The 57,671-nt window shown below is 71.3% G+C and carries 34 protein-coding genes (1 of these 34 running past the window's edge); 21 read left to right on the forward strand and 13 right to left on the reverse strand.

Translation table 11 applies throughout. The features are described from left to right. Window positions 1–102 precede the first annotated feature (102 nt). The 10 genes from ABZY13_RS25365 to ABZY13_RS25410 form a co-directional block, all read right to left on the reverse strand. Complete coding sequence (locus ABZY13_RS25365) at window positions 103–396, reverse strand: heavy-metal-associated domain-containing protein (protein ID WP_356634562.1); 294 nt, start codon at window positions 394–396, stop codon at window positions 103–105. A 169-nt stretch (window positions 397–565) separates the two neighbouring features. Then, window positions 566–1,111: a pyridoxamine 5'-phosphate oxidase family protein gene (locus tag ABZY13_RS25370; protein ID WP_356634564.1), complete on the reverse strand. Its 546-nt coding sequence runs from the start codon at window positions 1,109–1,111 to the stop codon at window positions 566–568. Then, window positions 1,108–1,815 (reverse strand): hypothetical protein, encoded by a 708-nt coding sequence (locus ABZY13_RS25375; RefSeq protein WP_356634566.1) that lies wholly within the window; start codon window positions 1,813–1,815, stop codon window positions 1,108–1,110. Before ABZY13_RS25375 ends, ABZY13_RS25370 begins: the two co-directional genes overlap by 4 nt. Further along, complete coding sequence (locus ABZY13_RS25380; protein WP_356634568.1) at window positions 1,805–3,616, reverse strand: acyl-CoA dehydrogenase family protein; 1,812 nt, start codon at window positions 3,614–3,616, stop codon at window positions 1,805–1,807. Before ABZY13_RS25380 ends, ABZY13_RS25375 begins: the two co-directional genes overlap by 11 nt. Next, on the reverse strand, window positions 3,613–4,671 hold the full coding sequence (locus ABZY13_RS25385) for a methyltransferase (RefSeq protein WP_356634570.1): 1,059 nt from the start codon (window positions 4,669–4,671) through the stop codon (window positions 3,613–3,615). The genes ABZY13_RS25380 and ABZY13_RS25385 overlap by 4 nt, the downstream gene beginning before the upstream one ends. Window positions 4,672–4,827: 156 nt before the next feature. Then, a complete protein-coding gene (locus ABZY13_RS25390) occupies window positions 4,828–5,580 on the reverse strand; it encodes an N-acetyltransferase (protein WP_356634572.1) in 753 nt (250 codons plus the stop codon). 102 nt (window positions 5,581–5,682) lie between these two features. Beyond that, the gene (locus ABZY13_RS25395) at window positions 5,683–6,492 is read right to left on the reverse strand and encodes a leucyl/phenylalanyl-tRNA--protein transferase (protein ID WP_356634661.1); all 810 of its coding nucleotides are present in this window, start codon (window positions 6,490–6,492) and stop codon (window positions 5,683–5,685) included. Between the two features lie 13 nt (window positions 6,493–6,505). After that, window positions 6,506–9,538 (reverse strand): amino acid adenylation domain-containing protein, encoded by a 3,033-nt coding sequence (locus tag ABZY13_RS25400; protein WP_356634574.1) that lies wholly within the window; start codon window positions 9,536–9,538, stop codon window positions 6,506–6,508. A gap of 14 nt (window positions 9,539–9,552) precedes the next feature. Next, window positions 9,553–10,791, reverse strand: a complete 1,239-nt coding sequence (locus ABZY13_RS25405; RefSeq protein ID WP_356634576.1) for a cytochrome P450 — start codon at window positions 10,789–10,791, stop codon at window positions 9,553–9,555. Window positions 10,792–10,922: 131 nt separating this feature from the next. After that, entirely contained in the window at window positions 10,923–11,045 is a 123-nt protein-coding gene (locus tag ABZY13_RS25410) for a hypothetical protein (protein ID WP_356634578.1), read from the reverse strand. A gap of 311 nt (window positions 11,046–11,356) precedes the next feature. Between ABZY13_RS25410 and ABZY13_RS25415 the strand changes: the two genes are divergently transcribed. The 11 genes from ABZY13_RS25415 (at window position 11,357) to ABZY13_RS25465 (ending at window position 36,488) form a co-directional block, all read left to right on the forward strand. Continuing rightward, window positions 11,357–12,043, forward strand: coding sequence for a response regulator transcription factor (locus ABZY13_RS25415; protein ID WP_356634580.1), 687 nt, complete (start codon window positions 11,357–11,359; stop codon window positions 12,041–12,043). Window positions 12,044–12,056: 13 nt separating this feature from the next. Beyond that, complete coding sequence (locus ABZY13_RS25420) at window positions 12,057–13,496, forward strand: HAMP domain-containing sensor histidine kinase (protein ID WP_356634582.1); 1,440 nt, start codon at window positions 12,057–12,059, stop codon at window positions 13,494–13,496. 364 nt (window positions 13,497–13,860) lie between these two features. Continuing rightward, entirely contained in the window at window positions 13,861–14,790 is a 930-nt protein-coding gene (locus ABZY13_RS25425; RefSeq protein ID WP_356634584.1) for a 2OG-Fe(II) oxygenase family protein, read from the forward strand. Continuing rightward, complete coding sequence (locus ABZY13_RS25430; RefSeq protein ID WP_356634586.1) at window positions 14,787–16,289, forward strand: lyase family protein; 1,503 nt, start codon at window positions 14,787–14,789, stop codon at window positions 16,287–16,289. The genes ABZY13_RS25425 and ABZY13_RS25430 overlap by 4 nt, the downstream gene beginning before the upstream one ends. 37 nt (window positions 16,290–16,326) lie before the next feature. Further along, the gene (locus tag ABZY13_RS25435) at window positions 16,327–17,352 is read left to right on the forward strand and encodes a kinase (protein ID WP_356634588.1); all 1,026 of its coding nucleotides are present in this window, start codon (window positions 16,327–16,329) and stop codon (window positions 17,350–17,352) included. Window positions 17,353–17,354: 2 nt separating this feature from the next. Next, on the forward strand, window positions 17,355–19,664 hold the full coding sequence (locus tag ABZY13_RS25440; RefSeq protein WP_356634590.1) for a pyridoxal-phosphate dependent enzyme: 2,310 nt from the start codon (window positions 17,355–17,357) through the stop codon (window positions 19,662–19,664). Then, window positions 19,661–23,071: an AMP-binding protein gene (locus tag ABZY13_RS25445; protein ID WP_356634592.1), complete on the forward strand. Its 3,411-nt coding sequence runs from the start codon at window positions 19,661–19,663 to the stop codon at window positions 23,069–23,071. The genes ABZY13_RS25440 and ABZY13_RS25445 overlap by 4 nt, the downstream gene beginning before the upstream one ends. 22 nt (window positions 23,072–23,093) lie before the next feature. Further along, window positions 23,094–29,867, forward strand: a complete 6,774-nt coding sequence (locus ABZY13_RS25450) for an amino acid adenylation domain-containing protein (protein WP_356634594.1) — start codon at window positions 23,094–23,096, stop codon at window positions 29,865–29,867. Window positions 29,868–29,903: 36 nt separating this feature from the next. After that, the gene (locus tag ABZY13_RS25455; RefSeq protein WP_356634596.1) at window positions 29,904–32,873 is read left to right on the forward strand and encodes an amino acid adenylation domain-containing protein; all 2,970 of its coding nucleotides are present in this window, start codon (window positions 29,904–29,906) and stop codon (window positions 32,871–32,873) included. Further along, complete coding sequence (locus tag ABZY13_RS25460; protein ID WP_356634598.1) at window positions 32,870–34,156, forward strand: MFS transporter; 1,287 nt, start codon at window positions 32,870–32,872, stop codon at window positions 34,154–34,156. Before ABZY13_RS25455 ends, ABZY13_RS25460 begins: the two co-directional genes overlap by 4 nt. Beyond that, the gene (locus ABZY13_RS25465) at window positions 34,143–36,488 is read left to right on the forward strand and encodes a penicillin acylase family protein (protein ID WP_356634600.1); all 2,346 of its coding nucleotides are present in this window, start codon (window positions 34,143–34,145) and stop codon (window positions 36,486–36,488) included. The genes ABZY13_RS25460 and ABZY13_RS25465 overlap by 14 nt, the downstream gene beginning before the upstream one ends. A gap of 430 nt (window positions 36,489–36,918) precedes the next feature. Here the strand turns inward: ABZY13_RS25465 and ABZY13_RS25470 are convergent, their stop codons facing one another. Together ABZY13_RS25470 and ABZY13_RS25475 are read right to left on the reverse strand one after the other, a co-directional pair. Continuing rightward, complete coding sequence (locus ABZY13_RS25470; protein WP_356634602.1) at window positions 36,919–38,448, reverse strand: UDP-N-acetylglucosamine 1-carboxyvinyltransferase; 1,530 nt, start codon at window positions 38,446–38,448, stop codon at window positions 36,919–36,921. Window positions 38,449–38,512: 64 nt separating this feature from the next. Continuing rightward, window positions 38,513–38,710, reverse strand: a complete 198-nt coding sequence (locus tag ABZY13_RS25475) for a DUF4236 domain-containing protein (RefSeq protein ID WP_356634604.1) — start codon at window positions 38,708–38,710, stop codon at window positions 38,513–38,515. Window positions 38,711–38,980: 270 nt separating this feature from the next. On the opposite strand from ABZY13_RS25475, the gene ABZY13_RS25480 reads away from it, so the two are divergent. Next, window positions 38,981–41,776 carry an aconitate hydratase gene (locus ABZY13_RS25480; RefSeq protein WP_356634606.1) on the forward strand — a complete coding sequence of 932 codons (2,796 nt, stop codon included), beginning with the start codon at window positions 38,981–38,983 and terminating at the stop codon, window positions 41,774–41,776. Window positions 41,777–41,859: 83 nt separating this feature from the next. Here the strand turns inward: ABZY13_RS25480 and ABZY13_RS25485 are convergent, their stop codons facing one another. Beyond that, a complete protein-coding gene (locus tag ABZY13_RS25485) occupies window positions 41,860–45,615 on the reverse strand; it encodes a GH92 family glycosyl hydrolase (protein ID WP_356634663.1) in 3,756 nt (1,251 codons plus the stop codon). 453 nt (window positions 45,616–46,068) lie between these two features. On the opposite strand from ABZY13_RS25485, the gene ngcE reads away from it, so the two are divergent. The 9 genes from ngcE to ABZY13_RS25530 all read left to right on the forward strand — a co-directional run. Continuing rightward, window positions 46,069–47,520, forward strand: a complete 1,452-nt coding sequence (gene ngcE, locus ABZY13_RS25490) for an N-acetylglucosamine/diacetylchitobiose ABC transporter substrate-binding protein (RefSeq protein ID WP_356634609.1) — start codon at window positions 46,069–46,071, stop codon at window positions 47,518–47,520. Window positions 47,521–47,666: 146 nt separating this feature from the next. Continuing rightward, window positions 47,667–48,596, forward strand: coding sequence for a sugar ABC transporter permease (locus tag ABZY13_RS25495; protein ID WP_356634611.1), 930 nt, complete (start codon window positions 47,667–47,669; stop codon window positions 48,594–48,596). A gap of 15 nt (window positions 48,597–48,611) precedes the next feature. Beyond that, complete coding sequence (locus tag ABZY13_RS25500; protein ID WP_356634613.1) at window positions 48,612–49,535, forward strand: carbohydrate ABC transporter permease; 924 nt, start codon at window positions 48,612–48,614, stop codon at window positions 49,533–49,535. Window positions 49,536–49,718: 183 nt separating this feature from the next. Beyond that, complete coding sequence (locus tag ABZY13_RS25505; RefSeq protein ID WP_356634615.1) at window positions 49,719–50,918, forward strand: ROK family transcriptional regulator; 1,200 nt, start codon at window positions 49,719–49,721, stop codon at window positions 50,916–50,918. A gap of 120 nt (window positions 50,919–51,038) precedes the next feature. Further along, entirely contained in the window at window positions 51,039–52,151 is a 1,113-nt protein-coding gene (locus ABZY13_RS25510; RefSeq protein WP_356634617.1) for a substrate-binding domain-containing protein, read from the forward strand. 187 nt (window positions 52,152–52,338) lie between these two features. Next, entirely contained in the window at window positions 52,339–53,130 is a 792-nt protein-coding gene (locus tag ABZY13_RS25515; protein ID WP_356634619.1) for an ATP-binding cassette domain-containing protein, read from the forward strand. After that, window positions 53,127–54,422 carry a sugar ABC transporter permease gene (locus tag ABZY13_RS25520; RefSeq protein ID WP_356634621.1) on the forward strand — a complete coding sequence of 432 codons (1,296 nt, stop codon included), beginning with the start codon at window positions 53,127–53,129 and terminating at the stop codon, window positions 54,420–54,422. Before ABZY13_RS25515 ends, ABZY13_RS25520 begins: the two co-directional genes overlap by 4 nt. A gap of 194 nt (window positions 54,423–54,616) precedes the next feature. Next, entirely contained in the window at window positions 54,617–56,533 is a 1,917-nt protein-coding gene (dxs, locus tag ABZY13_RS25525) for a 1-deoxy-D-xylulose-5-phosphate synthase (protein ID WP_356634623.1), read from the forward strand. A gap of 187 nt (window positions 56,534–56,720) precedes the next feature. After that, window positions 56,721–57,671, forward strand: the 5' portion of a protein-coding gene (locus tag ABZY13_RS25530; protein WP_356634625.1) for an amino acid permease. The gene runs 579 nt beyond the window's last position; 951 of the gene's 1,530 nt are visible here — the first part of the coding sequence; its start codon is at window positions 56,721–56,723; the stop codon falls past the right edge of the window.

Consider the following 57,671-nt stretch of genomic DNA (forward strand, 5'->3'; position numbering starts at 1 on the left):
GCGCCGCCCGCGCCGCGCGCCGCGCCGAGGGCGGCACCGGGCAGCTCGACTTCGCCGCGCGGGTGTGCGGGCCGGGAGCCGGCGCAACGGTCGTGGACGGTCTCAGGCCGTGCCGACGAGTTCGTATCCCGCCTCGTCGACGGCGGCGCGGACGGCCGCTTCGTCGAGCGGGGCGGCGGAGACGACCGTCACCTGGCCGGTGGCGGCGACCGCCTTCACCGAGGACACGCCGTCGATGGCGGAGATCTCCTCGGAGACCGCGCCCTCGCAGTGGCCGCACGTCATGCCGGACACCTTGTAGACGGTGGTCACCTCACCCGCCGTGGCCTCGGAGGCCGCACCGGAGCAGGAACCGTCGGTGGAGCAGCAGGAGCCGGAGCTCTTCTCGTCGGTCATGGTTCACCTCGGATGTCGATGTGTTGATACGGAAGTCCACGGCACGCCGCATGAGGTGGCCGATCACCGGTCACCGATCGCCGGGACCGGTGTACCGGCATACCCCCTGGGGGTAGGCTATATACCCCCGCCCCGTATGTTCAAGTCGGATCCCGCATCCCCGGGCCGGCTACCGCGCCTCGGCAGGGGCGAGCCGTCTCAGATCGGCCGGCGGCACCTCCATCCGGCGGTCGATCCTGTCGCGTTCCCAGTTCCGGGTGTCGATCAGCCACCACTCCTCCACCACGACGAGGTAGAGCCGGTGGGGCTCCGGAGGGCACAGCTGCGACCGCCGGAGACTGAACCGGGCGCGTTCGTCGGGGTCGGGGAACACGGCCCGGTAGAAGTCCGCGTAGTACTCGTCCAGCTCGCCCGCCGGGATCTCGCCGCACGTCCCGGTGAACTGGGCGCCGTCGACCGCCCCGATGTCCAGACCGGGAGTGCCCGGCGCCATGAACAGCGCTCCGCCGACGTGCGGATTCGACGCGACGTTCCGCCCGTGCCGGGACAGCGCCGCCGAGCCGAACACGAACCGCAGCGGGTCGGCCAGCCAGGCGTACTCCAGCGTGGCGATCCACGGCCGGCCCTCCGCGGACACCGTGGCCAGGTTCAGGTAACGCGCCTCGCGCAGAAGACGACGCGTTCTGCCGAGTGGTGTGCCGTCGGTCGTCGTCATCGGCCGTCCTTCGTCGTCCGTGAGTGATCGGCGCCTCCCCGTCCGGGCACGACGTCCTCGGCGAGGGTGCGCCAGAAGGCGAGTTCGTAGGCGTGCACCATCCACGCCGTCCGGACGGCCTCGCCGGGGTCGTCCCCCTCGGCCAGACCGGTCCGCAGCGTTCTCGCCGCCTGGTCCAGCAGTTCCGCAGGCGTGTCGGCGAAGAACCGGAAGTGCCCGACGGCCTGCTCGTCGAACCCGTACCGCTTGCTCAGCGCGTCGGCCACCCGCATGTACTGCTCACCCGACTCGGCCGCGTTGGCGAGCAGGGCGAGAGCGATACCGCTGCGGGTGCCGTGGAGGGCGGTCCGGGTCAGATGGGCGGGGTACGCCTGGGCGAGCGGCCGTGGCTCGTACACTGCCAGGTCCGCCCCGTCCATCCCGAGCGCGGACGCGAAGTCGAGCAGCAGTCGCAGGGCCTGCGACTCGCCCTGGGCCATGGTCAGGAACAGGTCGCCGGCGGGAGCCGAGGGAAAACGCGACGCGAGCAGGGCGAAGCTGCGCAGGTCGCTCTCCACCAGGTGGTACAGCTCGCCTGCCAGCGCGCGCAGATGGTCGTGCGGCACCTCACCCGCCTCCAGCAGGGCGATGAAGCGGTTCGGCACCCGCTGCTCGTCCATCCGCAGCCGTGCCGCCCTGAGGACGGCGCCGGTCTCATCGTCCATCGTGTGCTCCCTCGCACTCGGCCGGGTCGGGTGATGCGCCGCCGCCCGTGGCCGTGCGGCGGCGCAGATTCGGGCCGGTCGCCGGGCCGGGCTTCGGCTCGGCGATCCAGGGGCCCTCGATGGAGGGGTCGACGACACCCTCCTCCAGCCAGGTGAAGTCGTCGGCCAGGACCGCGCGGGCGACGGTCCGGTCGTGGTCGTCGGTGTTGGCGGCCGACCGGGCGAACAACTCCGCGACTCTGAGCCGGGCCTGCCGGCAGAACGCGTCGGCCAGCCGGACGGGCGTGTCGCCGGCGCCGGCGAGGGCGACGGCGTAGGCACAGGCCGCGCTCATCGCGTACAGCTCGGCGCCGATGTCGACGAGCCGGCCCAGGTGGCGCTGGTGCGCGGAGAGCTCCTGATCGGGACGGCGGGCGAACGCGGCGAAGTCTCCCGCGATCCTCCCGGCCGCCTCCTCGGCGAAGAGCAGGTGCCCGGCGAGGACGTCACCGCCGCCGGGGACGCCGACCCGATATTCCGGGGCCCCGTCGTGCTCCGCGCCGGCCACCGCGCGGTGGTGGGTGAGGACGGCATCCGCGATGAAGCTCCGGAGAGCCTCCGTCGACCCGTCGAAGATGCGCCCGATGCGCAGGTCGCGCAGCAGTCGCTCGACCGGTACCCCGCGTTCGCCGCGCGCCGCGGCCGACTCCGCGGTCTCGTACCCGCGGCCGCCGCGCAGCTGCAGGAGCTCGTCGGCGATCAGCCACGTGTGCTCCGAGGCGAAGAGCTTGGCCAGTTCGGCTTCGAGGGCGGTGTCGGCGCCGCGGTCGGCACGGCTCGCGGACAGCTCGACCATCGCCTCCAGGGCGAAGGCGGTGGCCGCGATGCGGGCCAGCTTTCCGGCGACCGCGTCGTGCTCGCCGATCGGCCGCCCCCACTGCACGCGGACCCCGGCCCACTCACGGGCGATCCGCAGGCTCCATTTGGCGGCGGCGGCACAGACGGCGGGCAGCGAGAGCCGCCCGGTCTCCTGCGCCGCGAGGGCGATGTCCAGGCCCTCGCCCTCGTCGCCGATGCGGTTCGCCGCCGGGACCACGACGTCGTGCAGCCGGATCACGCCGTTCTCCAGGCCGCGCAGCCCCAGGAAGGAACTGCGATGCTCCACCGACACCCCGGGGGTGTCGGCCTCGACCACGAACACCGTCATGCCCCCGGCGCGGCCCTCGGCGGGGGGCACCATGGCCATCACCACCAGCAGGTCCGCGATGGTGCCGTTGGTGGTCCACAGCTTCACGCCGCTGAGCGTGTACGAGGCGCCGGCCCGGTCGGGGACGGCGGTGGTGTGCATCCGGAACGGGTCATTGCCGATGTCGGGCTCGGTCAGGGCGAACGCGGAGATCTCCTGTGCGCACCGCGGCAGGAAGGAGCGCTTCTGCTCCTCGGTGCCGAACAGCAGGAGCGGCTGCGGCAGACCGATGGCCTGATGGGCGGCCAGCAACTCGCCGAGCGCCGAGTGCGTGCTGTTGACGATCATCAGGGCGCGGAGATAGCACCGCCCCGACAACCCGAGTCCGCCGTACTCCCGGGGGATCCTGATGGCGAACGCGCCGAGCGACCTGAGACCCTGGATCACCTGGTCGGGGATGCGGTCCTCGCGTTCGATCAGGTGGCTGTCGACCTCGGTCTCGCAGAACTCCCGCAGCGCGCGCAGAAATCGCTCGTCCGCTTCCCCGAGGCGCCTCGGATCGCCGGGAGGCGGGGTGAGGAGGTCGGGGCGGAGCCGTCCGAGGAACAGCTCCGCACCGAAGGCGGACGCCGTCACCGGGCTGCCGAGGGCGTGGCCTCGATCATGGACAGCGGCCCGGCCGCGCCGAACCGCACGGACCGCACCGTGAAGCCGGTCTCCGACAGCATCGCCCGGAACTCGGACTCGGTCCGCTCCCGGCCGCCGGCCATGACCATCATGTTCACGTCGGTGAAGTACGCGATCGACTGGTCCGCGGAGGGGGTCTCGGGCAGGACCGTCCCCACGATCAGCAAGGTCGCGGTGTCGGGGATCCGCCTCCGGCAGGAGCGCAGCAGGGCCAGCGCGTCCTCGTCGTTCCAGTCCTGGAAGACGCTCTTGACGATGTAGAGATCGCCGTCACCCGGGATGTCCTGGAAGAAGTCGCCCGGCCGCACCTCGCACCGGTCGGCGACGCCGGCCTTGCTCAGCACCGCCGGGGCGTCGGCCACCCCGTTCGGGCTGTCGAAGACGGTGCCGCGCAGGTGGGGGTGGGCGGTGAGGACGGCCGCGAGCAGCGTTCCGTCACCGCCGCCGAGGTCCACCACCTTGGTGACGCCGCAGAAGTCGTAGGCGGCGGCGACCCGTGCGGCCGCGATCCGCGACTCCTCGCCCATCGCCTCGTGGAACAGGGCGCTGAACTCGGTGTCCGCGGCCAGGGCGGTGTAGAAGTCGGAGCCCTCGGCCTCGCCGAAGGCCGGCTCGCCGGTGGCGACGGCCCGGCCCAGGCCCTGCCACGCGGTGAACCACATCGGGCTGCAGAAGACCCGGGTGAAGGAGCGCAGGGAATCGGGGTGGTCGGAGCGCAGCTGGGCCCCCACCTCGGTCAGACCGAAGCGGGCGGGCTCGGGCTCCGTGGTGACCCCGACCGCCGCGAGCAGGCGCAGCACCCGGCGCAGCGACGGCTCGTGCGCCCCCGTCTCGGCGGCCAGTTCGTCGCTGCCTCGCACCCCGTCCTTGATCAGGTCGGCTATGCCGAGATCGGCCACCACCCCGAGGGCGTGCGCGGTCATGTAGCCGCCGATCCGCTCGATCAGGGCGCCGCGCAGCCGGATGCGCTCGGTGGTGTCCTGGTCCGGTCCACTGATGCTCATGGTGTTCGTCCTTCTCATTCGGTCGGTACGGAACAGGTTGAACAGGTTGTGGAGCAGTGCGGTGAGCCACTCGGCCACGGCCGACGGCCGACGCAGGGCGGCCGACGCAGGGCGGGCGGGGGCCGGGAGCCGGCCCGGGAAGCGGAGCAGGCGTCCTCAGAGGCGGTGGCGGACCCAGACGTTGGGCTCGATGTAGACGGCGTGGTCCTGCTCCACGTCGGCCACCACCGGGGTCAGCGCGCCGGGCACCTCGACGGGGCCGTCGGCGGCGAACGGCAGCCCCGTCCACTTGCGCCATTGCGCCAGGCTTCCGGAGATGGTCATGGAGGCGGGGCAGACCTTGAGGATCTCGCCGCCGCTGCGCACGTGGACGCGCAGCCAGGGGTCCTCCGGCAGCCCGTCCGGGCGGGTCCGGGCGGCGTAGGCGGCCATGGTCAGCCGCGGAGCGGTGTGCTTGAGGCTGGGGCGGACCGGAGCGACGAGATCGCCGAAGCCCTGGCCCCGCGCATGGTCCTTCAGCGCGTCGAGGGTGCGGCCCGAGAGGTTGCGCAGCTGGAGGCCGGGCACCACGGCGATCTCCAGGGCGCACAGCGCGTTGAGCCGGTGACCGCTGTAGGTGTCGGTCATGCACTGGCGCAGCGCCTCGTCCCAGCCGGTGTCGGGCAGGCTGTCGGTTCGGCCGTCCCAGCTCAGCGGCGCGCTCGCCGCGCGGGCGACGACCGTCTCCGTCTCGTCCAGCACCACGAGCTGGTGCCCGGCGTGGCGCTCGAAGATCCAGTGGACCAGGGTCGGATCGGGGCGTATGTAGGCCGGCCAGGTCGACTCCATCGTCAGCATGGCCGTCTCCAGGTCGGGGCGTTCGGCGAGACTCGCGACGTGCAGTCCCGTTCCGGCGGTGCTCTGAACCATGGCGGGTCTCCGGTGTGTGGTCGTGTGGTCGTGTGGTCCCGGTCCTGTCGGTCCGTTCTCCATCGGTCGTCGGTCCGTCGTCGGTCCGTCGTCGGTCCGTCGTCAGTCCGTCGCCGGTCCGTCGTCGGTCCCTCGTCGGTCCGTCAGCAGTCGGACCGGCCTGCGCCCGGTGCGCAGCGGCGTCGGCCGGTGGGGGGTACGGAGGAGTTCCAGGTACCGGGCGCGGGGGACGGGCCGGGCCCCGAGCAGCCTGGCGTGGTCGCTGTCGCGCTGGACGTCGACCGCGACGCCGCCCACCTCCCCGAAGCGGCGCGTCAGCTCGGCGACGGCGGCCTTGCCGGCGCCGCTGCGCAGGGTGAACTGCGAATCGGCGCTGAAGACGGCGCCGATCCGCATGCCGAACACCCCGCCGATCAGCTCGCCCCCGTCCCAGACCTCGACGCTGTGGGCGTAGCCGCACTCGTGCAGCCGGGTCAGGCTCGCCAGCAGTTCGTCGGTCAGCCAGTGCTCGGAGCGCCCCTCGCGGCACTGGGCGGCCACCCGCTCGAAGCAGACGTCGACCGTGGTCGTCCAGTCGACGCCGCGCAACTGCCGCCGGAGGCTGCGCTGGAGATGGGCCCGGGCGACGGAGATGACCGGGCGGGGGTCGGGCGAGCACCAGGCGATGCCGTACGGATCCCGGCCGCTCGTCCGCAGCGCGATCCGTCCGGCGGCCACGTCGGACTCGTAGGTGAGTTCGTTGAGCAGCCGGTGCTCGATGGTGGTGGCGGGGAACGGGTAGAGCCCTTGCCGGTACGCGTCCAGCAGGCTGCGCGGGCTGAGATCACCGCCGAACGCGACCGGGCCCTCGGCGGGCGCGGTGGTCGGATCCAGGCGTCCCCATGCGGACCGGGGCCGCACCGGGCTTGGCATCAGCACGTGGGCCTCACAGGAAGTCGACGGTGGTCAGGTAGCCGATGTAGCGGTCGAGCATCTCGGTGTCCACCGGAGGGATCTCGATGCCGCTGTCCTCGAGCGCCGCCTCCACGTTGTCCCGGGAGAAGACGGGGAACGTGGTCTCCAGGTACATCTCCGCCACGCTCATCTCGCCGGTGGAGCAGCGGTCGATGAACAGGGGAGCGAACGGCGTCATGGGGTGGCCGGGCTGTTCGACCGCGATCTCGGCGATCCGTTCCACCCATTCGTCCCACGGGACCTCACGCACCTTGTGGCCATGGGCCCGCAGCCGTTCGGCGAGCACGGAGACGTTCGCCTTGCCCGGGTTGGTGAGGTGGTAGACCTCCCCCCGCGGCAGCCGTGACGCGGCGATGTGCGCCACGGCCGCGGCGAAGCAGTCCACCGGCGTGTAGTCCAGGGGCAGTTCGGCGACGGGGGACAGGCCGGTGTCCACGATGAACTTCTTCATCGCGCACATCTCCGTCGACGTGTTCCAGGCGCCGGTCCGCCGGTCGCCGGAGATGTCGGCGGCCCGGTAGACCGCCACCGGAAGTCCCTGGCGGGCGGCCTCCAGCAGCAGGGCCTCCGCGACCCACTTGCTCTCGACGTAGCCCACCGACAGGTGATCGGCGTGTGCCGCCGGAGTGGATTCGCTCACCTGCCGCACCCCGGCGGTCCCGAAGCCCGAGACCACCGCCATGGTGGAGGTGTAGTGGACCGGGGCATTGCGGTAGCGCGCGGCCATGCGGATGATCTCGCGCGTTCCCTCGACGTTGGCCGCCCGCATGTGCGCGTACGGATAGATGAAGTTGACGAGCCCGCCGGGGTGGTGGATGACGTCGACGATCCGGGCCAGCCCGTCGAACTCGTCCTCCGTCAGACCGAGACGGGGCTCGGCGAGATCGCCCGGGACGGCGCGGATCCGGCCCTGCGCGCGGTAGCGCTCCAGGTCGTCCTGGAAGTAGTGGGCGGCGTTCGCCTGCACACGCGCCATCGCGGCGTCCCGGTCGCCCGCCCGCACCAGGCAGTGCACGGTGGCGTCGGTGGTGGTCAGGAACTCCCGGAGCAGATAGACCCCGAGGAAACCGGTGGCCCCGGTCAGGAGGATGTGGGCCGGCTTCTCCCACGAGGCGGCTTCGACGGGGGTGCGCCGGATGGGCACGCCCAGTTCGGACTCGGCGGCGAAGTCCACGGGCCGGGCGTCCTCGGCGAGCATGCCCGCCCTCGCCGATTCGACGGCGGCGGCGAAGCTGCGCAACGTCGCGTCGTCGAGCAGCAGCCGGATCAGCGGGCGGATCTGGGTGATCAGGATGCCCAGCGACTCGCGCAGCCGGGCGAGCAGCTGGGCCGCCTTCAGGGAATCGCCGCCCAGGCCGAAGAAGTTGTCGTGCGGCTCGACGTGGTCCACGTCCAGGACCTGACGCCAGATTCCGGCGACCACCCGTTCGACCAGCCCGGCGCTCCGGTCCGGTCGGCCGTCGGCTGCCGGTGCGGCGTGAGCCGTGGAGAGGTCCGGTTCGGGCAGCGCCTGGAGATCGACCTTGCCGTTGCTCGTCATCGGCATGCCGGGCAGCTGGACGAAGGCCGAGGGGATCATGTGGCCGGGCAGCCGGCCCGCGAGGAACGCCCGCAGCTCACCGGCGGTGGGCGGGCGGCCGTCCTGCGCGGGGGCCGCGGTGAAGTAGGCGGCGATCCTCGTCTCCGCGCCCCGGGCCCACGGCACCACGGCCGTGTCCACGACCAGTTCGTGGGCCGAGAGGGCCGCCTCGATCTCGGCCGGCTCGACGCGGAACCCACGGACCTTGAGCTGCCGGTCGGCCCGCCCGGTGACCTCCAGGTCGCCCGCGGGTGTCCAGCCGCCGATGTCGCCGGTGCGGTACATCCGGGTGCCGGGCCGGTCCGCGTGGGGATCGGGCAGGAACCTGGACCGGTCCGCCGTGTCCCCGAGGTAGCCGTGCGCGACGCCGGCGCCGGATATGTAGATCTCGCCCTGCCGGCCGGGCGGCACGGGCTGGAGATCGTCGTCGAGTACGTGGACCGTGGTGCCCGGCAGCGGGCGGCCGACCGGCGCGGGGCCCTGGGCGGGCAGCGACTGAGGGGTCACCTCCATGGTGCACGAGGTGATGGTGGTCTCGGTCAGGCCGTAGGCGTTGACGAGGCGTGAGCCGGGCATCAGACGCAGCGCCGTCCGGCAGTCCTCGGCGTACACGGCGCTTCCGCCCACGATGGTCAGGCGTACCGCCAGGTCGGCCGGCGCCCGACCGAGCTCGGACAGGAAGGCCCGCCAGTAGGAAGGGGTCAGGTCCATCACGGTGACCCCGTAAGCCGCGAGGCGGTCCGCGAGGTCGCTCGGCGCCCAGAGATGGTCGGGGAGGACGAGGGTCGCACCGTTCAGCAGCGTCACCAGGATCTGCTCGACGGAGGTGTCGAACGAGACGGCCGCGAACTGCAGGACACGGTCGGCGGGACCGATCCCGTACCGCGCGTTGATCTCGTCGCACAACCGGGCGAGGGAGGCGTGGTCGACCCGCACGCCCTTGGGGACGCCGGTCGAGCCCGAGGTGTAGATGACGTAGGCGCCGTCCGTGCCGTCGACCGCGGTCCGCGCGGCAGTGGCCGGGGCGTCGTCCGCCGGCAGCTCGTCGACGGCGACGGCGGTCACCGGCAGGCCGGCGAAGAGCTCCACGGCGCCGCGGCGGGTGAGCACCGCCGCGCAGCCGGCCTCCTCGACGTACCGTGCCACGCGCCGGCCGGGCAGATCGGGCTCCACCGGCAGGTACGCCGCCCCGGCCTTCAGCGTGGCGAGGAACGAGACGATCAGGTCGATCGAACGCTCCAGGTGCACCATGACGACGGAGCCGCGTCGTACGCCCCGCCGGCTCAGCACGTGGGCCAGCCGGTCGGCCCGCCGGTCGAGGTCCCCGTAGGTGATCCGCCGCTCGCCCTGGACGACGGCGACGGCGTCGGGGCGTCCGGCCGCGACGGCGGCGAAGCGTTCGTGGACCAGAGACGTTGCGCGCATCCCCCTGCCCCCCTCTACCGCGACCGGTGGTGCAGGAGGACGGGCAGGGAGGCGACGCCGTTGCCGATGAAGGTGTGCTCGGGCTCGACCTCGTCCGGGGCGACGGCGAGTTGCATCTCGGGAAAGCGCTCGAACAGGGCCGACAGGGCGACTGTCGCCTCCAGGAGCGCCAGCCGCGAACCGGGGCAGAAGTGGGGGCCGAGCCCGAACGCGACGTGGTCCTTGTTCTCGCGGCCGACGTCGAAGACGTCCGGCTTCTCGTGGACGCCGGGGTCACGGCCGTGCGCCCCGTAGCAGATGAGGATGGCGTCGCCGGCCCGGATGACCACGCCCTCCCCGAGGTCGATGTCCTCCGTGGCCCACCGCATCGGCAGATGCATGACGGGGCAGTGCACGCGCAGCGACTCCTCGATGGCCTCGTCCCAGCGCTCGGGCGAGTCCTGCACCAGGCGCAACTGGTCCGGGTTCGCGAGCAGTTCGCGCACCGTGTGGTCGATGAGGTTGATGGTGGTGCCGCTGCCCCCGCCGATCATCAGCAGCAGGGTGGCGATCAGCTCGTCCTCGGTCAGGGGGGCGCTGCCCTCTTCCCGGGCGGCGATGAGGAAGCTGGTGAGGTCGTCGCCCGGCTCGCGGCGCCTGGCGTCGATCAGCGCGTGCATCGCGGCGACCAGGCCGTTGCTGATGGCGACGGATTCCTCCTCGCTCGCCACATCCGTCTCCCCGACGGCGCGGAACAGGCGCAGCAGCTCGGGACGCTGCTCGTCCGGGACGCCGAAGACGTCGCAGATCGTCTCGGTCGGCACCCGGTAGGAGAAGGCGGAGTGCAGGTCGACCGGCTCGTCGGCCGGAAGGGCCTCGATGTCGTCGAGGAGACGCGCGACGAGCGCTTCGATCTGGGGCCGCAGGGCGGCCACGCGACGGGGACTGAGGGCGGGCGTGATCAGCCGTCGGAGCCGGGCGTGCTCCTTGCCGTCCGCGGTGGCCATGTGGTCGATGTCCACCCACGGCGACAGCCACGCGACCGAGCCCGGCTCGTACCCGGGAACGGTGCCCTTGAGGTCCCGGGAGACGCCGGGATGCGTCAGCAGCGACTTGACGACGTCCCCGCGGCTCACCGACCAGGCGGCGACCCCCTCGGGCAGCTGCACGGGGACGGCCGGTCCCATGTCCCTGAGTCGGTCCACCTGGTCGTACATGCAGCGGCCGCCGGAACTGTCGAGGGCCACGGTGGGCGTGGTGCTGAAAGCGATCACGTCATACTCCTGTGGGATTCCGGACTTTGCTGGCTGGAGCGGACCGGGACCGCCGCGCTGCCGCGGTCCGGGGAGGGCGTTCAGGCCAGAGTTCTCCGGCCGGCCCCCACCCCGGACGGGGGAAGGCGGGGTCAGGAGATCTCGGGCGACGGGACTCCGGACGGTGGGCGGTTCGTCGAGTTGTACAGGAGCCAGAAGGCCGTGAGCAGCAGGAGGAACGCGACGGTCATCAGGAGCCAGTTCCTGAACCGCATGGTGGACCTCCTGCGGGCATTGCGGATGCCGGGGCGGTCGCGACTCCTCGTCGCTCCGTGGATCACTGAACCTCGGCACTCACGCTAGGCGGCGCATCTGCAGCGGACCGTCAAGTCCAGTGCAGGGGATCGTTCAGCTTCGGGCATGGAGTCGACCGAGGACGGGCACGGAATGGGGCCGAAGGGGCGCGGTGGGACTCCTGTGGCCTGTTTCCGTGGTCGGCGGATCAGGCCCTACTGACTATCGCGACTACGGTGGTTAGAATCCCGACCGCGGGTCTGCCGACAGCCTGTGACGGGGGGTTCACCACGTGCGCATACTTGTGGCTGAGGACGACGAGCACGTTGCGGACGCGCTGGCGGACGCGCTCCGGCAGCACGGTCACACCGTCCTGTGCAAGGCCGACGGCGTCGAGGCGGTGCGGACGGTGGAGCAGGCCGAGTTCGTCCTCCTCGACCTGGGCCTCCCCGAACTCGACGGCTACGAGGTCTGCCGACGCATCCGCAGCACGTCGACGGTCCCCATCATCGTGCTGACGGCACGGTCCGAGGAGATCGACCGGGTCATGCTCCTGCAGGCCGGCGCGGACGACTACGTCGTCAAGCCGTACGGTTTCCGTGAACTCCTGGCCCGCATCGAGGCCGTGACGCGGCGCACCACGCAGGCCGCGCCCCCCGTGCCCTCCCAGGCGGCGGCCGGCTCCGCGCTGGGAATCGGCCCGCTCAGCATCGACGTCCGGGCACGCAAGGCCTCCATGGCAGGCCGACCGCTGTCCCTGACGGCCAAGGAGTTCGACCTCCTGGCACTGCTGGCCACCGAGGGCGGCGCGGTGCTCACCAGGGAGCGGCTCATCGAGAGCGTCTGGGACGAGAACTGGTTCGGCTCGACCCGGACACTCGATGTCCACGTGGGCGCCCTGCGCAACAAGCTGGGCGACAAAGGATGGATAGAGACCGTCCGCGGTGTGGGCTTCCGGCTGACCGACCCGTGCGGCTGAGGAGGGCGGGCCAGTGCGGAGAAAACTGCTCCTCACCTACCTGACCCTCACGTCCGTCGTCCTGCTGATGCTGGAGATCCCTCTCGCCCTCGGCCACTCCCTGAACGCCTACCACCAACTGGCCTCGGCACGAGCCCGGGAAGCCCGTGTACTGGCGGTGCACGCCAGGGACGTCCTCACCGACGGGGCCGCGGCGGCCTCCTTCGAGGAGCGGCTGCGGCGCTACGCGGAAAGCCACCGGACCGAGGTCGTCGTCGTGGACGTCCGGGGCAGGGTGGCCGCGGCGTCGCACACCGACGTCGACGGCGTCGCGGCCGTGCTCCGCTCGCCGCTGGCCCAGGCGCTGCGCGGCGAGTTCCCCGGCCCGTCCCGGCTCGGGGGTCACGCCCTGCGTCCGGGCGATGCGATCATCGCGGAGCCCGTCCTCCAGGGGGACGAGGTGATCGGCGCCGTGGGGTCCGTCGCCTCGGGGACCGCGGTGGAACGGGACCTGGACCAGCACATCCTGCTGCTGCTCGGTGCGGCGGTGCTGGCGCTGACCGCGGTCGGCGTGGCCAGCGTGCCCCTGTCCCGGTGGCTGCTGCGGCCCATCCGGCAGTTCGACGACACGGTGCACTCCATTCTCGACGGGGCGTACGACGTGCGCGTGCGGTGCGAGGGAGGGCCGCCCGAAATGCGCGGACTGGCCGGGGGGTTCAACCGGATGGCCGATCATCTGGTGACCTTGCTGGAGACCCAGCGGGCGTTCGTGGCCGACGCGTCGCACCAGATGCGCAATCCGCTCACCGCGCTGCGCCTGCGGGTCGAGACGCTGGAACCGGCCGTCCGGCCGGAGTCCAGGAAGCAACTCCACCAGGCAGTGAAGGAGATCGAGCGCCTCTCCTCGCTGCTCGACCAGTTGTTGCGGCTCGCCCGGGCCGAGGGCCGGGACCAGTCCGTGGAACCGGTGAACGTGGCCGAGGTCGTCGCTGTCAGGGTGGACGCCTGGGAGCAGGCCGCGGCGCGCAAGCGTGTCACGCTGCTCGCCCCCGACCCGGACGGGACCGTCGCGGCCTGTGTGCCGGGCCATCTCGAGCAGATTCTCGACGTACTCATCGACAACGCGATCCACGCGTCCGGTGCGGGCGGATCCATCACCATCCGCCACCGGGCGGCGGGAGCGCATGCGCGGATCCAGGTGATCGACGAGGGCCCGGGCATGTCGGCGGAGGACTGCCGGCGGGCGCTCGACCGGTTCTGGCGGGGCGACAACTCCGCCAAGCGCGACGGGTCGGGGCTGGGACTGGCGATCGCCGCCACGCTCGCCAAGGCCAACGGCGGGTCGCTGCGGCTGCTGCCCGCGACCCCGCACGGCATCGAGGCCCGGGTGGAGATGCCGCTCTGCCCCCGGACGGCGCCGGCCGCCGAGAGCCGGGTACTCGTGCCCGCGTGCCCTCCGGCCACCACGGACTGAGGCCCGGCGGTGGAGGACAGGCGGTCCTGTCCGGAGGACCGTCGCCGGCTTCTTGGCACAGTGCAGACCTCCCGGCCTTGCCGGGCTCTTGCCCTCCCCTTGACGTTCTGCTGCACAGCCGTTGATCCGCGCCCCCCTACGGTCGTCACTGTTGGAAGGGCATCGCCCTCGGCGCGGGCCCGGACGGCCTGCTCTCCTGCTTCCCCGCTCCGCTCCCCGCCCCGCCCTCCGTGGCGCCGGGGGCGGACCGAGGACTGCCCGGCGCGCAACGCACGACGCAGGTACGGAAGTCGGCCGAGGCCGCAGCGGTCACGGCCGAGCAGACGAGCGCGGCACCGAACGCCGCCCGAGCGATGGAGCTGCCATGGCAGACGACTTTGTACCGGTCATCGACCTGTCGGACCGGGACACCGAAGCCGGCCGCGCGGAGATGTCCGCCGCGATCCGGCGCGCGTGCGAGACCTCGGGGTTCTTCACGATCGTCGGGCACGGCGTGCCGAAGGACCTCGTGGACCGCATGTACACCACGACGAAGGGCTTCTTCACCCTGCCGGAAGCGGAAAAGGAGCTGAGCGCGAACCAGGGCGCCGGGGTGTCCGGCCTGCGCCGCCCGGGCGGGCCGTACGAGGCGTTCGCGGCGCACGTCACCGGGGACCTGAGCGAGGAGGAGCGCGCGAGGCTCGGCGACTACCCGGCGACCTGGAAGGCGGCCAACATCTGGCCGGACGCCGCTTTCAAGGCGGTCTGGTACGAGTACATCGCCGCCATGACGGAGCTGTCGGCCGACATCATGCGGCTGTTCGCCCTGGCGCTCGATCTGGACGAGGACTTCTTCGACCGGAAGTTCGACGAGCACGTGTCGCTGCTGCTGGCGAACTACTACTACCCGGACCCGGAGCCCGACCGGCTCCGCCGCGACGCCCACACCGACTGGGGCAGTCTCACCGTGCTGTACGTGGAGGATGCGCTGGGCGGCCTGCAAGTGCTCCGGGGCGACGACGACTGGCTGGACGTCCCGGCCGTCCCGGGCAGCTTCGTGGTGAACATCGGCGATCTGATGGCCTTCTGGACCGGCGGCCGCTGGAAGTCGACGGTGCACCGGGTCGTCAATCCCGAGGCCGAGGGAGCGACGTCGCGGATCTCCATCCCGTTCTTCTACCTGCCGAACCACGACACCTCGATCGAACCGATGCGGGCGCCGGCGGCCGGGGCCACCGAGGCGGATCTCGACCGGGTGACCGTCGGGCAGTGGTTCTCGTGGAAGATGCGGACGACCTACCAGGCCGCCTCATGAGTCCGGAGCCGGGGCATTGCGCGACCCCGATCAGCGGACGCATCACCTCGCCCCCGAGCGCTCTGCTCCACGACGAGATACTCGCTCCGCAGTTCCAGTACGAGGCGGAACACCTCCTGCCCTGGTACGTCGCCATCGAAAAGGTGCTCGCCCTCGAGTACGGGCGGATGGGCATCGTCTCCCGGGCGCGCGTTAAGGAAATCGGGCGCCTGCTCTCGGGGGCCACGGCCGAACGCATCCGGGCGAGCCCGGCCGGCAACATGTCCGACATCGCGTTCGCCCTGGAGCGCTTCGTGGAGGAGCGACTCGCCGGACCCGTGCCCGCATGGCACGTCGACCGCAGTCGCAACGACCTCCAGGCGTGCGCCCAGCTGCTCTTCGGCAGGGAGCAGTTGCTCGGTACCGCGGAGCAGCTCCTGGAATACGCCCGCACCGTGCACCGCCTGGCCTCCCGCACCCTCGACATCCCCATGCCCGGCTACACCCACCTCCAGACCGCGCAGGTCATCACGCCCGGCTTCTACCTGGCGGCCCTGTGCGAGCAGGCGATCCACTCCCTGACCCGACTGCTGTCCACCTACGACGGGATCGACGTCTGCCCGCTGGGCGCCGGCGCCATGGCGGGACAGGAACTGCCCTGGGACCGGGGCCGCATGGCCGAACTCCTCGGGTTCCGCGAAGCCCGGCCGCACGCCCTCGCGGCCGTGGCCTCCCGCGACTGGTCCGTCGAGATCACCGCCGAGTTCTCCGTCCTCGGGGTCTCACTGAGTCGCTTCGCCACCGACCTCATGAGCTGGGGCAGCAGCGAGTACGGATTCATCGACCTGCCCGACGGCCTCAGCGGCATCTCCTCCGCGATGCCGCAGAAGAAGAACTTCCCGGTCCTGGAACGCATCCGGGGCAGGACCGCGCATCTCAGCGCCTTCCACCTCGACCTCGTCCTCGGTCAGCGCAACACGCCCTACTCGAATTCGGTCGAGGTGTCGAAGGAAGCCGGCGCTCACCTCCTTCACGCCTTCACCGCCGTACGGAGCGTGCTGCGCCTGCTCGGCGCCGTACTGGACAACCTGCGGTTCCGGAAGGACCGGATGCTCGAGGTGTGCGAGCGCGAGTACCTCGGTGGTTTCACCCTGGCCAACCTGCTGACGCTGGACGAGGACGTGCCCTGGCGACGGGCCCAGGTCATCGCCGGGCAGTACATCGTCGCCGCCTCCGGACGCGGTCTGTCGCCGCGCGAGACCGCGCCCGACCTGCTGCGCGAGGTCGCCCTCGCGCACGGCTTCGCACTCGCGGAGCCCGGCCGCGCCCTGGCCGTGGCCTTCGACGTGGAGGAGAGCCTGCGCCGGAAACGGTCGGCGGGGTCCGCACACCCCGACGCGGTGCGCGAGCTGCTGGCCGAGCACGCCGCTCACCTCGACGAGCAGCGCGCCCAGTGGGAGGGACGCGGTGGGCGTCTGCGTGGCGCGCTCGGAGAAATCGATCGGCAGCTGGGCATTTGACGGCGGCATGGACCGGAACGGACTCGGGGGGGAGCGGATGACCGGACCACCGGATGAACAGCAGGGGGCATCGCCGTACGGCTCCGACGGGGAAGACGGCGTCGGCCGCGGTGTCGCGAACGGAACCTTCGGGGAACTGCTGCAGGGGATGCTGCCGGACGGCGACCTGGACTTCCTCGTCACCTTCCCGATCACCCGCACCTCCACGGCGGAGTTCCGGCTCACCCCGTCCCACCGCGAGGTGGTGGTCCAGCCGCCGCACAAGACCAAGTCCCGTCTGCTCGCGGAACGCCTGCTGCTGGCCCACGGATATCGCGGCGGCGGCTCACTGAGCATCACCACCACCCTGCCCGAGGGGAAAGGGCTCGCCAGTTCCTCCGCCGATCTGGTGGCCACCGCCCGCGCCGTCGGCGAGGCGGTGGGCCTGCGGCTCACCGAGGAGCGGATCGAGTCGCTGCTGCGCGGCATCGAACCGTCGGACGGCGTGATGTACCCGGGAATCGTGGCCTTCTACCACCGGGAAGTGAGGCTGCGGGAGAGACTCGGGTTCCTCCCGCCTCTCACCATCGTCGCCCACGACGTCGGGGGAATGGTGGACACCGTCCGGTTCAATCGGACGAAGAAGCCGCGCGGCTCGGCCGAGAAACGCGAGTACGCGGCGCTCCTGGCACGACTCGCGGACGCGGTCCGGGCGGGTGACCTCCAGGCGGTCGGCGGTATTTCCACCCGCAGCGCGGAGATGAACTCCACGCTCTCGCCCAGAAAGCACTTCGGCGATCTGCTGCGCATGTGCCGGGACATCGGCGGACTCGGACTCGTGCTCGCCCACAGCGGGACGAACCTCGGCATCCTCCTCCCCGGCGACGTGGACGAGCAGGCGGAGGAAGTCGAGTACGTCCGCAAATCATGCGCCGCCTTCACCGGGAGTGTGTCCGTCTACCGCTCGTTGGGTCCCGAAAGCCGGCGATCCGACGGGCCGGAGACATCCGGACGTCCGGAAAGACCCGAAGGCTCCGTCACCACCTCCGCCACCACCTCCGTCGGCAACCACCCAGGGATCTGAACATGCTCTTCAACAGCGTGGTCGACACGATCGGACACACGCCGCTGGTGCGCCTCCGCATGGACGGCGCGCCGCGCGCCGAGGTCTACGCGAAGCTGGAACTGCAGAACCTGTTCGGCATGAAGGACCGCGTCGCCCGGAACATGATCCTGGAGGCGAAGCGCACCGGCGCCCTCCGCGACGGGGCACCCATCATCGAGAGCTCCTCCGGCACCATGGCGCTGGGCATCGGCATCGTCGGAACGGCCCTCGGCCATGACGTGCACATCGTCACCGACCCTCGTATCGACGAGGTCACCCTGGCCAAGCTGCGCGGGCTGGGATGTCAGGTGCATGTCGTAGAGGCGATGGGGGAGGCCGGGTGGCAGAGCGCACGGCTGGAACTGCTGGACCGCCTGATCGCGGACCTGCCGGGCGCCTTCTGGCCGCAGCAGTACAGCAACCCGGACAACCCGGGCGCCTACCGCCTGCTCGCCGACGAGATCCTGGAGGACCTCGGACCGATCGACGTACTCGTCGGATCGGTGGGCAGCGGGGGATCCCTGTGCGGCACCGCCCGTGCCCTGCGGGAGACCCTGCCGGACCTCACCGTGGTCGGCGTCGACGCCGTGGGCAGCGTGCTCTTCGGGCAGCCCGACATGCCGAGCCGGCTGCAGAGCGGTCTCGGCAACAGCCTGCTGCCGAAGAACCTCGACCGCCGTCTGATCGACGAGGTGCACTGGCTCAACGACGCCGAGGCGTTCGAGTCCACCCGTGCCCTCGCCCGTGAGCAGCAGATCTTCGCGGGGAACACCTCGGGGTCCGTGTACCGGGTGCTGGGCGACCTCGCCGCCCGGGCCGAGCCGGGCACCCGCATCGTCGGCATCCTCCCGGACCGCGGCGACCGGTACGCCGACACCATCTACAACGACGCGTACTGGGAGCGGAAGGGACTGCACGAGCAGGCCACGGCCCCCCGGCCCCAGGTCGTGGAACCGGGCCGGGTCGTGCACCAGTGGTCCCGCACGGCACGGGAGGGCGACGGCACGGACGGGCTGAGCCGGCACCTCGTCTTCGTGGAGTCCAACACCACCGGGACCGGCATGCTCGCGCTGGAGACGACTCGCCGGCTGGGATACGAACCCGTCCTGCTGACCAGCAGGCCCGACAGGTACGCCGGGCTCGCCGAGGCGGAGTGCGAGGTGCTGGTCTGCGACACCAACTCCCTGGCCGAACTGCGCCGCGGCATCCAGGACCGTTTCCGTCGGGAGGAGATCGCGGGCGTCACCACCACCAGTGACTTCTACGTCCCGCTGGTCGCCGAGCTGACGGCGTGGCTGGGGCTGCCGGGCAACCCCGTCGAGGCGGTGGCCGCCTGCCGCGACAAGTCGGCGCTGCGGCGGATACTGCGCTCCGCGAAGGTGCACCAGCCGCGCTTCGCCGCCGTCACCGACGTCGCCTCGGTGGCCGGGGCGGTCGACACCACCGGCCTGCCGTGCGTGGTCAAGCCGGCCGACGAATCGGGCTCCACCAACGTGCTGCTGTGCACCACCCGCCAACAGGCCGAGGACCAGGTACGGAAGATCCTCGCCGTCCGGGCCAACGCCCGGGGCCTGCCCACGGCCGGCGTCGCCCTGGTCGAGCAGTACCTGGAGGGCCCCGAGTTCAGCGTGGAGATGTTCAGCTGGAAGGGCGAGACGCGCTGCATCGGCATCACCGAGAAGAGCCTCACCGGCTCCCCGTACTTCATCGAGCACCGCCACCTCTTCCCGGCCCCGCTCCCGCCCGCCGTCGCGGGTCGGCTGGAGGACGTCGCGCGCCGCGCTGTGCAGTCCGTCGGCATCGAACTGGGCGCCACCCACACCGAGATACGGCTCACCGAGGACGGCCCCGCCGTCGTCGAGATCAACGCCCGGATGGCCGGCGGCATGATCCCGGAACTCATCCGGCTGGCCACCGGGACGGAACTCCTCGAACAGCAGCTGCGCGTCGTCCTGGGCCAGCCCCCGGAGCCCATGGCCGAGCCGGACCGCTACGCGGGCATCGAGTTCCTGCTCGCCGGCCGGGAGGGCGAACTCACCGGCGTCGGCGGCGTCGAGCAGGCGCGCGCCATCGACGGCGTGGACCGCGTCGTCGTCACCGCCCGCCCGGGAGCCCCGGTGCGCCCGCCCCGTGACGCACTCGACCGCCTGGGCTACGTCATCGCCCACGGCGACTCCCCGGCCCAGGTCGCCAGGACGTGCGCCGACGCCGTCGGCCGACTGGCCCCCGGAATCCAGGACGCGCCGTCGCAGGGCGCCCGCCGGACGGCGGACGGGGGGAGGGCACGGTGACGCAACCGACGGCCCGCCCGGGCTTCGCATCGATCCCCGCCGCCCTCTCCCACTGGGCCCGTGAGCGGCCGGACGACACCGCGTACACGTTCGTCGGGCCCGAGCTCGCCGTGGAACGGAGGGTGAGCTACCGCGAGCTGGAGCGGTCGGCGCTCGGGATCGCGGCCTGCCTGCAGCGCACGGCACGTCCGGGCGACCGGGTCCTGCTGCTCTTCCCGCCCGGCCCCGACTACCTGACGGCATTCCTCGGCTGCCTGTACGCCGGCGTGGTCGCGGTGCCCCTGTACGCACCCCGGCCGGGCGCCAGGCTCGACCGCGTCGCGGCGGTGTCCCGCAGCTGCCGCCCCACGCACGCCCTCACCACCGAGGAGATCGCCGGGAAGCTGAGCGAGACGCTCTGGCCGCAGGGCACGGCGGGCGGTCCCGTGGTGCGCACCGTCGAATCCATGCCGGCGACCGGCCACGAGCGGTTCCGGCCCGTCCGGCTCGACGGCGCGGACCTCGCCTTCCTCCAGTACACCTCCGGATCCACCGGCCTGCCCAAGGGCGTGATGGTCAGCCACGGCAACCTGGTGGAGAACGAGACGGCGATCACGCACGGTTTCGGCATCCGCCCCGACGACGTCGTCCTGAGCTGGCTGCCGATGTACCACGACATGGGGCTGATCGGCACCGCGCTGCTGCCGCTGTTCCTCGGCATCCCGTCGGTGCTGCTCAACACGTTCGCCTTCATCCACGATCCGATGATCTGGCCGCTCGCGATCGCCCGCTTCGGCGCCACCTGCTCCGGCGGGCCCAACTTCGCCTACCAGCTCCTCGTCGACCGGTACGACCCCGCGCGGCTGGCGGGAGCGGACCTCGGCTCCTGGCGGGTCGCGTTCAACGGGGCCGAACCGGTCAGCGAGCGGACGCTTCGCGGCTTCACCGCCCGGTACGCCGAGCACGGCTTCGACGCGGGCGCCGTGTACCCCTGCTACGGCCTGGCGGAGGCCACGCTCTTCGTCTCCGGATCCGAACGCGGGGCCGGGTACCGGGCAGGGCGGTTCGACCGGAGCGCCCTGGAGAAGGGGACGCTCCGGGCCGCCTCCGAAGGGGCGGCGAACACCGTGGCGATCGTCTCCTCGGGCACCGCGGCCCTCGGGACCACCGTCGTCGTCCGGGGCGAGAACGGGGAGAGCCTGCCGGACGGGGCGGTGGGGGAGATCTGCGTGCGCGGCCCGGGCGTCGCGCACGGCTACTGGGGCGACCCGGCGGCCACCGAGGAGACCTTCCGGGCCCGCGTCGCCGGGCGGCAGGGGGCGTTCCTGCGCACCGGGGACCTCGGCGCCGTCCACGACGGACAGCTCTACCCGGTGGGGCGGAGCAAGGACCTGATCATCGTCGCCGGACGCAACTTCCACCCCCATGACATCGAGAGCGTCGGTTCCCGGACCTCCCCGTACTTCCGCCCGGGCGCCGCCGCGGCCTTCCAGCCGGATGCGCAGGAGCGGGACGTCGTCCTGGTGCTGGAGGTGACCCGCGAGGGGCTGGCCGCGCTGCGCACCGACGACAGTGCGGCGCGCCTGCTGGCCGAGGGCGTGCGACGAGAGGTCGGCACGGAGTGCGACGTGCACCTCGCCGACGTGGTCCTCGTCTTTCCGGGGTCCCTGCCCAAGACGTCCAGCGGGAAGATCCGCCGGTCGGAGACCAGGCAGCGCCACCTCGACGGCGCCCTGCGGACCGTCCGGCGGTCCCGGCCCGCGCCCCCCGCCGCCGGTGCGGCCGAACCGGCGCCGCCCTCCCCGGCAAAGCGGGAGACCGGCCGGGAGGCGCTGCGCGGCACACTCGGCCGGCTCGCCGCCGGCCACCTGGGATACGAGCCGGGCCCGGAGGACCAGGAGCTGCCGCTGGCGGCGCTCGGTCTGGACTCGCTCAAACTGGTGACGCTGAAGGGCGCGGTGGAGCGTCACCTGGACCGACCCGTGGAGGCGGGCCTCTTCTACGGCGACCGCTCCCTCGCGGAGATAGCCGAAGACCTCGCCGCCACGCCGCCCCCCGCCGCCACGCCGCCCCCCGCCGCGGCTTCCACCGGGACACCGGGCGACGGCGCCGGGACGTTTCCGGCGTCCGAGGCCCAGACGCAACTCGCCTTCCACGACGAGCTGCACCCGGAGGACACCGCCAACATCCTGCCCACGGCGGTACGCATCGCCCGGCGGCTGCACCCGGACCGCCTCCGCGCGGCCGTCGCCGCCGCCGTCGCCCGGCACCCCGCCCTCCGGACCACGCTGGGCCCCCTGGGCACCGGCACCCAGATCGTGCACGACAGCGTCCCGCTCGACTTCCGGCACCGGGAGGAGGAGAGCGAGGATCCCCAAGCGGCCCGCCGCTTCCTGGAGGACGTCGCCTACCGGCGGTTCGCCCTGACGTCGGGTCCTCTGGTGCGGGCCGCCGCCGTTCTCACCCCGACCGGCACCGTGCTGATGCTCGCCTGCCACCACGCGGTGGTCGACCACTGGTCCCTGCGGATCGTGATGGCCGAGATCCTGGCCGACCTCCTGGGAGTCGACGACGCACCCGGACCCGGCGCCGAACCCGCCGTCACCACGCCGGCCGGCGCGGCCGAGTGGGCGGCCGCCCAGACGGGCGCGCTGGACTCCGACGCGGCGAAGGCCCACCTCGCCGCCCTGACCGAGCGGTGGCGCCCGCTGCGCAACCACCTGCTGTTCCCGCACGAGCGGCCGGCCCGGCGCCGGCGCAATCCGGCGGGGATCGCCGACTTCGCAGTCGACGCCGCGACCACGCGGCGCGTTCACGAGCAGGCCCGCGCGCGCGGCCGCACCCCGTTCGTCCTCTTCGCCACGGCCTACCTGCGCGCGCTGCACCGGGTCACCGGACACCGGCGGATCGTCATCGGCACGCCCCACCACGGACGCGGCGACTGGCGCTACGCGGGGACCGTGGGATACCTCGTCAACATGCTGCCGCTGCTGGGGGATTTCAGCAGCGGTGACGCCCCCGACGAACTGGCGGAGCGCACCTGGCGGGAACTGCGCACCGGCCTGGAGACCGCGCACCTTCCCCTGTCCCGCCTGATCAGGAGCCTGGCGCCGGAGCGGCACGGACAGAACCCGCTCTTCCAGGCGACGCTGACGTTCCAGCAGTCGGCCGGCGGCTGGCTCGACGAGGGATTCGCGATTCCGTGGAGCGGCTGCCGCCAGAGCTTCGGCGGCGTCGAACTCGAGGCCTTCGACATACCGCCCCGCGATGTGCCGTTCGCGCTCAGTCTCTACGGCGCCCGCCACGGCGACCGTCTGGTGTTCCGCCTCCAGTACCAGCGTGACCTCGTCACGCACGGCGTCGCGGCGCGGGTGGGCGAGGAGTTCCGGGCCGGCCTGCACGACCTGATCGGTCTTCCCCCGAAATGACACGGATTTCAGGAGGTTCGCAATGAAGCGGGACGAGTCCCAGGGCACCACTTCGTCTTCCGTGGACGGGCTGGCGGAGGCATTCGCGGCGGCCGCCGAGGCGTTCCCGGAGCGGATCGCCGTACGGGACGGGGACCGGAGCTGGACATACCGCCAGCTGGACGAGGCCGCCGGGCGACTGGCGGCAGCCGTGCGTGCGGTGGCGCCGGATCCGGGGCGACCCGTGGCGATCCTGCTCGAGCGTTCGGCCTGGATGGTGGCGGCGGCGCTGGCAGTGGTGCGCACCGGTTCCGCGTACGTTCCGCTGGACGCCGAGACGCCCCCCGCGCGTCTGGAGCTGATCGTCGAGGACGCGGAGCCCGGCGCCGTCATCACGTCACGGTCCCTCGCCGGGCGGGTACCCGACGGCGTTCCCGCCGTCCATGTGGACGATCCCGTCCCGGCGACCGCCGCGAAGGAGCCCGACGCCGTCACCGGCCGGGACACCTGCGCCTACATCATCTTCACCTCCGGCACCACGGGCCGGCCGAAGGGCGTGCAGGTCTCCCACGGCAACCTGCTGAGCCTTTTCACCTCCTGCGAGGAGGGGTACGACTTCGGCCCCGAGGACGTGTGGCCGCTGTTCCACTCCTTCGCCTTCGACCTGTCCGTCTGGGAGATGTGGGGAGCCCTGCTCCACGGCGGCACCGTCGTCGTCGTACCGGCACGGACGGCGAAGGATCCGGTGGCGCTGCGGCAGCTGTTCCGGGACGAGCGGGTCACCGTGCTGACCCAGACGCCCACCGCGTTCCAGCAGTTGTGGGCCGAGGACAGCCGGCACACGGACGTGCTGCCGCTGCGCTGGGTGATCTTCGCCGGAGAACCTCTGTACTTCTCGGATCTGCGGGGCTGGGTGGGCAAGTACGGGGACGACGCCCCCCACCTGGTGAACATGTACGGGATCACCGAGACGACGGTGCACGCCTCCTTCCGCCGGGTCCGCAGCGAGGACCTCCGGGAGAGCGCCTCGCTGATCGGCCGCCCCCTGCCCGACTACGGCTTCCTCCTGGTCGACGACGGCCTGTCCGAGGTGCCGCCCGGGGAGACCGGCGAGATCGTGGTGACCGGCCCCGGCGTCGCCCTCGGCTACCTCAATCGCCCGGAGCTGCACCGGGAGCGCTTCGTCGAGCTGCCCGGCGGCCGCGGGCGGGGATACCGCTCCGGCGACCTCGCCCGGCTGACCTCCACCGGCGAGTACGAGTACCTCGGCCGCAGGGACGACCAGATCAAGATCCGCGGATTCCGGGTCGAACTCGGCGAGATCCGCTCCGCGCTGACCGACGTCCCCGGTGTCCGCCACGCCGCCGTCACCGCCGCCACGCCGAAGGCGCCGGCGAGCCCGGTGGTGAAGGAACGGTCCGTCTGCACGGAGATCACCCGCATCCGGGACCTGATCCGGGGCGGCGACCGGCCCCGTGCCGCATCCGCGGACAGCACGCCCCGGATCACCGCCTACATCGTGCGAGGCGACGAGTTCGACCCGGAGCGGCTCTTCCGCCACCTGCGGGAACGCCTGCCGCACTACATGATCCCCGCCTTCGTCGTCCCGGTCGACGCCCTGCCGGTCAACCTCAACGGCAAGGTCGACAAGACCCGTCTGCCCGCCGCGACGGTGGCCAACAGCCTGCGCGAGCACGCCCCCGCGGCCCACGCCGGCGACGGCCTGCCCGAAGCCGGTGCGGAAGCCACCGTCCGCGCTCTCGTCGGCCTCTACGAAGAGGTCCTCGGCGTTCAGGGAGTGACCGCGGACGACTCCTTCTTCAGCGTCGGCGGCGACTCCATCCTGGCGCTCAATCTGCGGGCGAACGCCGAGAAGCGCGGCCTGTCCCTGGACCTCGCGGACATCTACGCGCTGCAGACGCCGAAGGCCCTCGCCGCCGTCGCCGAGCAGGAGCCGGCCGCCGAGGAGCCCGTCGCGCCGTTCAGCCTGCTCTCCGCGGAGGACCGGGAACGGCTCCGGGACGCCGCCGGGATCGAGGACGCCTACCCGGTCGGCACCCTGCAGGCCGGGCTGCTGTTCCACAGCGTGTACCAGCCCGGCGTCAACATGTACTGCGACGTGTTCTCGTTCCGGCTCAAGGACGCCTACGACCACGCCGCCATGGAACGGGCCATCGCCCGGCTGGTGGACCGCCACGACATCCTCCGCACCTCCTTCGACCTCACCGGCTACTGCGAACCGCTGCAGCTGGTGCACCGGACGGCCACCGTCCACCTGGGCGCCACGGACCTGACGCACCTGCCGGCCACCGAGCAGCAGGCGGCGCTGGAGGCATGGCACACCCACGAGGAACGCGTCCCCTACGACTGGGCCAGCCCGCCCCTGTCCCGGTTCCACACGCACGTCCTGGGCGAGCGGGAGTTCCTGTTCTCCATGAGCTTCCACGACGCCCTGCTCGACGGGTGGAGCGAAGCCTCGCTGATGACCGAGCTGTTGAGCGACTACTGGGCCATCAAGCACGGTGAGGACAGGCCGCCCGCCCCTCGGACGGCGCGCCGCTACGCCGACTTCATCGCCCTGGAGCAGCGGACGCTGCGCGACCCCGAGGCCCGCTCGTTCTGGGCCGCCGAACTGGACGGCGTGGAGCCCACCCTCCTGCCGAGGCTGGTCAGCGGGTCCTCGGACGTCCACGAGGGCACGATGGGCTTCCTCAGCGTGGACATCGACCCAGGGCTCTCCGACGCCCTCGACCGGGCGGCCCGGGCCTGCGGCGTCACCGTCAGGCATGTCCTGATCGCCGCCCACGCCCGGGTGGTCGCGACCCTGACCGGGCGGGACGACATCGTCCTGTCCGTGATGTCGAACGGCCGCTCCGAGGACGAGGGCGGCACCGAGGTCTACGGACTGCACCTCAACATGGTCCCGTACCGGCTGCGCAGCGGTGGCGCCCGCTGGAGCGACCTGATCCGCGCCGCCCTGGAGAAGGAGACGTCGCTGCTGCCGATGCGGCGCTATCCCCTCGCGGAGATCCAGCGGCTGGTCGGCACACGGGAGCTGACCGACATCAGCTTCAACTACACCCACTTCCACAGCTACCAGCGGCTCGCCGCGCAGACCGGCCTGGAAGTCCTGGACGCCAAGGCGTACATCCACACCAATTTCACGCTGCGCGCCGAGTTCAACAGGGACCCCTTCAGCGGACTGCTCGCACTGGACCTCGAAGGAAACATGAAGCGGGTCTCCGAGCAGCAGCTGCGGCGGATCGCGGGGCTGTACCGCAGGACGCTGGAGAGCATCGCGGCCGGGGTCAACCACGTGCCCACCCGGCGGGAGCTGCTGGGCGAGGAGGAGTGGCGGCAGCTGCTGGCCGGCTTCGGCGACCCCACGCCGCAACCCCTGTCGGCGGACGGCTGGTTCCAGGTGTTCGAGCAGGCCGTCGCCGCACACGCGGACAACACCGCCGCCCGGTGCGGCGAGGACACCCTCACCTACCTCGAACTGGCCGGGCGCGTCGGAAGACTTGCCGACCGGCTGGCCGAACTGGGCGCGGGACCCGGCACGGTGGTCGGGCTGGGCGCCGGCCGGGACCTCGACTTCCTCACCGCCGCGATGGCCGTCATGCGAACCGGCGCGGTGTACCTGCCCCTGCCGGGCGGCCCCACCACGCGCGTCGCCGCCATGCTGCGCACCAGCGAGGCCGCCCTGCTGCTCAGCGGCGGGACGTTCACCGGGACGCTGACCGCCGCGGCCGCGGAAGCCGCGGGCGAAGCCGCCCCGATTCCGGTCCTCGACCTGCGCGAGGTGCTCGCCGAGTCCGCGGGCCGCGAGCCGTACACGGGCCCGGTGCCGACCGGGCGGGACAGCGCCTACGTCACCTTCACCTCCGGATCCACCGGAGAGCCGAAGGGCGCGCTGATCCGGCACGACGGGATGCTCAACCACATCGAAGCCAAGATCGCCGCGCTCGACATCGCCGACGGCGACCTGGTGTCCCAGGACGCCGCCGCCACCTTCGACATCTCGGTGTGGCAGATGCTGGCGCCGCTCACCGTCGGCGGCACCACGGTGATCTACCCGGACGAGATCAGCCAGGACCCGCCCCGGCTGCTGCGCGCGCTCGCCGACGACGGTGTCACGATCCTGGAGGTCTCCCCGTCCGTCCTCAGCGTGATCAACGCGGAACTCGCCTACTACGGCGTGGACAACTTCCCCGGCCTCGCACTGCGCTGGGTCGTGTGCGCCGGCGAGGCGCTGACGCCCAGGACCGTGAACACCTTCCGGAGGCTGCTGCCCGAGGTGCGCTTCCTCAACATGTGGGGCGCGACCGAGATCTCCGACGACGTCACGCACTACGAGGTCGTCGAGGACGTCGACGAGCAGGTCGCCTCGGTCCAGCTCGGCCGGCCGATCCGCAACTGCGCCGTCTACGTCCTCGACGACGACCGGGAGCCGGTGCCCGTCGGCACCCCGGGAGAGCTGTACGTGGGCGGTCTGGTCGTCGGCGCCGGCTACCTCAACGACCCCGAGCGGACCCCCAAGGCGTTCGTGCCCGACCCCTTCGCCGACGACCCCCGGGTCCTCGCCTACCGCACCGGCGACCGCGCCCGCCAGCTCGCCGACGGCGGCTACGAGTTCCTCGGCCGTATCGACAGCCAGCTGAAGATCCGCGGCCAGCGCGTCGAACTCGGCGAGATCGAGGCCGCCCTGGCCGGTCTGGACGACCTCCAGGAGAGCGCCGTCATCGCCCGCACCTTCGAGGAAGGCCGCGGCAAACAGCTCGTGGCCTTCTACGTCCCGAAGGTGGCCGAGGGCACGGCCGGCGACGGCGCCCCGGTCCCGCAGGACGCGCCGGTGATCCGCCTCGACGTCCCGCCGTCCGCCGTCCGTGACCGGCTGGCCAGGGTGCTGCCCCGCTATGCCGTCCCGGACTTCCTGATCCGCCTCGACGAACTTCCCCGGAACACCAACGGGAAGGTCGACACCAAGGTGCTCGCCACCCGGGACGTGGGCAGTCTGGTCACGGCGTCGACCGAGCGGGAGGACGCACCCGCCACGCCGACCGAGGCCGCGGTGATCGACACCTGGGCGTCCGTCCTGCGGCTGGACCGCCGCCTCGGCGCGACCTCCGACTTCTTCGAGCTCGGCGGGCACTCGCTGCACGCCACCCAGGTGATGGCCCGGCTGCGCGACCGGTACCGGGTGGACCTCCCGCTGCGGACGCTCTTCGAGAACCCGACGCCCCGGGCGCTGGCTTCCCTCATCGAGCGCGGCGCCTCGCCGGACCGGCCCGCCTCCCTGGCGGCCGTCCGGATCCCCAGGCAGCCCGACGGCACGGTGGAGTTCCCGCTCGCCGGCAACCAGGCCAGCCTGTGGTTCCTCCACCAGGTCGACCCCGACGACCGCTCCTACGAGGGCGTCACCCTGCTGGCCCTGTCCGGTCGCGTCGACCTCGAAGCACTCCGGTACGCGGTGGACACCCTGGTGGACCGCCACGAGATCCTCTCCGTGCGCTTCCTCGTCCGGGACGGCGTCCCCTACCAGACGCCGGCGCCCGAGGCCCGGGTCCGACTGGAGGCCGTGGAGGTGACCGCCGACGTCGGCGGGGACTTCGAGGCCCGCAGGGCGTACGTCTGGCAGCGGGCCGCCGAGCGGCGCTTCGACCTCGAACGCGGCCCGCTGGCGGTGATCCGGCTGTACTCCTTCTCCGCCACCGAGCACATCCTGGAGTGGAGCAACCACCACGTCGTCTCCGACGGCTGGTCGATCGACGTGGCCATCAGGGAGATCACCGAGGCGTACCTGGCCCACCAGGAGGGGCGCAGGCCGCGGCTGCCGGAACTCACCGTCCAGTACGGCGACTACGCCGCCTGGCAGCAGGAGCAACTGGCGTCCTCCGCCGACCAGGAGCGGGCCTTCTGGCGCTCCTACCTGGACGGCTACCCGGGAGAACTCCCCCTCATCACCGATCACGAACGCACCGAGGACCGCGCCCGGACCCCGGGCCACGCCACCCGGACCTGGGACGAGGACGCCACCCGGCGGCTCGCCGACCTCACCCGTGAGCGCCGGACGACCCTCTTCATGCTCGTCCAGGCCGCCACCGCGGTCGTCATGGCCCGGTTCGCCCAGCAGCCGGACGTCGTGCTCGGCACCGGGGTGGCCGGCCGCGCCGTCCCCGGCACGGAACACCTGCTCGGCTTCTTCGCCAACACGCTGCCCTGCCGCTACCGGGTGGACCCCGACCACACCGCCGCCGGCCTCCTCGAATCCGTCACGGCGAGCGCGCTGACCGCGCTGGAGCACCAGCTGACACCGTTCCAGGAGATCGTCAGGTCCGTGGAGGCGCCCCGCCGGCCCGGCACGCCGCCCCTGGTCCAGGTGATCGTCACCGTGGACAACTACCCGCTGGGCCTGGGCGAGTTGCCGGGACTGACCGCGACCCTCGAACAGATGCCCGCGCAGACGAGCCTGTTCGACCTGCTCTTCCGCTTCCTGGAGGGCGACCGGCTGCGGCTCGACGTCCAGTACGACGCCACCCTCTTCACGGCGGCCACCGTGGAGCGGCTGATCGACGCCGTCGCCCGGGTCCTCGACGTCTTCCTGGAGGAGCCGGACCGGAGCCTGGGGACGGTGCCGCTGGCCACCGCCGAGGAGAGCGCGGAACTCGCCCGCATCTGGGCGGACGTCACGGGGGACACGCTGCACTTCTCCGACGCGGCGCGGACGGGCACGGTCGCCGACTCCGCCCACTGGCCGGCGTTCCTCGACCGTGTGGAGGCCCGGGGACTGCTGCCGGCGCTCCTGCTCACCCTCTGACCCGCCGGACGCGCGACGCGAGTGAAGGATGAATCGATGAACAAAGACCGTGCGGAGCAGCTCCGGCGGCGCGTCGCGCTGCGCAGTCGGCCACCCGCCCCGCGGACCCCCCTGGCGGCCGGCGCCACCCGGCCCGACTCCGTCCTGAACCGGGCCGCGCACCTGGGGGAGGCGTTCGCCGCGGTGGTGGCCGAGTTCCCGGACCGGATCGCCGTCCAGGACGGACGGCTCAGCTGGACCTACCGTCAACTGGACGAGACCGCCGACCGGCTGGCCGCGGCACTGCGTGCGGTGACATCGGACCCCGGACGTCCGGTGGGGATTCTGCTGGAGCGTTCGGTGTGGATGGTGGCGGCGGCGCTGGCCGTGCTGCGCACGGGGTCGTCCTATGCGCCGTTGGACGCGCAGACGCCCCGGGCGCGTCTGGAGCTGATCGTCGACGACGCCGAGCCCGCGGCGGTGATCACTTCCAGGGCGTTCGCCGGGCGGGTGCCCGGCGGCCTGCCCGCCGTGTTCGTGGACGATCCGCTGCCCGAGCCCACCGCGGACGCGCCGCAGACCGGGATCGACCGGGACACCCGCGCCTACATCATCTTCACCTCGGGGACCACCGGCCGTCCGAAGGGCGTGCAGGTCTCCCACGGAAACCTGCTGAGTCTCTTCGCGGCGGTCGAGGAGACGTACGCCTTCGGAGCCGAGGACGTGTGGACGCAGTTCCACTCCTTCTCGTTCGACTTCTCCGTCTGGGAGATGTGGGGCGCCCTGCTGCACGGCGGCCGGCTGGTCGTCGTACCGGCGCAGACGGCGCAGGATCCGGCGGCGCTGTGGCGGCTGCTCCGAGACGAACGGATCACCGTCCTGTGCCAGACCCCGACGGCCTTCCACCAACTCGCCGCAGAGGACAACCGCTTCGCCGACCGGCTGCCCCTGCGCTGGGTGGTCTTCGGCGGGGAGCCCCTGTACTTCTCCGACCTGGCGCCGTGGTTCGCCAAGTACGGCGACGACTCGCCCCGCCTGCTCAACGCCTACGGCATCACCGAGACGACGGTGATCTCCTCCTTCCACCGCGTGACGCAGGACCAACTCGGCGGGACCGGGTCGCTGATCGGCCGCCCCATCGCCGGCACGGAGTTCCTGCTGGTGGACGACGCCCTGTCGGCCGTGCCGCCGGGCGGGACCGGCGAGATCGTGGTGACCGGCCCAGGGGTCGGCCTCGGCTACCTCAAGCGGCCCGAGCTCGACCGCGACCGCTTCGTCGAACTGCCCGGGGGCCGTGGGCGTGGTTACCGCTCCGGCGACCTGGCCCGGCTCACCCCCTCCGGCGTGTTCGCGTACCACGGCAGGAAGGACGACCAGGTCAAGATCCGCGGCTTCCGCATCGAACTCGGGGAGATCGAGCAGGCGTTGCGCGCCCTGCCCCTTCTCGCCGAGGCCGCGGTGGTCGCCCGCGACCTGCCCGAACGCGGGACCAGCCTGGTGGCCTACGTCGTGCCCGCCGAGGGGGCGGGCCTGTCGGTGGAGTCACTGCAGGAGGCACTCGCCGCGACGCTCCCGGGCTACATGGTCCCCACGGTCTTCGTGCGCCTGGACCGGCTGCCGCTCACCCAGAACGGCAAGGCCGACCGCAAGGCCCTGCCCGACCCGGCCGATGCCTCGACCCTCACCCTCCGGGGGACCGGCCGAGGGGAGGAGCCGGCCGACGCCGTGGAGGAGCGCGTCCTGCGGATCGTCACCGGTCTGCTGCACCTCGACCGGGCGGATCCGACCGCCGGCTTCTTCGATCTGGGCGGCCACTCGCTGCTGGCCACCAGGCTGCTGGCCGGGGTGCGGACCGCGTTCGACGTGGAGGTGCCGCTGCGCGAGTTCCTCCGCGAGCCGACCGCACGCGCGCTGGCGGCCGTCGTCCGGGAGCGCCTGGCGGAGCCGTCACGCGACAGCGACCGGGCGGCGGGCATCGGCAGGGAGCCCGGCCATGACGCGACCCCCGGCCCGGCCGGCGAGTCCGGCCGGCCGCCGACCCGGCCGGGCGGGGACACCGGGGCCGCACCGGCACCGCCGGCCCACGCCGGACGGCCCACCGGGCCGGTCCACGCCGTCCACACGGCGAGGAACACCCACGGCGGCCATCCCGCCCTCCTGCGGCTCCGGCAGCACCCGGCGGGCGCCCCGCCCGTGTTCGCCCTGCCCGGAGTTCTCGGGCTGGGCGAGTCCTTCGCCCAGCTCTCCTCCCACTTCCGGGACCGCTCCTTCTCCGCGCTCTCCACCGCCCGCCTGGTACGGGCGAGCGACGGCGAGCAGACCGCCACGGCCCTCGCCGAGGAGTGCGCGCGGATCATCGCCGCCGCGGTGGACGGCGGACCCCTCCACCTCGTCGGCCACTCCTACGGTGGCTCCCTCGGCTTCTACGTCGCCGGGAGACTGCGCGAGCTCGGCGTACCGGTCGCCGGCCTGGTCCTGCTCGACGCGCTGGACCCGGCCGCGTTGGAGAAGAAGCTCTCGGGCGGCCACGACGACCAGCTCCTGGCGTTCCTCGCCACGCTCGCCGGCCTCTTCCCCGACCTCGCCCGGCACCGCGACACCGACCTGCCGGAGCTGCTGCGCACCGAGTCCACCGCGATGGTCCTCGCACGCGCGGCGCGCATCATCGGCCCCTCGGCCGTGGAGTTCTTCCAGGGCGGCCTGGAGGCGGCGTTCCGCACCTACCGGTGGATGTGCGACCGCAGCTGGCCGGAACCGCGGCCGGCCGGTCTTCCGACGCTCTTCGTCCGGGCCGGCGGGGAGGACGGCGCAGCCGGCGCGGACCACCCGTCGGAATGGGCACGGCTCCTGCCCGGCGTCCTGCGGGTGGAACGCGTCGAAGCGGACCACGAGGGCATGCTGCGCAACCCGCACGCCCGGCGCCTGGCCGAACTCCTGCAAGGATTCCTCACCGAGCACGACGTTCCCCACGAGACCGGGACGTCCGGCACACAGTCCGCACCAGGAAAGGGCGCAACACCGCGATGACCCCCACCACCGCAGCAACGCCGGTCCTCGCCCGGGTGCTCATCGTCGGCTCCGGCATCATGAGCCTCGCCAACTCGGTCACCATCCCCTTCCTCGCCGTGTTCCTCCGCAAGGAACTCGGACTCGAACCGGGCATGATCGGCTTCATCATCGGCTCGTCGGTGTTCTTCTCGATCTTCGCCGGGTTCGTCGGCGGATCGCTCTCCGACCTCCTCGGACGCACCCGGCTGCTGGTGATCTCCCTCCTGGGCGTGATCGGCTCCTTCGTCGGCCTCTACTTCAGCCACGACGTCCCGGCGGTGTTCGCCTTCAACGCGACGATGGCGCTGAGCAGCAGCTCCTTCGGACCCGTCGGGAAGGCCCTGCTCAGCGACCTGCTCCCGCCGCAACGCCGGGTGAAGGTCTTCTCGTACCAGTACATGGCCACCAACATGGGCTTCGCCGTCGGACCCGTCGTCGGCGCGGCGGTCGGACTGGCGGGCGGCCGATCGGCCTTCCTGGTCGGAGCGCTGGGCTACGGCGTCTACCTGATCGGCCTGGCGGCAGTCCTGCTGCGGAGCTCCGCGCCGTCCGTCGCGCCCGACCGGACGGCCACCGGCGAGGAAGCGGCGCAGCACCTCGGCGGCGTCCTCAGAGGGCTCGCGGACAGCGCGCGCGTCGTGGCGACCGATCCGCGCCTGCTCTTCCTCATCCTCGCCGGACTGCTGCTGGAGGCCGTGCACGGACGCGTCTCCTCGTTGCTCGCGCAGCACCTCTCCGACGGATTCGCCGACGGCACCACGATCCTGGGCTACGTGCTGACCACCAACGCGGTGACCGTGGTGGTCCTGCAACTGGCCGTCTCCCGGTTCATGGAGAAGCGCAACCCCGTGACGTCCATCACGGTCGGCGGCCTGCTGACCGTCCTCGGCATGGCCGGCTTCGCGTACTCGGGGGAGATCTGGCACTTCGTCGCCGCGATGGTGGTGTTCTCCCTCGGGGAGATCCTCATCTACCCGGCGGAGTTCGCCATCATCGACAGGATCGCGCCGGAGGAACGCCGTGGCGCCTACTTCGGCGCCCAGACCTTCGCACAACTCGGCGTGTTCATCGGGCCGTTCACCGGCGGCCTGCTGCTCGCGGCCTACGACGGCACCACCATGTTCCTCGGCGTCGGCTCGTTCGCCCTGGCCGCCGTCGTCATCTACCTGCTCGTCGGCCGGCGCGTCCCCGGGCTGGCCGCCCCCGCACCGGAACGCTCCGCACCTCGCCCGAAGGAGGAGCACGCCGATGACCTGGCGTGAACGCTGCCTGCGAGCGGCGGCACTGCCCAGCCTGCACGCCCAGCGCAGCCGCGGTCGGCTCCGGCTGCGCGGGCTGATCGAGGGCGCCGACATCCGGCGTGACGATCGCGGCGTCCCGTTCGTCGCGGCCGCCCGGGAGCGCGACCTCTACTTCGCCGTCGGCTACGTCCAGGCGACCGACCGGCTCTGGCAGATGGACGTGCTCCGGCGCCGGGCCCGAGGACGGCTGGCCGAGATCTTCGGAGCGGTCGTGGTCGACGAGGACGTCAGGGCCCGCAAGCTCGCGCTGGAGCGGGTCGCCCGCCGGTCGCAGGCGCTGCTCTCCCCGGAACACCGGGCGAACCTGGTGGCGTTCAGCGACGGAGTCGACGCGGCGGCACGGCGGATGCGGCGACGGGCCGGCCTCCCCCTGGAGTTCGGGTTGCTGCGCTACCGCCCCGAGCCCTGGACCCCCCTGGACTCGATCGTCATCGTCAAATACCTGGGCTTCGACCTCGGCCGCAATCTCGCCAACGAGGCGTTCCGCGCCAGGCTCGCCCAGGAACGCCCGGAACACGCCGCCGCCTTCAGCACGCCGAAGTATCCCGCCGACGGAGCGGTGACCATCCGCACCCTCCCCGCCGCCCCGCCGGGCGAGAGGCGTGCGACAGGGGCGGACGAGCCCTCCCCGGCCGACCTGCCGACGGCGTCACGGGCCTGGTTCGACGCGCTGCTGGGGGGCGAGCACCCACTCGGCTCCAACGCCTGGGCCGTCTCCGGCGCGCACACGGATTCCGGGCACCCGCTGCTGGCCAACGATCCGCACATCGTCCTCACCCAGCCCAGCCTCTGGTACCAGATGGGCCTGCGGCTGGACGGCCAGGAGGACGGTGCCACCGGCTACGGGGTCACCGTCCCCGGCCTGCCGGGCCTGATCGCCGGCGCCAACCGCCACCTGGCCTGGGGCATCACCAACTCCACCGTCGACACACAGGACCTGTGCACCCTCGCGCCGACCGCGGGCTCCGAGGAGGCCGAGAGGTGGACCGAGGAGAGCGTGATCACGGTGCGGGGCGCGGAGCCGGTCCCGGTACGCGCGGCCGGCGGCGCCCGCCACGTCGAACTGGACCTGCCCGGCTCGGACGGGGCCGGCCGGTACGGCCTGTTCTGGAGCGGCCTGGAGCCCTCGGCGGAGATCGAGGCGTGCCAGCGGATGTGGCGAGCGCGTGACTACCCGGAACTCCGGGACACCCTGCGGGCGTTCGGCGTGCCGGTGCTCAACGTGGTGGTGGCCTGCCAGGACGGCACCATCGCCCTGAGGACGGCGGGCAACGTCCCGGCCCGGGCGCCGGGCAGCAGCGGGGGAGTCCCGGCCGGGTACGCCGACGCCGCCCGCTCCTGGGAGGACTTCCTCGCATTCGACGACCTGCCGGAGGTGGTCGACCCGTCCGAGGGGTACATCGTGTCCGCCAACCACCGGCTGCTGCCCGCCGGGGCTCCGCTCGACGTGGGGGTGGACTGGCTGCCGCCCTACCGGGCGGAACGGATCGAGGAGCTGATCACCACGGAGGGGGTCGTCACCGCGGCGGCATGCGCCCGGTGGCAGTCCGACGTCCTGGACGGGCGCGCCCGCCGCGTGCTCCCCACCCTGCTCGACGCGCTGGACCGGGAGCCTCCGGACGAACCGCTCACCGCCGCATGCCACCGACTGCTCGCCGACTGGGACGGACACGACCACGGACACCTGGCGGCGCCCCTGGTGTTCTTCCGGTTCATGCAGGCCCTCACGGACCACTGGGTCGGCAGCCGGCTGGGGGAGGAGCTGGCCGCGGCCATGCCGGACGCGGCCCTCCAGGTCGATCACCTGGTGCTCGACCCCGACGCCAGAACGGCGCTGGGAGAGCGGGAGACGCTGCCGGCCGTGGCGCGACGCGCGCTGACCGCGACGGCGCGACGGATCGCCGGGGAGCAGGGCGAGGATCCGTCGCGCTGGCGGTACGACCGGGTCCACCGGATCACCGACCAGCATCCGATCGGCAGGGCCGTCCCCGCACTCGCCCCGCTCTTCGGCGCACCGTCGACCCCGGCCGGCGGCAGCTCCCACACGGTCGCCCTGACCTCTTCCGACCCGAGCGGCAAGGTGGTCGACGGAGCACCGTGGCGGTTCGTGGCCGAACTCTCCCCGCACGGACCGCGATTGTGGGACGTGCTCCGCCACGGCGCCTCGGGCAACCCGGCTTCCCCGCACTACGACGACCAGACCCCGGCCCACACCGAGGGACGGCACTACGGGGTGCAGCTCCCGTCCTCCCCGGACGCGACGCCGGTCCTGCTGCGCCTGCGGCCCCGGTGACCCGATCGACACCCCGGGCCCGTCCGGTGCGAGCCGGCGGGCCTCGCGTGCCGGGCGTGGGGCCGACCCGCGAACAACGCGATCGCCGCCACGGTCTCGTCGAAGAGCCTTGCGTCGAGCGCTTTCACCGAGCCCATCACCGGCCCTCCGCGCCTTGCGCCGGCCGGATTCGCAGTGGGTCATGAGCCCGCCGGAGCAGTGCCGTCACCTGTCCGCCTCCACGGTCGGCCATCGGCCGGCACGCATGCGCCGCAACGGCCGGTCCCGACGCTGACGGCCGGTAGCGCGCAAGCGGCCGCACCCTCATACGGTCCCGGCGGTCCTGCCCGGCGCCCGTGAGTTCCCCGGCAGCCATGACTCCGGACTCGTCCACATGGGATTGCGTTGCATATGCCGAGCAGGTCGGGCAGGGTGCGGCGGCATCCTCACATCAGATGTCCCGGAAGATCTCGATCTGCGCCCCGATCGAGTTCAGCCGCTCCGCCAGGTCCTCGTACCCCCGGTTGATGACGTAGACGTTGCGCAGCACCGACGTGCCCTCCGCCGCCATCATCGCCAGGAGGACGACCACCGCCGGGCGCAGGGCCGGCGGGCACATCATCTCGGCGGCGCGCCAGCGGGTCGGGCCCTCGACCAGGACGCGGTGGGGGTCCAGGAGCTGGAGCCGGCCGCCGAGACGGTTGAGGTCGGTGAGGTAGATCGCGCGGTTGTCGTAGACCCAGTCGTGGATCAGGGTCTTGCCCTGGGCGACGGCCGCGATCGCCGCGAAGAACGGGACGTTGTCGATGTTCAGGCCGGGGAACGGCATCGGGTGGATCTTGTCGATCGGCGCCTCCAGCTTGGAGGGCCGGACGGTCAGGTCCACCAGGCGGGTGCGGCCGTTGTCGGCGACGTACTCGGGCGTGCGGTCGTGGTCGAGGCCCATCTCCTCCAGGACCGCCAGCTCGATCTCCAGGAACTCGATGGGGACCCGGCGCACCGTCAGCTCCGACTCCGTGACCACCGCGGCGGCCAGCAGGCTCATCGCCTCGACCGGGTCCTCGGAGGGGGAGTAGTCCACGTCGACGTCGATGACGGGCCTGCCGTGCACGGTGAGGGTGGTGGTGCCGATGCCCTCGACCTCGACGCCGAGCGCCTCCAGGAAGAAGCACAGGTCCTGGACCATGTAGTTGGAGGAGGCGTTGCGGATGACGGTGACGCCGTCGTGGCGCGCGGCGGCCAGGAGCGCGTTCTCGGTCACCGTGTCGCCGCGCTCCGTCAGCACGATCGGGCGGTCGGGTCGCACCGAGCGGTCCACCACCGCGTGGTACTGGCCCTCCGTCGCCGCGATGTCCAGGCCGAACCGGCGCAGGGCGATCATGTGCGGCTCGATGGTCCGGGTGCCGAGGTCGCAGCCGCCGGCGTAGGGCAGCCGGAAGCGGTCCATGCGGTGCAGCAGCGGGCCGAGGAACATGATGATGGAACGGGTGCGGCGGGCCGCGTCCTCGTCGATCGCGCCCATCTCCAGGTCGGCGGGCGGCACGATCTCCAGGTCGACGCCGTCGTTGATCCAGCGGGTGCGCACGCCGACGGAGCCGAGGACCTCCAGGAGGCGGTACACCTCCTCGATGCGGGCGACCCGGCGCAGCACCGTGCGCCCCTGGTTGAGCAGCGAGGCGCACAGCAGGGCCACGCACGCGTTCTTGCTGGTCTTCACATCGATGGCCCCGGACAGCCGGCGCCCGCCGACCACCCGCAGATGCATGGGGCCCGCGTAGCCCAGCGAGACGATCTCGCTGTCCAGGGCCTCACCGATACGGGCGATCATCTCAAGGCTGATGTTCTGGTTGCCGCGTTCGATGCGATTGACGGCGCTCTGGCTGGTACCGAGCGCCTCGGCGAGCTGCGCCTGTGTCCAGCCCCGGTGCTGACGGGCGTCACGGATGAGCTTGCCGATGCGTACGAGGTAGTCGTCTGCCATGAGGCTGAGGTTATCTCAGATATGAGATGGCGCCTCCCGGGGGGTCCGTTCGGGTGACGCCGTGTCAGCGCCGCTTGGCCGAACGGGTGCTGCGCCATCCGAAGGGTCCGGGCAGGTCCATCGACGTCGTACGGCGTCCGGTGCTGCTGTGGGTGTGCCGCGGGCCGTTCTTCCCGCCGGTCGTGATGGACCAGGAGTGGCGGTTTATGTTCAGGCGCACTCCGGGCAAAATGCGAAAACTCTTACGAAACGTGAGCGGCATGGGGTCACCTTCCCGGTTCGGGTCCTTTCGCAGCCGTATACCCCCGTCCGGCGGCTCGATGGCTCCGGCCGGACGATGAGGGGAAGGGTCGGGGCATGACCGGTCGGCCCGCATGTACTAGAGTTATCTCGACATCGAGATATCTGCCGAGGCGCACCGCGGTCGCCCGCCCTGTAAGGGTTACCTAACTTAGCCTGACCTTAGCGGATGGGCCGAGAAGGCGTGGCGGCAGGATGCGGTGGAACGCGCACATGAATGAAGGAGACTGTCGTGTCGGCGAACAGCTTCGACGCCCGCAGCACGCTGCAGGTGGGCGACGAGTCGTACGAGATCTTCCGCCTGGACAAGGTGGAGGGCTCGGCCCGGCTCCCCTACAGCCTTAAGGTCCTGCTGGAGAACCTGCTCCGCACCGAGGACGGCGCGAACATCACCGCCGACCACATTCGCGCCCTCGGCGGCTGGGACTCGCAGGCGCAGCCCTCGCAGGAGATCCAGTTCACGCCGGCCCGCGTGATCATGCAGGACTTCACCGGCGTCCCCTGCGTCGTCGACCTCGCCACCATGCGCGAGGCCGTCAAGGAGCTGGGCGGCGACCCGGCGAAGATCAACCCGCTGGCCCCGGCCGAACTGGTCATCGACCACTCCGTCATCGCCGACAAGTTCGGCACGAACGAGGCCTTCGCGCAGAACGTCGAGCTCGAGTACGGCCGCAACAAGGAGCGTTACCAGTTCCTGCGCTGGGGCCAGACCGCCTTCGACGAGTTCAAGGTCGTCCCGCCCGGCACCGGCATCGTCCACCAGGTGAACATCGAGCACCTGGCCCGCACCGTCATGGTCCGGGGCGGACAGGCGTACCCCGACACCCTCGTCGGCACCGACTCGCACACCACCATGGTCAACGGCCTCGGCGTGCTCGGCTGGGGCGTCGGCGGCATCGAGGCCGAGGCCGCGATGCTCGGCCAGCCGGTCTCCATGCTCATCCCGCGCGTCGTCGGCTTCAAGCTGACCGGCGAGCTGCCCACCGGCACCACCGCCACCGACCTCGTGCTGACCATCACCGAGATGCTGCGCAAGCACGGCGTCGTCGGCAAGTTCGTCGAGTTCTACGGCGAGGGCGTCGCCGCCACCTCGCTCGCCAACCGCGCCACCATCGGCAACATGTCGCCGGAGTTCGGTTCCACCGCCGCGATCTTCCCGATCGACGACGAGACCCTGAACTACCTCAAGCTGACCGGCCGCAGCGAGCAGCAGGTCGCGCTCGTCGAGGCGTACGCCAAGGAGCAGGGCCTCTGGCTGGACCCGAAGGCCGAGCCGGACTTCTCCGAGAAGCTGGAGCTGGACCTGTCGACGGTCGTCCCGTCGATCGCCGGCCCGAAGCGCCCGCAGGACCGCATCGTCCTGGCCGAGGCCGCCCAGCAGTTCGCCAAGGACGTCCTCAACTACGTCGAGGTCCCGGCGACCCAGGCCGGCACCGCCGCCTCCCCGGTGGACGAGGCGAGCGACGAGTCCTTCCCGGCCTCCGACGCCCCGGCCTATGGCCACCAGGAGAACGGCGCGGGCGCCCCGCAGCACGCCGAGGGCACCGGTGCGGCCGTCCCGTCCAACCCGGTCACCGTCACCGCCCCCGACGGCTCGACCTACGAGATCGACCACGGCGCGGTCACCGTCGCGGCCATCACCTCCTGCACCAACACCTCCAACCCGTACGTCATGGTCGCCGCCGCCCTGGTGGCCAAGAAGGCGGTCGAGAAGGGCCTGACCCGCAAGCCGTGGGTCAAGACCACCCTCGCCCCGGGTTCGAAGGTCGTCACCGACTACTTCGACAAGGCGGGCCTGACCCCGTACCTCGACAAGGTCGGCTTCAACCTCGTCGGCTACGGCTGCACCACCTGCATCGGCAACTCCGGCCCGCTGCCGGAGGAGGTCTCCAAGGCCGTCAACGACCACGACCTCGCGGTCACCTCGGTCCTGTCCGGCAACCGGAACTTCGAGGGCCGCATCAACCCCGACGTCAAGATGAACTACCTGGCGTCCCCGCCGCTGGTCGTCGCCTACGCGATCGCCGGCTCCATGAAGGTGGACATCACCAAGGACGCCCTGGGCACCGACCAGGACGGCAACCCGGTCTACCTGAAGGACATCTGGCCCTCCGAGGCCGAGGTGAACGACGTCGTCGCGGGCGCCATCGGCGAGGACATGTTCTCCAAGTCCTACAGCGACGTCTTCGCGGGCGACGCCCAGTGGCAGGCGCTGCCGATTCCGACCGGCGACACCTTCGAGTGGGACCCGCAGTCCACCTACGTCCGCAAGCCCCCGTACTTCGAGGGCATGACCATGGAGACCACGCCGGTCGAGGACATCACCGGCGCGCGTGTCCTGGCCAAGCTGGGCGACTCGGTCACCACCGACCACATCTCCCCGGCCGGCGCCATCAAGGCCGACACCCCGGCCGGCAAGTACCTCACCGAGCACGGTGTGGAGCGCCGTGACTTCAACAGCTACGGCTCGCGCCGCGGCAACCACGAGGTCATGATCCGCGGCACGTTCGCCAACATCCGCCTGCGCAACCAGATCGCGCCGGGCACCGAGGGCGGCTACACCCGCGACTTCACCCAGGACGGCGGCCCGGTCGCCTTCATCTACGACGCCTCGCAGAACTACCAGGCCGCCGGCATCCCGCTGGTCGTCCTGGCCGGCAAGGAGTACGGCTCCGGCTCGTCCCGCGACTGGGCGGCCAAGGGCACCGCGCTCCTCGGCGTCAAGGCCGTCATCGCCGAGTCCTACGAGCGCATCCACCGCTCCAACCTCATCGGCATGGGCGTGCTCCCGCTGCAGTTCCCGGAGGGCGCCTCGGCGCAGTCCCTCGGCCTGACCGGCGAGGAGACCTTCTCCATCACCGGCGTCACCGAGCTGAACGAGGGCCGGACGCCGCGCACGGTCAAGGTCGGCACCGACACGGGCGTCGAGTTCGACGCGGTCGTCCGCATCGACACCCCCGGTGAGGCCGACTACTACCGCAACGGCGGCATCATGCAGTACGTGCTGCGCAGCCTGATCCGCAAGTAGGCGGCACGGCAGCCGGCACCGGACAATGGGCCGCACCCCCGGCGACGGGGGTGCGGCCCTCGGCGTTGCCGGCGAGACCCCGCCTACGCCAGCAGCTCCACCTCCGCGAGCCGCGCCGCGCCGCCGGCCTGCGCGAACACCAGCCGGTAGTGCGCGTACGCGCCCGGTTTCCGTATCGAGAAGGCCCGGGTCTGCCGGTCCCAGCGGAACGTGTCACCCGCCCGCTCGTCCAGCGTCCGCCACGTCGTGCCGTCCGCCGAGCCCTGGAGCGTCCAGCCCGTCGGGGCGGCCGTCCGGTCCGCCGGCGACGTCAGCGTGTACTGCACCGCCCTGGTGCGCCCTTCCACCGGCAGGTCGACCGTCGTCACCTCCGCCTCCGTCGCCGACGTGTCGTCGAAGAGGGCCCCTTCGCCCCGTACCGCGTCCTCGCGCGGCTCGGGCACCCGGTCGCCCTTGGTGATCGACACCGGCGCCGCGTCCTCGCCCGTGCCCCACGACGAGGGCCTCGGGCCCATCGCGAACTCCAGCTCGGCGCCCTTCGCCAGCAGCGCGTGGGGCAGCGAAGTCGACGTCCAGGTGCGGCCGTCGACCTTCAGGCCCTGCACGTAGACGTTCTTCGCGCTGTTCTCCGGGGCCCGCACCACCAGATCCCGCCCGTTCTCCAGGTGGACGGTCGCCTTGGTGAACAGCGGTGAGCCGACGGCGTACTCGCCGCTGCCCATCACCAGCGGGTAGAAGCCCAGCGCGGAGAACAGATACCAGGCGGACTGCTCGCCGTTGTCCTCGTCGCCGTGGTACCCCTGACCCACCGCGCTGCCGGTGTAGAGGCGGGACAGCACCTCGCGGACCTTCTCCTGCGCCTTCCACGGCTGCCCGGCCGCGTCGTACATGTAGATCGCGTGATGGGCGACCTGGTTGGAGTGGCCGTACATGCCCATCCGCACGTCCCGCGCCTCGGTCATCTCGTGGATCACGCCGCCGTAGGAGCCCACGAACTCGGGCGAGGCGGTCTCCGGCGTGGCGAAGTACTCGTCCAGCTTGTCCGCGAGGCCCGCCCGGCCGCCGTACAGGTTGGCCAGGCCCCGGCTGTCCTGCGGGGCGGTGAAGGCGTAGCCCCAGCCGTTGGTCTCCGTGTAGTCGTGGCCCCACACCCGCGGGTCGTACGCCGAGGACTCCACCCGCCACTCGCCGTCGGCGTCCCGGCCCTGGAAGAAGCCGGCCTCGGAGTCGAACAGACGGACGTACTCCCGGGCCCGGTCCAGGAAGTACTCGGACTCCTCCTCGTACCGGCGCTCGCCGGTCTCCCGGTACAGGGCGCGGCCCATCCGGGCGATGCCGTAGTCGTTGAGATACCCCTCCAGCGCCCACGACAGGCCCTCGTGCGTGTCCGTGCCGGTGTAGCCGAGGAACGGGGAGGTCGCCATGCCCTTGCGGCCCACGCCCGGCGCCGGCGGCACCACGGTCGCGTTCTTCACCGCCGCGTCGTACGCCGCCTCCGCGTCGAAGTCCACGCCCTTCACGTAGGCGTCGGCGAACGCGACGTCGCTCGACGTGCCGGTCATCAGGTCCGCGTACCCCGGCGAGGACCAGCGCGAGGTCCAGCCGCCGTCCTTGTACTGCTGCACGAACCCGTCGGCCAGCTCGCCCGCCCGCGAGGGCGTCAGCAGCGAGTACGCCGGCCACGTCGTGCGATAGGTGTCCCAGAAGCCGTTGTTGACGTACACCTTGCCGTCCACGATCTTCGCGCCGGTGCGCGTCGGCGTGTCCGGGCCCGGCATCGGCGAGAACGGCGAGGCGTACTTGTACACGCCGTCGACCTTCTCGAAACCGGAGTTGGGGTACAGGTACAGCCGGTAGAGGCCGGAGTAGAGGGTGGTGAGCTGGTCCGGGGTCGCGCCCTCGACCTCCACCTTCCCCAGCAGGCGGTCCCACTGCGCCCGCGCACGGGACTTCACCGTCTCGAAGGAGACGCCCCCGGGGATCTCCTGGCGCAGGTTGTCCCTCGCCTGGTCCACGCCGATCAGCGAGGTCGCCAGGCGCAGGGTCACCGTGCGGTCCGCGCCCGCGTCGAAGCGCAGCCAGCCCTTGACGCCCGCCGAGTCGCCGCCGGTGACCGGCCGGTCGAACTCGCCGTACACGAACAGCCGCGTCGCGCCCGTCGACAGGCCCGACTTGACGTCCGAGTAGCCCGTGACGGTGCCGGTGGCCTCGTCCAGCGTCAGGCCCGCCTGGTCGGTGACGTTGTCGAACAGGACGCTCGCGTCGTCGCCGGGGTAGGTGAAGCGCAGCACGGCCGCGTGGTCGGTCGGCGCCATCTCCGCGGTGAGCCCGTTCTCGAACCGCACGCCGTAGTAGTACGGCCGTGCCGTCTCGTTCTCGTGCCGGAAGGCCAGCTCCCGCTGCTCCCGGCCCAGTTCGGGGGTGCCCGCGGCGACGGACGGCATCACCTGGAAGGTCTGCCGGTCGCCCATCCAGGGGCTCGGCTCGTGGCTCGCGCTGAACGCCTGGATCGTCGGCAGGTTGTCGGCGTTGTTGCCGCGCGCGTAGTCGTACAGCCAGCTCAGCGAGCCCGCGTTGGTCACCGGCGTCCAGAAGTTGAAGCCGTGCGGGACGGCCGTCGCCGGGAAGGTGTTGCCGCGCGAGAAGGCGCCGCTGGAGTGGGTGCCGCGGGTGGTCACCGCGTAGTCCGACAGGTGCGCCTTCGGCTTCTCGGGCGGCGCCGGCCGCAGCGACACGTCGTCGATCCAGCCCCGGAAACGCGCCGGCCCCTTCGGGGCGTCGTACGCCACCAGGACGCGGTCGACCGTGCGCCCCGCCGCCACCGACCCGATCCGCGCGGCGACGTCGTTCCACTGGTTGACGTAGAGCACCTTGGACTCGCCCTGCCCGCGCGGCGTCAGCGGGAAGCCGTGCCGGTCCTGCGGGCGCAGGTCGCTGAGGTAGGTGCCGTCGGTGAAGGCGAGGTCGACCGCGACGTTGGTGGCGGCGTAGTCCAGGTCGCCGTCGGCCATCTGGGGGAAGATCCGGTACGCCAGCTCGGTGTCCCGCCCGACGGCCACGTCGACGTCGAAGACCTTGTTGTACGAGTACGCCCGGCCGTCGGCGGTGTGCCGGCCGGCGTAGCGCAGCGCCCGCTTCCCGGTGAAGCCGGCGCCCGCCTTCGCGGTGGGCGAGCCGCTCGGGCCCCGGTCGACCAGCGAGAGCATGTCCGGCGGGACGGGTCCCTCCTCGCCGCCCGTCGAGAACTGCACGTCGGCGAGTTGCAGGATGCCGCCGCCGTTGTTCCGCGTCACGTCGAGCCGGAAGTGACGGTACTCGCCGACCGCGTCCGGCGCGAGGTCGAACGTCCTGGTCCGCAGCCGCTCCGGGAAGGACTCGCCCGAGCGGGTGTCCAGGACCGTCCACTCCTCGCCGTCGGCCGAACCCTTCAGGGTCCAGTCCACCGGGTCGCGCTCGGCGTGGTCGTTGGCGGAGGTCAGGGCGTAGCGGACGAGGCGGACCGGCGCGTCCAGGCCGAACTCCGCCCAGCCGGACGGCTCGAACACCAGCCACTTGGTGCCCGGCTCCCCGTCGACCAGGTTCTCCTTCACCTCGCCGCCGCCGGTGTTCTCGCCGCTCGCCCGGACGTCGGTGACCCGGTCGGTCACATTGCCGGGGATGCCGCTGCTGTGGCCGCCGTCCACACCCGAGGCCCGGCCGGCGCCGTCCGGCCCGCGCTCCACGGTGTTCAGCCAGTCGGGCGCCGGTTCCCCGCTCTCGAAGGACGACGCGAACTCCGTTCCGGCCGCCTCGGGGGCGGCGGGCAGGGCGACGGCCGCGCCCTGCGATCCGGCGGCCATGACGAAGGCGGCCGCCGTGACGACCGCCGTACTCCATCCGTGCCGCTTCCCGCGCCGGTCTCTCCACCGGTGCGCGTGCCGTACCGACTGCCACATGGGCGAGCACCCTTTCCGAGCTGGACAACGTTGTCACCTTCGGTGCACAAGATCCAGTAGTGGCCCAAGTGCACCGCGGTGTCAAGGGTGTTGACTTCGGTCTGCGGGGTGGATGTCGCGCGTTTTTCCGGCATGAGGCATACGGATCGCCCATATTTCCGCGAGGTCTCAACTCGGAAAAGACCACCGGCCAACCTTGCATTCGATCTTGCTCCTTCGGCCGGAAGTGGACTATACCTGTCGGCGATTCACCCAACGCGCGATCCGCGTCATCTGCCCGACCCTGCTTGACCCCACCGCGGTGCCGGGGAGGATCCGGTTCACCGCCTGAGTCCTGAAGAAGGCGAGGACTTGAGCATGGGATCCATTTCCGCCGAGAACACCAGCAGTCCCGAAGGCGTCGGCCGGCGCGCCCTGATCAAGCGGTCCGCCGCGCTCGGGCTGGCGTCGGTGCCGGCCATGAGCCTGCTTTCCGCCTGTGCCAGCGGCGGCGGGGGGGACGACGACTCGGGCGACGACACCCGGGGGAAGACGTCGAAGGACAACCCCTTCGGCGTCAAGGAGGGCAGCAAGCTCGACGTCGTCATCTTCAAAGGCGGATACGGCGACGACTACGCCAAGGCGTGGGAGGCCGACTTCGAGAAGAAGCGCGGGGTCGTCTCCACCCACACCGGCACCCAGGAAATCACCGGGAAACTCCAGCCCCGGTTCAACGCGGGCAATCCGCCGGACATCGTCGACAACTCCGGCGCCCAGAAGATCAAGATCGACGTCCTGCACCGCAACGGCCAGCTGCTCGACCTCGCCGAGGTGCTGGACGCGCCGAGCGTGGACGACCCCTCGAAGAAGGTCCGCGACACCGTCATCCCCGGCACGCTCGACCCGGGCCTGCAGGGGGGCAAGGTCGTCGCCCTCAACTACATCTACACGGTGTGGGGCCTGTGGTACTCCGGCAAGCTCTTCCAGGAGAAGGGCTGGCAGGAGCCCAAGACCTGGGACGACTTCCTCGCCATCTGCCGGGACGCGAAGTCCCAGGGCATCGGCGGCCTGGCCCACCAGGGCAAGTACCCGTACTACATCAACGTCGCCATCATGGACCTGATCGCCAAGAAGGGCGGCCTGGACGCCATGAAGGCGATCGACAACCTGGACCCGAAGGCGTTCGTCGGGTCCGACGCCGCGCAGGCCGCCGTCGAGGCGATCTACGAGGTCGTGGAGAAGGGCTATCTGATGCCCGGCACCAACGGTCTGACCCACACCGAGTCCCAGACCCGCTGGAACCAGTACAAGGCCGCCTTCATCACCTCCGGCTCCTGGCTGGAGAACGAGCAGCTCAAGCAGACGCCCCCGGACTTCGACATGAAGTTCCTGCCGATGCCGGTGCTGCCGGACAGCGTGATGCCGTTCGAGGCGATCCGGGCCGGCTCGGGCGAGCCCTTCATCATCCCGGCCAAGGCCAAGAACCTGCCCGGGGCCAAGGAGTTCATGCGGATGATGCTCTCGCGCGAGTGGTCGACGCTGTTCGCCAAGGAGGCGAACTCGCTCACCATCCTCAAGGACGGCGTCGACCCGAGCGTCCAGCTGCGGCCCGGCACCCAGTCGACCGTCGAGGCGTCCAAGGCGGCCGGGGAGAACACTTTCCGGTTCCTGTACTCCGAGTGGTACAGCGAGATGGACTCGGCGATCCAGAACGCGTCGAACGAGCTGATGGCCCGGCGCATTCAGCCGAAGGAGTGGCTGAAGCGGGCCCAGGCCGCGGTCGATGAGGCCGCGAAGGACCCGGAGTCGAAGAAGAATCGCCGCGAGTAGTTCCGAGTCGTTTCCGACGAGCGCCGCGAGGGGCGCGGTGGAATGCGGTCCGCGGCTCGCCCGCGGTGGGCCCGGCCCGTGCGGCGGCACCGCACACCGACACCGCCCGCGCCCCTTTCGGGGCTCACAGGCAGGGGCAGGTTTTCATGCGTAAGGGGCAGTATCGGTTCGTCGCCGGGTTTCTCCTCGTGCCCGTCGCGCTCTACCTGGTCTTCGTCATCTGGCCGTACGTCCAGACCTTCGGCTATTCGCTGACGGACTGGAAGGGACAGTCGCAGACCTTCAACTTCGTCGGCCTGGACAACTACGAGAAGCTGTTCCAGGACGACGTCTTCCTGCGGGCGATCTGGCACAACATCCTGTTCCTGATCTTCATCCCGGTGATCACGATTCTGCTCGCCCTGTTCTTCGCCTTCATGGTGAACGCGGGCGGACGCAGCCGGGCCGGCGGGGTGTCGGGGGTCGCCGGATCGAAGTTCTACAAGATCGTCTATTTCTTTCCGCAGGTCCTGTCGCTCGCCATTCTCGCGGTGCTGTTCGGGGCCGTGTACCGCAGCGACAGCGGAGGAATGCTCAACGGCGCCCTGATGACCCTCGGGCTGGTCGACGAGAACAGTCCCGTCGAATGGCTCAACGAGCCCAGCCTGGTCCTGTGGGCGCTGATCCTCGTCGTCGTCTGGCACGGCGTCGGCTTCTACCTGGTGCTGTTCTCCGCGGCCATGCAGTCCATTCCGCGGGACATCTACGAGGCCGCCCTGATCGACGGGGCCGGCCGCGCCCAGTCGTTCTTCCGCATCACGCTGCCGCTGCTGTGGGACTCCGTGCAGACGGCGTGGGTCTACCTCGGCATCGCAGCGATGGACATGTTCATCCTGGTCTCCACCATGACCTCCGGCGAGTTCGGCGGCGGCCCGGACCACCGCAGCGAGGTCATGGCGACCGTGATGATGCGCAACTTCCTGTACTTCGGCGAGAGCGGCTACGCCTGCGCCATGGGCGTGGTCATGCTCGTCCTCACCCTGATCCTGTCCGTGGTCATGCTGCGCGCCACCCGCCGCGAGCGCGTCGAGTTCTGAGCGGGGGAGACGACGATGAGCACACCCACCAAGGAGACCGCCGGCCGTCCGGCCGAGCGGCCCGTGTCCAAGGGGCCGGTCCGGGCGGACGGCCGGCGCGGGGAGGGCGTGGTCCTCAACGCCTTCTCGCACGGCTTCCTCGCCCTGTGGGCCCTGATGATCGTCCTGCCGCTGCTGTGGCTGGTCCTGAGCGCCTTCAAGACGGACGCCCAGATCGCCGGCTCCGCCTTCGGCTGGCCCGAGAACTGGTCGCCGGACGTGTTCGGCCGGGCCTGGGAGAAGGGCATCGGCGACTACTTCCTCAACACGGTCGTGGTGCTGGCCTTCTCGGTGCCGCTGACCATGCTGTTCGGCTCCATGGCCGCGTACGTGCTGGCGCGCTACGAGTTCTGGGGCAACCGGCTGCTGTACTACTTCTTCGTCGCCGGGGCGATGTTCCCGGTGTTCCTCGCCCTGGTCCCGCTGTTCTTCATGGTCAAGCGGCTGGACATGCTCAACACCTACCAGGGCCTGATCCTGGTCTACATCGCCTACTCGATGCCGTTCACGGTCTTCTTCATGCACGCCTTCTTCCGGACCCTGCCCACCGCGGTGTTCGAGGCGTCGATCCTCGACGGGGCGTCGCACACGCGAACCTTCTTCCAGGTGATGCTGCCCATGGCCAAGCCCGGTCTGATCAGCGTGGGGATCTTCAACACGCTGGGGCAGTGGAATCAGTTCATTCTGCCGACGGTGCTGATGCAGCCGCAGAGCGGTGACGATCCGGAACGCTATGTGCTCACCCAGGGACTGATCCAGCTGAACCAGCAGCAGGGGTACGCCTCCGACCTGCCCGTGCTGTTCGCGGGCGTGACGATCGCCATGATCCCGATGCTGGTCGTGTACCTGTCCTTCCAGCGTCAGGTGCAGGCGGGGCTGACCTCCGCGACCTTGAAGTAGCCGTCGGTCACCGTCCGGGCGCACCCCGTTCCCCGCGCAGGGAGCGGGGTGCGCCGCTGTGTGCACAGCCGCGGAAATTGTTCAACCTCTTGACGGGAGGCAACCCGAACGGCTCAGCTTAGAGTTCACTAGTTGGACATAGACGGGGCCTCATTGAAGCGGTCCCGCGCGCAGGAGGTCGTCGTGGAGACTCCGGGGTCGCAGTCGTCGCTGCACCGAGCCAACCTGGAGCGGGTCGTTCGAGCCGTGCGACTGGCGGGTTCCCTCACGCAGGCGGAGATCGCGAGGACCACGGGTCTTTCGGCGGCGACCGTCTCCAACATCGTCCGGGAGCTGAGGGAGGGCGGGACCGTCGAGGTCACGCCCACCTCGTCCGGCGGCCGGCGGGCCCGCAGCGTCTCGCTGAGCGGTGACGCCGGCATCGTGATCGGCGTCGACTTCGGGCACACCCATTTGCGCGTCGCGGTCGGGAACCTCGCCCACCAGGTGCTGGCCGAGGAGTCCGAGCCGCTGGACGTGGACGCCTCCGCCGCGCAGGGGTTCGACCGCGCGGAGGAAGTGGTCGACCGGCTGATCGAGGCCACCGGGGTGAACCGCGCCAAGATCGCCGGCGTGGGCCTCGGCGTGCCCGGTCCGATCGACGTGGAGTCCGGGCAGCTGGGTTCGACCGCGATCCTGCCGGGCTGGACCGGCGCCAAGCCCGCCGAGGAACTGCGCGAGCGGCTCGGCGTGCCCGTGCACGTCGACAACGACGCCAATCTGGGCGCGCTCGGCGAGCTGGTCTGGGGCAGCGGCAAGGGCGTGCGGGACCTGGCCTACATCAAGGTCTCCAGCGGTGTCGGCGCGGGCCTGGTGATCGACGGGAAGATCTACCGGGGGCCCGGCGGCACTGCGGGAGAAATTGGACATATTACACTTGACGAATCCGGCCCCGTCTGCCGCTGCGGCAACCGGGGCTGCCTGGAGACCTTCGCGGCGGCGCGCTACGTGCTGCCGCTCCTCCAGTCCAGCCACGGTACGGATCTGACCATGGAGGGCGTCGTCAGGCTGGCGAGGGACGGAGATCCGGGCTGCCGTCGGGTGATCGCCGACGTCGGCCGCCACATCGGCAGTGGAGTCGCCAATCTCTGCAATCTGCTGAACCCGAGCCGAGTGGTCCTGGGCGGTGATCTCGCCGAGGCCGGCGAGCTGGTGCTCGGGCCGATCAGGGAGTCCGTCGGCCGCTACGCGATCCCCAGTGCGGCACGCCAGCTCTCCGTTCTCCCCGGGGCACTCGGTGGCCGTGCGGAGGTGCTCGGAGCACTCGCCCTCGCCCTCAGTGAGATGGGTGATTCGACCCTTTTGGACGGCTCGCTGTCGCTGACCGCGCCCGCCTTCACTTAGAGAACGGATGGCACCGTTGCCAACCCGTTAAGGATTTACTTCTTGACGTCGTACGCGTGGCCGAGTTGACTTCCAGCCACCTCGGCCGCAACGACGCGGCCTCGTCAGGGAGGTTTCTGAATGAACACGCGTATGCGTCGTGCCGCCGTTGCCATCGCTTCGGGTGCGATGGCCATCTCGCTCGCTGCCTGCGGCAGCGCCGAGGAGGCGGGCGGCGACAAGGAGGCCACCGGCTCCGCCGCCGCCAAGGGCGACGACATCAAGGTCGGCCTGCTGCTGCCGGAGAACAAGACGGCGCGCTACGAGAAGTTCGACCGCCCCTTGATCGAGAAGAAGATCAAGGAGCTGACGAACAACAAGGCGGAGATCCAGTACAACAACGCCCGCCAGGACGCCAACCTCCAGGCCCAGCAGGTCGACACGATGATCACCAACAAGGTGGACGTGCTGATCCTGGACGCCGTGGACGCGAAGGCCATCCAGAACTCGGTCCAGAAGGCCGTGGACGCCGGCATCAAGGTCGTCGCGTACGACCGCCTCGCCGAGGGCCCGATCAGCGCCTACACCTCGTTCGACAACGTGGCGGTCGGCAAGACCCAGGGCCAGGCCCTGCTGGACGAGCTGGGCGACAAGGCCAAGGACGGCCAGATCGTCATGATGAACGGCTCCGTCACCGACCCGAACGCCGCCCAGTTCAAGGAGGGCGCGCACTCCGTCCTCGACGGCAAGGTGAAGATCGGCAAGGAGTACGACACCAAGGAGTGGTCGCCGGACAACGCGAACGCCAACATGGAGTCGGCGATCTCGGCGCTCGGCAAGAAGAACATCGTCGGCGTGTACTCCGCCAACGACGGCATGGCCGGCGGCATCATCACCGCCCTGAAGGCCGCCGGCATCAAGGTCCCGGTCACCGGCCAGGACGCCGAGCTGGCCGCCGTGCAGCGCATCGTCGCCGGCGAGCAGTTCATGAGCGTCTACAAGCCGTACGCCCCCGAGGCCGAGGCCGCCGCCGAGATGGCCGTCGCGCTCGCCAAGGGCGAGGACCTCTCCGCCATCGCCGAGGACAAGGTCTCCAGCGCCAGCGCCAAGGACGTCCCGTCGGTCCTGGTCGACGTCACCTCGCTGACCCAGGAGAACATCATGGACACCGTCATCAAGGACGGCGTCTACACGGTCGACGAGATCTGCACCGCCAAGTACAAGGCGGCCTGCGACAAGCTCGGCATCAAGTAAGCCGCAGCACGCGCGTGAGGCACGACGCGGGACCCCGGTGACGGAGTCCCGCGCCCGCCGCCCCACGCACCCCCTACTCCTCCGGCGCCCCGCGTCACATACAGCCCCGCAAGCTAGCCGCGGGGCGCCGGACGGAACATCCCCCCAGTCTTTGCACAACCTCCCGCCGGGTCAGGCGGCGAAGGAGATGGTTCACGTGTCCGCTACGCCCGTGCTGGCGTTGCGCGGGGTCTCCAAGCGGTTCGGTGCCGTCCAGGCGCTCACCGACGTAGAGCTTGAGGTCCACGCCGGTGAAGTGGTCGCCCTGGTGGGCGACAACGGTGCCGGAAAGTCCACGCTGGTCAAGACGATCGCCGGCGTTCACCCCATCGATGAAGGCGCCATCGAATGGGAAGGCAAGGCCGTAACGATCAACCGGCCGCACGACGCCCAGGCCCTGGGCATCGCGACGGTCTACCAGGACCTCGCGCTGTGCGACAACATCGACGTCGTCGGCAACCTCTTCCTCGGCCGTGAGCTGCGGAAGTGGGGCGTCCTCGACGAGGTCGAGATGGAGCGGCGCGCACGCGAGCTGCTGAAGACCCTCTCGATCCGCATCCCGAGCGTGCGCATCCCGATCGCCTCGCTCTCCGGCGGACAGCGCCAGACCGTGGCCATCGCCCGCTCGATGCTCGGCGAGCCCAAGCTCGTCATCCTCGACGAGCCCACCGCCGCCCTCGGCGTCGAGCAGACCGCACAGGTGCTCGACCTGGTGGAGCGGCTCCGGGAGCGCGGCCACGCCGTGATCCTGATCAGCCACAACATGGCCGACGTCAAGGCCGTCGCCGACAAGGTGGCGGTACTGCGTCTGGGCCGCAACAACGGCGTCTTCGAGGTCAAGACGACCTCGCAGGAGGAGATCATCTCCGCCATCACCGGCGCCACCGACAACGCCGTGACCCGCCGTGCGGCGCGCACGAACGGGGAGGTTTCCAAGTGAGCACCGACAAGACCTCCACGGCGGCGAAGGACGAGCACGCCGTCGAGAACCCCGAGGCGGCCGCCGCCGCGGTGACCGCGGTCGACCCGCGGCTCCTCGTCCGCGAGCGGGGCCTCGCCGGCTACATCGGCGAGTTCAAGCGGAAGATGAAGGCCGGCGAGCTGGGCTCCATCCCGGTCGTCATCGGCCTGGTGATCATCTGCATCGTCTTCCAGAGCCTGAACTCCGCGTTCCTGTCCGCGCAGAACATCAGCGACATCACCGTCACGATGGTCGGCACGGGCATGATCTCCGTCGGCATCGTCTTCGTGCTGCTGCTCGGCGAGATCGACCTGTCCGTCGGCTCGGTCAGCGGCGCCTCCAGCGCCATCGCGGCCGTCCTCGCGGTCAACCAGGGCTGGCCCGAGTGGGCCGCGGTGGTCTTCGCGATCGTGGCGGGCGCCGCCATCGGCGCGGCGCACGGCTTCTTCTTCGCCGTCCTCGGCGCCCCGGCGTTCGCCGTCACCCTGGCCGGCCTGCTGTTCTGGCTGGGCTTCATGCTCCAGACGCTGGGCGAGAACGGCACGATCAACCTCGACAGCGACGGCCTGATCGGCAAGCTGACCACGTACTTCTTCACGGACATCGCCGCGGCCTACGCCCTGGCCGCCGTGATCACCGCCGTCTTCTTCATCACCTCGTTCCTCGGCAACCGCCGGCGCGAGGCGGCCGGGGTCCCCTCCCGCCCGATGAGCGACACGCTGCTGCGCACGGGCCTGCTGGCCGTGATCTCCTTCGCCGCCGCGTTCATGTACAACCAGTACAAGGGCCTGCCGCTGGCCACGGTGATCTTCCTGGTGTTCCTGGTCGCCACCGACTTCGTGCTCCGCCGCACCACCTACGGCCGCAAGGTCTTCGCGCTCGGCGGCAGCGTCGAGGCGTCCCGCCGCGCGGGCATCAACGTCACCGCGGTGCGGATCTCGGTGTTCGCGATCTCCGGCGGCTTCGCGGCCATCGGCGGCCTCTTCCTGGCCTCCAAGATCGCCTCCGCCAACCAGAGCGCCGGTACCGGCGACCTGCTGATGAACGCGATCGCCGCGGCCGTCATCGGCGGCACCAGCCTCTTCGGCGGCCGGGGCCGCACCTGGAACGCCCTCCTCGGCGTCCTGGTGATCGTCTCCATCCAGTACGGCCTCCAGCTGGAGTCCATCGCCGAGCCGGTGAAGTACATGATCACCGCGGGCGTGCTGCTGACCACCGTGGTCATCGACTCGATCACGCGCAAGACGCAGAAGACCGCCGGCCGCGCATAGCCGCGCACCGAGCAGTCCCTGTGCCCGGCACCCCCGCGGTGCCGGGCACAGTCGCGTCGTAAAGCCCTGTCCCGGTGGGCCGGGCCGATCGCGTGACACAGGTCGCACCGCCCGGGCGCGGGCGGCCGGGCCGGAACATTAGACTCGACGAGCCCGGCAAAAGCTCGATCAGCTCTTACTGCAAGGAGGCACGGGTGCCGCTGCTGACCCGCATCACGGGACCGCGCGATCTGGACCGGCTCAGCCAGGAAGAGCTGGCCCTGCTGGCGGAGGAGATCCGGACCTTCCTGGTCGATGCGGTATCCAAGACCGGCGGCCACCTCGGCCCCAACCTCGGTGTGGTCGAGCTGACCATCGCCCTGCACCGCGTCTTCGACTCGCCGAAGGACAAGGTGCTGTGGGACACGGGCCACCAGGCCTACGTCCACAAGCTGCTCACCGGCCGCCAGGACTTCGGCCGGCTGCGCGCCAAGGGCGGCCTGTCCGGCTACCCCTCGCGCGCCGAGTCCGAGCACGACGTCATCGAGAACAGCCACGCCTCCACGGTCCTCGGCTGGGCCGACGGCCTCGCCAAGGCCAACCAGTTGCTGAAACGCGACGACCACGTGGTCGCCGTGATCGGCGACGGCGCCCTGACCGGCGGCATGGCCTGGGAGGCGCTCAACAACATCGCCGACGGCGACCGCCCGCTGGTCATCGTCGTCAACGACAACGAGCGCTCCTACGCGCCCACCATCGGCGGCCTCGCCAACCACCTCGCCACCCTGCGCACCACCGACGGCTACGAGCGCTTCCTCGCCCGCACCAAGGAGGTCCTGGAGCGCACCCCGGTCGTCGGCCGCCCGCTCTACGACACCCTGCACGGCGCCAAGAAGGGCCTGAAGGACTTCATCGCCCCGCAGGGCATGTTCGAGGACCTCGGCCTGAAGTACGTCGGCCCCATCGACGGCCACGACATCGAGGCGCTGGAGTCGGCGCTGAACCGGGCCAAGCGCTTCCGCGGCCCGGTCATCGTGCACTGCCTCACCGAGAAGGGCCGCGGCTACGAGCCCGCCGAGCAGGACGAGGCCGACCGCTTCCACGGCATCGGCCCCATCCACCCCGACACCGGCCTGCCCATCAAGGCCGCCGCCGCCAGCTGGACCTCCGTCTTCGGCGACGAGATGGTCCGGCTCGGCACCGAGCGCGAGGACATCGTCGCCATCACCGCCGCGATGCTCCAGCCGGTCGGCCTGAAGAAGTTCGCCGACGCGTTCCCCGACCGCATCTACGACGTCGGCATCGCCGAGCAGCACGCCGCCGTCTCCGCGGCCGGCCTCGCCACCGGCGGGCTGCACCCCGTCTTCGCGGTGTACGCCACCTTCCTCAACCGCGCCTTCGACCAGGTCCTCATGGACGTCGCCCTGCACAAGTGCGGGGTCACCTTCGTGCTCGACCGGGCCGGCGTCACCGGCGACGACGGCGCCTCCCACAACGGCATGTGGGACATGTCGATGCTCCAGGTCGTGCCCGGCCTGCGCATCGCCGCCCCGCGCGACGCCGAGCAGCTGCGCGCCCAGCTGCGCGAGGCCGTCGACGTCGACGACGCGCCGACCGTGGTGCGCTACTCCAAGGGCGTCGTCGGCCCCGCCGTGCCCGCCGTGGGCCGCTTCGGCGGCATGGACGTGCTGCGCGAGCCCGGCACCGACACCCCGGACGTGCTGCTGGTCTCCGTCGGCGCGCTCGCCCCGATGTGCCTGGAGGTCGCCTCCCTGCTCGACAAGCAGGGCATCTCCGCCACCGTCGTGGACCCGCGCTGGGTCAAGCCCGTCGACGAGGCCATGGCGCCGCTCGCCGAGCGCCACCGCGTCGTCGTCACCGTCGAGGACAACTCCCGCGTCGGCGGCGTCGGCTCGGCCGTCGCCCAGGCCCTGCGCGACGCGGGCGTCGACGTCCCGCTGCGCGACTTCGGCATCCCGCCCCGCTTCCTCGACCACGCCTCCCGCGCGGAGGTCATGGCCGAGATCGGGCTGACCGCGCCGGCCATCGCCCGCCAGGTCACCGGACTCGTCGCCAAGCTCGACGGACGCTACGGCCGCACGGCCGACGAGGTCGAGGCCGCGCGCGACTGACCCGCGCGAGCGACCCCCGTACGACACCGCCGTACGGCGAGGAACCCGCGTACGGCCGAACGGGCCGGTTTCACCCGCGAACGAGGGGGAAACCGGCCCATTCGCGTGAAAGCTCCCGCGCCGGGGCATACGCACTACGCCCCCTCTCGATCATGTCGAGGACGACAAGCGTGGGAGGTAGTCCTCCGTGAGCAGCTCACTATTCCGGACCAAGAAGGTCGAACAGTCGATCCTCGACACCGAGGAGCCCGAGCACGCCCTCAAGAAATCCCTCTCCGCCCTGGACCTGACGGTCTTCGGCGTCGGCGTGATCATCGGCACCGGCATCTTCGTCCTCACCGGCTCGGTCGCCAAGAACAACGCCGGTCCGTCCGTCGCGCTGGCCTTCGTGGCGGCCGGCGTCGTCTGCGCCCTGGCCGCGCTGTGCTACGCGGAGTTCGCCTCCACCGTGCCGGTGGCCGGATCCGCGTACACCTTCTCGTACGCCTCCCTGGGCGAGCTGCCCGCCTGGATCATCGGCTGGGACCTCGTCCTGGAGTTCGCGCTCGGCACGGCGGTGGTCGCCGTCGGCTGGTCCGGCTACGTCCGCTCGCTGATGGACAACGCGGGCTGGCAGATGCCGGAGGCGCTGTCCGGGCGCGACGGGGCCGACGGGTTCGGCTTCGACATCCTCGCCGCGGCGCTGGTGCTGGTCCTCACCGCCATCCTCGTGCTCGGCATGAAGCTCTCCGCGCGCGTCACCTCGATCGTCGTCGCCATCAAGGTGACCGTCGTCCTCGTCGTGATCATCGCGGGCGCGTTCTTCATCACGGCCGACAACTACGACCCGTTCATCCCGGAGGCCAAGCCGGTGGAGGCCGGCGGCGGGCTGCACTCGCCGCTGATCCAGCTGATGTTCGGCTGGGCGCCCTCCAACTTCGGCGTGATGGGCATCTTCACCGCCGCCTCCGTGGTGTTCTTCGCCTTCATCGGCTTCGACATCGTCGCCACGGCCGCCGAGGAGACCAGGAACCCGCAGCGGGACATGCCCCGCGGCATCCTCGGCTCCCTGTTCATCTGCACCACCCTGTACGTGCTGGTGTCGATCGTCGTCACCGGCATGCAGCACTACACGAAGCTGTCCGTCGACGCCCCGCTC

The organism is Streptomyces sp. NPDC006610, assembly GCF_040611575.1.
Taxonomy (GTDB): domain Bacteria; phylum Actinomycetota; class Actinomycetes; order Streptomycetales; family Streptomycetaceae; genus Streptomyces.

Bases quoted from the DNA above. Each gene is read 5' to 3' on its own strand.
- ABZY13_RS25365 (WP_356634562.1), bottom strand. From the start codon at position 396: ATGACCGACGAGAAGAGCTCCGGCTCCTGCTGCTCCACCGACGGTTCC.
- ABZY13_RS25370 (WP_356634564.1), bottom strand. From the start codon at position 1,111: ATGACGACGACCGACGGCACACCACTCGGCAGAACGCGTCGTCTTCTG.
- ABZY13_RS25375 (WP_356634566.1), bottom strand. From the start codon at position 1,815: ATGGACGATGAGACCGGCGCCGTCCTCAGGGCGGCACGGCTGCGGATG.
- ABZY13_RS25385 (WP_356634570.1), bottom strand. From the start codon at position 4,671: ATGAGCATCAGTGGACCGGACCAGGACACCACCGAGCGCATCCGGCTG.
- ABZY13_RS25390 (WP_356634572.1), bottom strand. From the start codon at position 5,580: ATGGTTCAGAGCACCGCCGGAACGGGACTGCACGTCGCGAGTCTCGCC.
- ABZY13_RS25395 (WP_356634661.1), bottom strand. From the start codon at position 6,492: ATGCCAAGCCCGGTGCGGCCCCGGTCCGCATGGGGACGCCTGGATCCG.
- ABZY13_RS25400 (WP_356634574.1), bottom strand. From the start codon at position 9,538: ATGCGCGCAACGTCTCTGGTCCACGAACGCTTCGCCGCCGTCGCGGCC.
- ABZY13_RS25410 (WP_356634578.1), bottom strand. From the start codon at position 11,045: ATGCGGTTCAGGAACTGGCTCCTGATGACCGTCGCGTTCCTCCTGCTG.
- ABZY13_RS25425 (WP_356634584.1), top strand. From the start codon at position 13,861: ATGGCAGACGACTTTGTACCGGTCATCGACCTGTCGGACCGGGACACC.
- ABZY13_RS25430 (WP_356634586.1), top strand. From the start codon at position 14,787: ATGAGTCCGGAGCCGGGGCATTGCGCGACCCCGATCAGCGGACGCATC.
- ABZY13_RS25435 (WP_356634588.1), top strand. From the start codon at position 16,327: ATGACCGGACCACCGGATGAACAGCAGGGGGCATCGCCGTACGGCTCC.
- ABZY13_RS25440 (WP_356634590.1), top strand. From the start codon at position 17,355: ATGCTCTTCAACAGCGTGGTCGACACGATCGGACACACGCCGCTGGTG.
- ABZY13_RS25450 (WP_356634594.1), top strand. From the start codon at position 23,094: ATGAAGCGGGACGAGTCCCAGGGCACCACTTCGTCTTCCGTGGACGGG.
- ABZY13_RS25455 (WP_356634596.1), top strand. From the start codon at position 29,904: ATGAACAAAGACCGTGCGGAGCAGCTCCGGCGGCGCGTCGCGCTGCGC.
- ABZY13_RS25460 (WP_356634598.1), top strand. From the start codon at position 32,870: ATGACCCCCACCACCGCAGCAACGCCGGTCCTCGCCCGGGTGCTCATC.
- ABZY13_RS25465 (WP_356634600.1), top strand. From the start codon at position 34,143: ATGACCTGGCGTGAACGCTGCCTGCGAGCGGCGGCACTGCCCAGCCTG.
- ABZY13_RS25470 (WP_356634602.1), bottom strand. From the start codon at position 38,448: ATGGCAGACGACTACCTCGTACGCATCGGCAAGCTCATCCGTGACGCC.
- ABZY13_RS25475 (WP_356634604.1), bottom strand. From the start codon at position 38,710: ATGCCGCTCACGTTTCGTAAGAGTTTTCGCATTTTGCCCGGAGTGCGC.
- ABZY13_RS25485 (WP_356634663.1), bottom strand. From the start codon at position 45,615: ATGGCCGCCGGATCGCAGGGCGCGGCCGTCGCCCTGCCCGCCGCCCCC.
- ngcE (WP_356634609.1), top strand. From the start codon at position 46,069: ATGGGATCCATTTCCGCCGAGAACACCAGCAGTCCCGAAGGCGTCGGC.
- ABZY13_RS25495 (WP_356634611.1), top strand. From the start codon at position 47,667: ATGCGTAAGGGGCAGTATCGGTTCGTCGCCGGGTTTCTCCTCGTGCCC.
- ABZY13_RS25500 (WP_356634613.1), top strand. From the start codon at position 48,612: ATGAGCACACCCACCAAGGAGACCGCCGGCCGTCCGGCCGAGCGGCCC.
- ABZY13_RS25510 (WP_356634617.1), top strand. From the start codon at position 51,039: ATGAACACGCGTATGCGTCGTGCCGCCGTTGCCATCGCTTCGGGTGCG.
- ABZY13_RS25515 (WP_356634619.1), top strand. From the start codon at position 52,339: ATGGTTCACGTGTCCGCTACGCCCGTGCTGGCGTTGCGCGGGGTCTCC.